The organism is Streptomyces sp. NBC_01549 (assembly GCF_026339955.1).
GTDB lineage: Bacteria > Actinomycetota > Actinomycetes > Streptomycetales > Streptomycetaceae > Streptomyces.
Genome location: NZ_JAPEPW010000004.1, coordinates 793,511 through 843,084, shown reverse-complemented (window position 1 = coordinate 843,084; position 49,574 = coordinate 793,511). Strand labels below are relative to the sequence as shown.

Genomic DNA, 49,574 nt, shown 5'->3' with positions numbered 1-49,574 from the left:
CACCATCGCTCATGATGTGCAAGCGGAACACCGGTGCTCGCACCGCGCTGCGGCCGCCCGCCCAGGGCGCTGGCGGCTCGCTGGGGGCTCACTGCACAACCTCCACGGGGTTGCGCTCGAGCTGTGCTCCCTCCGCCGTCCCCCCCCCCCCCCCCCCCCCCCCCCCCCCCCCCCCCCCCCCCCCCCCCCCCCCCCCCCCCCCCCCCCCCCCCCCCCCCCCCCCTCTCCAGGAGCACCGCCGGCCTTCGGCCGGAGCCGGGCTGCGCCCGGACGTGGCTTCCGCTGCGCTCCAGCCGCTCCGCACTCCGTGCAGGCGGCAGCGTGGGGTTCGTGCGGGTCTGACGGTCCGGCAGCAAGAAGGGGTAACGCGGCTGAGGTCCGGCCAGCTGATGCTCTGTTAGCGGTAGACCGGAGGTTGGGCCGGGGGTGCAGCTGTGGGTAATGGGGGCCAGAAGGGGTCACCAGGAGGGTCGTATGGCTGGGTTGAACTTGCGGGATCAGGGGCGGGGAAATCGATTTTTCCTACAGCCCATATGATGCCCAACGTGGTCGCTGCAACCATCGCGATGACACCCGCGTAGAGAAGGATCCTCATCACTCCGCGGCCCAGATCATTAGGACGCACTTGAATTCTCCGACGTTCGAACGGGGCCTTGAGCTATCTGAGAGGTCGTCAGCCTTTTCCCCGCTTCTGTCCGGCCGAAACGGCCGCCTTCACATACACTTCGCCGCAGTGCGTGTGATCATCACGGACCTACTGGATGAGCAGCAGCAAGACAAATACTTGCGGTTGTGAGTGCTTCATTTTGGTTCAGAGATAGACTCTGGGATCAGGTAGCAGCACCCGCAAAGGGGTAGCTGGATCGATCCTGATCACGCTCCCCTGCGATTGACCCGAGGCTTCGACCAGGTTTCGGTGGCTTCACCGTAGCCGCTCACACCCGTTCACGTGCACGTTTCCTGTTTCCTGCCGCGTGATGCCACAGGCGCGGCCCACAGGAGAAAACAGATCGGAATGGCAGTGAAGGAACTCCGTCCCCACCAGCGAGAAGCCGTTGACGCGGTACTGCGTGCACTCGATTTGCCTGCAAGATCGCTTGTGCCGGAGGGTGGCCTCCGGACTCAGGTGATCATGGCGACCGGATCGGGCAAGAGTCTCGTCGCCGCCCGGAGTGCTGACGAGCTCCAGGCGGGCCGTGTGCTCGTCCTCGTGCCCTCGCTGGACCTGCTCGCCCAGACCGAGACCGCCTGGCGTGAGGGAGGCCGTACAGGGCCGATGATCGGGGTCTCGTCCCTCCGTGGGGATCAGGTGGCCTTCCCCAACACCACGGACGTGGACGAGCTGGTCGACTGGGTGCGCCCGTTCGACAAGGTCACCGTGTTCGCCACGTACGCCAGCCTGGGGCTCGGCACGCTGGAGCGCGCGCATGCCGCCGGTCTTCCGGGCTGGGACCTGATCGTCGTGGACGAAGCCCACAGGTGTTCCGGCCGGATCGGAAAGCCGTGGGCCGTCGTGCACAACAACACCCGCATCCCGTCCCTGCGCCGCCTCTACATGACCGCCACGCCCCGCCTGTGGCAGCTGGACGAGGAATCCGAGCAGGGCGCGCCGGGCGAGCTGGTAGCAAGCATGGAGGACGACCCCAATGGGCCGTTCGGCAGCAGGTGTTACACCCTGACGCTGTCGGAGGCGATCGATAGGGGGATCTGCGCGCCGTACCAGGTGGTGTGCGTGGACGTCACCGACACCCAGTTCCAGGCCGCCGTGCTGCTCGGTGCCGAGGGCCGGTCGGACCAGGTGCGTGGAGCCCGGCTCGCCGCGCTCCAGACTGCCCTGGTGAAGGCGGCCGCTGAGGAGGGCTTCCGCCGCACGCTCACCTTCCACCACGTGGTCAAGGAAGCCGAGGCGTTCGCGGTCGGCCTTCCCGATGTCGCCGCGCAGCTGCACGCCGCGGACCCGGAGCTGTACCCGGCCACGATCTGGGCCAACTGGCTGTGCGGCGACCACAAGCCCAACCACCGTCGATGGGTTCTCGGGGAGTTCGCCGACGGGATCGCCATGGACGGCACGATGGTGGAGAAGGGCTTCCTGAGCTCGGTGAAGGTTCTGGGCGAGGGCGTCGACACCCGAAATTGTGACTCTGTGTACTTCGCCGACGTGCGCGGCTCCATGCCCGACCTGGTCCAGGCCGTGGGCCGGGCGCTGCGGATGCAGCCGGGCGAGGGGAAGATGGCCTCCCTCGTGGTGCCGGTGCTACTGGGTCCCGGGGAGACGGCGGACAACATGCTCACCTCCCGGGCGTATGGCGGCTTGGCGAAGCTCTTGGAAGCGCTCAGGGCGCACGACACCCGCATCGTTGAGCAGTTGGCCGAGCAGCAGGCCCAGAGCCGCTCCAGGGGCGTGCAGACGCGCGAGAAGGGCAGCGCCGGGGACGGCTCCGGTGGTGCGTCCGCTTCAGCGAAGGCGCTGCTGAAGTTCTCCACGCCACGTGACCCGGCCGCGCTGGCGGCGTTCATCAACCTGCGGGTGCTCAACCCCGAGCACGAGCACTGGCGGCGCGGCATCGAGGCCGCCGTCATCTACGCCCGCGAGGTGCGCGATCTCAAGGTGCCGTTCACGTACCGCGTTCCCGAGCGCGGCGACCAGGAGGCGGAAGCCGAGGGGTGGCCGGCCTCACTCGCCAATTTCCCGCTGGGGCAATGGATCGCCGACGCCCGAAGGTTCTACGCCCGCGGGGACATGGACGCCGACCGCGGCGCGCAGCTGGAGAAGCTCGGCATGGTGTGGTCGCACTTCGACGTCGCGTGGGAAGAGGGCCTGGCCGCCGCCCGTGGATGGGCTGCCGAACACGGGCACCTCCTGGCCCCGCTGGACGCCACTTATCACGGGGCCAAGGTGGGGATCTGGCTGAAGAACGCCCGGGCCGCCGCCCGGAAGGCCGCTGAGATCGAGCAGCAGCGTGCCGAGGGACTTCCGATTCACTCGTCGGCCGGCGCCTTGTCGGAGGAGCGGCGCGAGCAGCTTGAGGAGATCGACCCGTCGTGGCGCCCGGCCTGGCCCGTGGAATGGCAGAGGGCGTTCCACCTCACCCGCCGGCACCTGGACGAGGGCGGCGAGTTGCCGACCGAGCCGGGCGTGGTCGTGCGCCAGGGCGAGGATCTCGGGCGGTGGGTCAAGGCCGTTCGCTTCGGCTGGGGCAAGCTCACCGCCGTACAGCAGTGGATGTGCGAGCAGGTCCTCGGAATCGAACCCGCCACCGAGAACGAGAAACCGGTCCCACGCCGTACGCAGGCCGACAAGTGGGCGATGAACTTCGCCGCCGCCAGACAGTTCTACGAGCGCGAGGGGCACCTGCGCGCGCCGAGGAAGCACGTCGAACGGATCGTCGGCGAGGACCAGGAGGAACGCGAGCTGAAGCTGGGCGCCTGGGTCAGCAATCAGCGCAGCAGGGCCGCGACGCTGTCGCCCGAGCGGATGGAGCAGCTGTCCGCCATCGGCATGCGGTGGACATAGCGCATGGGCGGGCACCTGCGGGGCAGGGCAGTGGGTCCCGGCCGCGCACGAGGGAATTCACGATCGTCCCGGACAGCGACAACAGCGTCGCCGTCTGCCTGCCGGTGACGAGACAACGTTCCAGCTAGCGGAGTGCAACGGACGGCTGTAGCCACCACCGTCTAGGCTCCACCCGTATCCGGAACACACGGGGGTGGCGGATGGATCCAGTGGTACTCGGTGGCAGGCTGGCCTCCAATCTGGTCGGCTCACTGATCAGGAAACTCTTCGTGGCGGACGGGCCTGGTGCTGGACTGGTCGACAGGCCCGTGCGACTGAAGGACCTGGTCTCTTTCCGTGGTGAGAAGCGCACGCTGGGCGAGAAGGACGTGCACAAGCTCGCGGCCTATCTGGTCCAGGAAGCGATCGACTCGCCCGGCGAGCGTCCCTTCCGCACCCAGGAGCGGGTCGCCGTGGCCGATGCACTGGCCCGAAGGCTGCTTGCCCTAGGGGATCTGGACATGAGCGATATCCAAGCCGTGCGGCTAGGAGCGTGTCTCAGTAACGGACACCCCGCTTGCGGTTCGTGATCATTCATGCGGGATGATCTCGGTATGCGTGATCGGGATGGTCTGTTCGAGATCGAGCCGGGTGAGAAGGAGCAGCCGCAGGGTCGTCCGGCGGCGGTGGACAAGACGTTCCGGGCGTTCGACCCGCACCAGGTCCTGCTGCTGCCGCCGTCGCTGGACGACTGGCTGCCCGAGGATCACCTGGCCCGGTTCGTTGCCGACCTGGTCGACGAGGTGCTCGACCTGTCGCCGATCCTGGCGGACTACACCGAAAAGCGCGGCTACCCGCCCTACGATCCGCGGCTGATGGTGCGGCTGCTGATCTACGGCTACACCACCGGGGTGCGCTCCTCGCGGGCGATCACGCGTAAGTGTGTCGATGACGTCGCGTTCCGGTTCCTGGCCGCCGACCAGGCTCCGGACTTCCGCTCGATCGCCCGGTTCCGCCGCCGCCACCTGGACGCGCTCGCCGGCCTGTTCCTGCAGTCGCTGCACCTGGCGCGGAAGCTGGACATGGTCAAGATGGGCCGCGTCGCGCTGGACGGCACCAAGCTGGAGGCCAGCGCATCCAAGCACAAGGCGATGAGCTACGGCCGCCTGATCGGCAAGGAAGAGCAGATCGAAGCCGAGATCGCCGCCCTGGAGGCCACGGCCCGGTCCCTGCTGGACGACGCCGAAGCAGTCGATACCGCCGAAGATGCCCGGTTCGGCGTGGACGGCAAAGAGGCCGACCTGCCCGCCGAGCTGGACCGGCGCGAGAAGCGCCTGGCCAGGCTGCAGGCCGCCCGCGCGCAGATCGAGACCGAGGCCGCCGACAAGGCCCGCGCTCACGCCGAAGACAAGGAACGCCGCCGTCAGGAACGCGCCGGGACCAGCGACGAGCGGGCCGTCACCGACGCGGGCGAGCAGGCAGCAGCCAAGGCCCGGCCCAAGCCCAAGGCCCAGGCCAACTTCACCGACCCCGACTCGCGGATCATGAAGAACAGCGACGGCGCCTACATCCAGGCCTACAACGCCCAGGCCGTCGTCGATGAAGAGCACCAGGTCATCACGGCCGCCGACATCACCACCAACGCCTCGGACGCGCTGAACTACACCCCGATGCTCGACCAGTCCGCGCAGAACACCGGCGTCCACCCGGGGCAGGCCCTCGTCGATGCCGGCTACTGCTCCGAGACCAACCTGCAGGCCTCCAAAGAGCGCCAACTCGCCTGCGGCACCGATACGTTCATGGCCACCGGCCGACTCGGCCACGACGAACAGGTCCCGCCCGCACCCCGCGGACGCATCCCCGCCAGCGCCACCCTCAAGGAGCGCATGGCCCGCACACTGCGGACGAAGCCCGGCAAGGCCGCCTACAGCCGCCGCAAAGCGATCGTCGAACCCGTCTTCGGCCAGATCATGACCTGCCAGAACGGCCGCCAACTCCTCCTCCGCGGCGAGGACGGAGCCCGCGGCGAGTGGCGACTGCTGGCCGCCTGCCACAACCTCCGCAAGATCTTCCGACACGCCGGAACCGCAGGACTCGCCGTCCTGGCCGGCTGACCATCCGGCCACACCGGCCTCAGCGGGCCGAAATCCCCCTCCGACCGACCCGCTCATCGGCCCCACAGGCGCTGACCGAGCGACCACGACCGATCCCGCCCATCACGACCTCCCGGCCAGTTGCCCGTTACTCAGACACGCTCCTAGCTTGCGGTACGCCTTGACCCGGCTGTCGTCGGCATCGGGCATCGGCCGCAGCGGCAGGACCTCCCACGAATGAGCATGGAGGAACCAGTCGATGTAGCCGCTTGGATGGCCGTCGACGAGCATCGAGCTCCAGTATTCGGCGTGCGAGGCGTCGGCGTGGCGCCAGCGCCGGAGCGGGCTCTCGCACGAGAGCAGCCACCGGCCCTCGTGCAACGGGCTGCCCGGCGAGTCGATGAGGTGTTGCGCAAAGCGGTGGGCCCACCGTTCCGGGCTGCCCGCCAGGGCGCGGCCCGCATCGGCACGCAAGGGCGGGACGACGGAGCGGTACCCGTCGGTACGCCAGAAGTCCACGCCCTCGTGTTGCTCATCGACGACGGCGAGCAGCACAGGCTGCGACATCTGGGAGACCAGCAGTTGCGCACCGGCAGTGAACACGCACAGCCCCGGCTGGTGGCGGTCCTGTACGTCCAGGGACAGGCCCACCCACGTGCCGTCGTCCCGCGTGACATCGCTGCGCTGCATGCCGAGAGCGTAGACGGCTGCTGCGGGGACCCCGATGGCATTCTGTCCATCCGACATGACCCGCACACTCCACAAGGCGGTAATCCTGGCCGAAGACACGCCCGGTGCTCGTCGAAGCTCCTCACTCCGTTGAGCACCGGACCGGCTGAGGCGGCGAGCGGCCACAGCCGATTTCAGAGAGCCTCATCAGGGTCGGGAGCCCCGCACGTTGCGGCGTGCCGGATCAGCTCGGTGATGCGCCAGTCCGCGCGGAAGCTGTCGCCGTGCACCTGCTCGACCTCGGCGTACAGGTCGGCCAGCTGCGGCCGACGGTCAACCGAGAGCAGCACGTCGTGGTGGGAGGCGAAGACACACAGTGAGCAGGAGCACCGGGAGGTCCCGGACTATAGTCGCCGGCGCCGGGCACGGAGTCGTACGTCCAGCTGTACGGCACCGGCGCGCACGCACCTAACGCGCCGGTGTGATGCGCCCTTACGTCAATGGTGCGCGCGCCTTCATGCGCAAAGAAGTCGATCAACGCCGAAGAGAGGCCGCGGCATCCCCATCTTCGGGAAATGCTCACGGATCAAGGAGCCATCATGGCAACCGTTCTCGGCCGTCTTACGCTCACTGGCGTCGTGGCAGGTCCGGGCGGTGTGCTGGATACCGGCCCTGTGCGGACGTCGCCGTGAGCGCTGCGGACGTCATAACTGGGGCTTGTGCGCGAACACCCACCGGTTCCCCTCCAGCGCGTCGTTCGGCTCGGGGAGGGGGCCGCGTCCGTGCTGGTGGGTGAAGTCGAAGGGGGTGTGTACCGAGGTGGACCAGCCCTTGGCCGCCAGGTCGCCCGCGGAGTCGGGTCGTGGTCCCTTGTCGAAGAGGTGGAGCAGGTCGATGCCGATCTGTTCTCGCGTCGCCGTGTAGATCGCGCTGTCGCGGTACTCCAGCAGGTTCTTCTCCAGCTTGACCTCGAAGGCCAGCGCGCTGCCTTCGGTGGTCAGCCGGTCCACCGTGTCGATGAGGTACGTCTCGGCGGGGCTCGGCAGGTAGAAGAGCAGTCCCTCTGCCAGCCAGACGCTCGGTGTGGCCGGGTCGAAGCCGGCGGTGGTCAGCGCGGTGACCCAGTCGGCGCGCAGGTCGACTGGTACGGGGACGCGCTTCACCTTCGGGGTGGCCGACAGGTCCGTGAGCACCTGGTGCTTGAACGCCAGCACGCCCGCCCTGTCGATCTCGAAGACCACGCAGTCGGACGCCCAGTCCAGCCGGAAGGCGCGGGTATCCAGCCCCGCGCCCAGCAGGATCACTTGACGGGCACTCGTACGGACCGACCGGAGGAGGAAGTTGTCGAGGACCCTGGTCCGCAGGCCGAAGTAGCGGGCGAACCGCCCCCACAGCGGGTTGCCGTCCCCGTCCGGGACCTGCTGGATGCGCACCGGCCAGTCCGCGCACGCCGGGGCGGCGCGCACGAAGTGCTCCGCGTAGACGTCCTTTGCCAGGCTGTCGTGGCGGTGGGTCTCGATCGCCCGTGCCGCGGCGACCAGGAGGGCGGTCAGACCCACGCCTCCGTCCACGCCTTCCACGTCCGTGTGCTGCGGCGCCGTGCCGACCATGTTTCCTCCGTTGGCGGGAGTGGGGACTGCGAGGTGCCTGATTGTCGGATGCGGTGGGTCTGCGGTGCCGCATGCCTGGCTCATCGGCTTCTTCCCTCCGGGAGCAGGACGGGTTTGACCACGCGGCCCGCGTCGCAGTCGCGTTCGGCCTCATTGATGTCGGCCAGCGGGTAGGTGCGGATCAGCTGGTCGAAGGGGAAGCGTCCGGCCTGCCACAGCCCGGTCAGCCGGGGTATCAGCAGTCCAGGTACGGCGTCCCCTTCGCAGATGTGGCGGATGCTGCGGCCTCGGTCCAGCGTGCCCGGTTCGAGCGGCAGCGCGGTGTGGAGCCGTGCCACCAGGCCGAGGCTGCCGGTGGGGCGCAGTGCCCGGAGCGCGTCGTTGATGAGCGGGGACGAGGCCGTGGTGTCCAGCGCGTACTGCGCGCCGCCGTCGGTCAGCCGCCGGATCTGCTCGGGCAGTCCGGCCGTTCCGGCGGACAGCGGGATCGCGCCGAACCGCTCGGCCAGGGCCAGCCGTTGGGGATGCCGGTCGACGGCCACAGTCAGTGCGCCGGCGGCGGTGGCCGCCATCACCGCGGCCAGGCCTACCGCTCCCGCGCCGAAGACCGCGAGGGTGTCGCCGGGGCCGGCGCCGAAGGAGTTGAAGACCGCTCCGGCGCCTGTGAGGAAGCCGCAGCCGAGCGGTCCGAGCAGTTCGACGGGCAGTGCGGGGTCTACCCGGACGGCGTTGCGGGCCGGGACGAGCGCGTACTCGGCGAACGAGGACTGGCCGAACCACCGGGGGGTCAGCGCTCCCCCGGTCGCGTCGGTGAGCCGCGGCGCGTCCTCCTTGCGTCCTCCGAAGAGGTTGAGGGAGGCGAAGGATTCGCAGTAGGCAGGGGCCGCGCCGCGGCAGTTCCGGCAGTGTCCGCAGGAGTCGAAGCTCAGCACGACGTGGTCGCCGACGCCGATCGCGGTGTCTGGGCCGCCGCCCGTCCACACCACGACCCCGGCCCCCTCGTGGCCGAGCACCGCCGGCAGCTGGCTGCAGCTGGCCGATCGCCGGACCGCGAGATCGGTCCGGCACATCCCGCAGCCCGCGATCTCGACCAGGATCTCGCCGACGGCGGGTTCCGTGCGCAGAGTCACCTCCTCGAGCGCGAACGGGTCCTCGTACGAGCGAAGTACGGCCGCCTGAAACCTCATCGTCATTCCTCCTGCGGGCGGTGGACGACGAACGGCCGGAGGTTGCCGTACAGCCCCCACGGTCCGCCCGCGACGCCGACACCGCTGTTCTTGACGCCTGCGAAGGGCTGGGCGAGGGACAGTTCGGCATGGTGGTTGATCCAGGCCGTGCCGCATTCGAGGCGGTCGGCCACCACCTCGGCCTGGTCGAGATCAGTGCCCCATACGGAGCCGCCCAGTCCGAAGCCGGTGCCGTTGGCCGCGTCGACGGCTTCGTCGAGGCTCCGGTACGGCAGCACCGGAAGGACCGGTCCGAACTGTTCCTCGGTCACCACCGGGCTGCCAGGCGGGACATCGGTGAGGATCGTGGGAGCGAAGAAGTAGCCCGGCCCGTCCAGCCGGTGGCCGCCGGCCGCCGCCCGGGCGCCGTCCGCCAGGGCCTGCTTCGCGACCTGTTCGATCCGGGCCAGCTGGGGGGCGTTGTTGACCGGGCCCAGCCGGGTGTCCGGGTCGAGGCCGGCCCCGACAGCGACGGTCTTCGCGCGCTGGGCGAGGGCTTCGACGACCTCGGCGTGGAGCCGGACCGGGGCGTAGACGCGTTTGACCGCCATGCAGACCTGCCCGCAGTTGCGGAACGCGGCCCAGAACAGCCGGTCCGCGATCCGGTCCACCTCGACGTCGTGCAGCAGGACGGCGGCGTCGTTGCCGCCCAGTTCCAGGGTGACCTGGGCGAGCGAGGCCGCCGCAGCTTCGGCGACGGCCCGCCCGGTGGGCACCGAGCCGGTGAAGGTGACGTGGCGGATGCCCGGGTGGGAGGCGAGGCGGGCGCCGAGGGGTTCGCGGCCGGTGACGACGGTCAGTACGTCCTCGGGCAGGGCGGTGGCGAGAACGGAGCCAAGCAGTCGGGTGGCGAGGGGGGTGAACGGGGACGGTTTGAGGACCATGGTGTTGCCCGCCGCGAGCGCGGGCGCGAACTTCGCCGCCGCGAGCTGGAGGGGAAAGTTCCACGGCACGATCGCGGCGACGGGTCCGAGGGGCCGCCAGCGGATCTCGCTGTGCACGGGCCGGCCATCGGTGATCCGCCGGGTTCTGGGGGCCAGGTCTGCGAAGTAGCGCAGGCGGGCCGCCGTACGGGCGATCTCCGCGTACGACTCGGCCACGGGCTTGCCCTGTTCCCGGGTGAGCAACCGGGCGAGGTCGTCGCCGGCCCTCTCCACGGCGTCGGCCGCCACGCGCAACGCGGTGGTGCGGGCGGCGGGGTCGGCGCGCCAGCCGTGCCAGGCCCGGTGGGCCCGGTCGACCACGGCGTCCAACTCGTCCGGCTGCTGGTCGGGGGCCTCGTCGAAGATCTCCCCGGTGGCCGGGTCGACGACAGCGAAACGCGCGGCCCGGCGTCCGGGGACGCGGTCGGGCTCAGAGGTAGGCATGCCAGTGGTCAGTTCACGGCGGGGACGCCGGCCGCGTGCTCCCGGGCCTGCCAGTCCATCTCCGCCCGGAAGGCAGCCACCAGATGCGGCTGAATCCTTCCGGCATTGCGGTCGCCGCCCTCGCAGACCGCTCCGCGCACGCCCACGATGTCCGTGCCGATGCGGGTCAGCAGACCGACGTCGGTCTGTTTGACACTGCCCGCGAGGGCGGCGAGCAGACCGGACGCGTGGGCCAGCCGGACGAACTCGGCACAGACGTCCGGCGGAACGTGGTCGAACAGCCGCGTCCCGTCCTTGATGGCGGTGTCCAGCATGGCCGCGTCGGCGCCGGAGCGGGCGGCGATGTCGGGCACGGCGAGCGGGTTGACGCAGCCGATCCGGTGGGCGTCGGCGTAGCCCGAGGCGACGACGAGTGCTTCGGGGCGGTGGTCCTTCACCGCCCGGACGACCGCGCGCATGACCTCGATGCCCTGATCGGGCGTCGTGCATCCGTAGAGGCCGACCTTGATGTACGTGGCGCCGGAGACGACCGCGCCGAGCGCGGCCTGAGCCACCGTGCCGGGCTTGTACGGGACGTCTCCCACAGTGGCGGACACCGGCTTGTCCGCCGGGACCGCGTCGCGGATCTCCCTGATGACCCAGGGGAAGTTGGCGCCGAGCGAGCCCTCGTCGGGCTTCTTGACGTCGACGATGTCGAGGTGCTCCGCCGCCTTCGCACAGTCGAGGGCCTCCTCGACGCTGTCCGGGGAGATGAGAAGCAACACCATGGGCTCCTTCCGCCGCATGTCCGCCTGGCCAAGGGACAGGGGTGCGGATCACCTGGTTCATGTGCGGTGTGGCTCATCATTTCCGCCGCCCGTGGGCACCGGTAGAGCGTGCGGAGTTCCCATGGACGCTCGTGGCCACGCATAGTGCGCCGCGCGCACCGGCGTGAACCGGCCTTACTGATCATTCCGACATGAGTTCGGCTCAGGCCCTTGGCAGTTGAGGGCGGCACTACGGAGTTGCGCGCACACTCGGGTCCCACCCGACCGACCTGCCGCCACCGCTGGACTCCCTCGTGCTGGAGCTCGTCCAGCATAGGCACGGCTACTCCACCCTCGGACGCAGTGACGATCAGCCCCGGCTCTTCCCGGGCACGGCCGATCAGCCGCCGACAAGTCATGCGCATGCTCACCGTCATGGGTATCAAGGCACGGCCCGCCCGCAACACCACACTCATGGAACTCTCCTCAGAACTCCCCGCTGTCGTCCTCAGTAGCCTCCTGGGACTTCACATCAGCCGCGCTGAAAAGTGGACCAAGGAGACCGGCTCCACAAGGGTTGACTACGCCGCCGAACTCTCCCGCCGACAGGCATTCCGCCCGTCGACGTAGCCGGGCACCAATCACTGACAGAGATTCCTGGACCGGCGACTCGGCCCCAGACGTGGTGCAGGCGGAGATCCGTACATCCATCACGGCCAAAAGCCGCCAATTGCCCCTCGGGACACCGTTGGGACGCGTTGTGCTCCTCCTTTCAGGCCGGAAGTTCGCTCTGGCCGCGTTCTCGCCGGTGCGGGATGACCAGGCCAGTGTCCTGATAGCCGCCGTCCGCGATGACCGTGGCACTGCCGACGGCGGTCTTCGCACCGGACAACTCCCACGCCTTGCAGTCATTGCAGTTGCCGAGCACGGGGATTCGTCGTGGCCGCGGCCCCCGCTCGAGCGGGGGTAAGCCGTGGCGGCCCAGGACCCGCCGCCCGTGCGCGCAATTTGCCAGCAGGCGGCAGCCCACGTCACCACGAGGCCCCGGCCAGGCTGGACGTCCGTGTTCAGATCGGCAGGGCAACACCCAGCGCGATGATGCCGCACAACACGGTGAGAGCAACAGCAAAAGCCCCGCCGGCGCGCATCAGCGCGCCGGGAAGCGAGGATCCGTCCCAGTGTGCCAGGAATCCGGCGGTGATGTCGGTGATGAGCACCAGGAGCTTCGCCTCTTCCCTGACTCGACCCCCACGCCAACTCAAGCTGCTGCCAGCCAGGTTGGCAAGCACCATGGTGCGGTCCAGGTCGACTCCGTGAGCGGCCGGGTCCTCCAGCATCTTCACCAGGTACGCGGTCGAGTCGACCCCCAATCCTCTGTCACCTCTTCGGGGCTGTTGTATCCACGTCTCGGCTCCTCCGGCGCGGAGCGCCGGAGACTCAGGTCCGGGGCGATGCGGTGGTGTCGGTAGGGAGTCGCCGGACGTTGGGAGGGAGTGTCTGGGCTCTGCCGAGGTGGGCGAGTTCGGTCGTGAGAGCGTGGATGACTTGGGCATAGATCTCGTTTCGTTCGGTGAGTTCGGTGTTGTGTTGGCGTAGTCGTTTGTGTGCGGCTTCGAGGTCGTCGACTTTGGCCTGGAGGGTTTGGAAAGCGGCGGGAATTCCGTTCACGGATTCCCGGGCTTCTTCAAATTCCTTGCGGAGGTCGGGGTGTTTGTGGGTGAGGACCCATCGCTTGACTCCGGCCTCGGCGGCGAGCTGGATGACGGTGAGGGCTCCGGCGGAGCGGGTCGGAGTGTCGGCCACGAGGCGTTGCAGCTCGATGCCCTCGCCACCGAGGCGGGGTACGGCGTTCATGCGACCGCACTCCTTTGGTCGGCCTTCGGGTATGGGTAGGAGGTGGCGGTGAGCCGGCGGCCGGTACGCGGCCCGATGTAGGCGGCGTAGCGATGGTGGCCGCCGTGGCGTACGCCCTGCGCGCCGACGTCGTGCAGGGCCTCGGCCAGCCACGTCCGGCCCGGCTCGCCCGCGTCACGCGGGCGAGCGCCGAGGGCGACCAGGCGCCGCTCGACCCCGCCGCGGCCGCGCTCGCCGTTGCGGACCTTGGACATCGCGCGGTCGGAAGCGCGCGAGTTCGCGGATTCTTGGATGCGGTCACGCTCCAACCCGCGCATCGATTGGAGCTTTGAAAGGACCTGTGCGCGAGTTCACCGCTCTAGCACTCGGACGGATTCGATCGTACGAGTCAAGGGTGACGGCTCTTCGTTCGGCCGGTCAGGGCCCTTTCGCGCTGTCAGACTCCCGGGAGGGAACGCGCCGGTGGGGCGTGGGCGAGGCGGGAGCGGCGGGGCAGGGTGGGCGTGACCGAGCGCGGTTCGGCCGGTCGTGCCGCTCCGGACGGGGCGGCGCCGGGCGTGACGGACTACGGCGTGCCGCGCGCACGCGCGGTGACGGAGGACCGGTCGGGCGGGCGACAGCGCGGTGGCGGACCCGGCGGGCAGCGGCGGAACGAGGGGGCGGCGCGTGCGGGGCCGCGGCACGTGGCCTGCGTGATGGACGGCAACGGCCGTTGGGCGCAGCGGCGTTCGCTTCCCCGTACGGCGGGTCACCGGGCCGCGGAGACCGCCGTCATCGACGTCATCGAGGCGGCCCGGGCCGCCGGCGTGGAGTGGCTCAGCCTGTACGCCTTCTCCACCGAGAACTGGAACCGCCCTGGCACCGAGGTCGAATTCCTGATGCGTCTGGTGCGCCGGGTTGTGCGCAAGCATGCGCCGCTGCTGCTCGCGCGCGGCATCCGCTGCCGTTTCCTCGGGGTCACCGACCCGCGCATCCCCCGTGAACTGGCCCAGGACTTCGACGACTTGGCGGCACTGACCGCCGACAACCGGGGGATGACGCTGACCGTCGCCTTCGACCACGGCGGGCGCCGAGACATCGTCGAGGCCGCAAGGTCGCTGATCAGCAGCGGGACGCCCGCCGACGAGGTGACCGAGCAGCTCTTCGCGGACCACCTGCCGTTCCCTGACACCCCCGATGTGGATCTGGTCATCCGCACCTCCGGTGAGCAGCGCATCTCCAACTTCATGCTCTGGCAGGTCGCCTACGCCGAGTGGGTCTTCCCCGAGGCGCTCTGGCCGGACTTCCGGGCCCCCGACTTCCTCGCCTGCCTGCACACCTACCGGCACCGAGACCGCCGCTTCGGCGGCGTGCCCGCCCGGACGAACGGAGACCCATCATGACCACCGAAACCACGGGAACGGCCGACGAGGCCTCCCTGTTCGGCCCGAAATCGCAGTTCAGCGCCTTCTTCGACGACCCGCGCTGGGCCCTGGCCATGATCCGCGCCACCGTACTGGAGGCCGCTCACCCGCAGATCGGCGCCGCCCTCGTCGACAACTCCACCTTCGTCGCCCACCCCTGGCGCCGACTGCGCAACACCTTCCTCAGCATGCGGCGCATGTTCGGCACCGACCCAGCGGTACGCGAACGGGAGGCCGCCCGACTCAACCGGCTGCACGCCCGCATGAGCGGCTCCGACTCCCGCGGCCGCGCCTACGACGCGATGGACCGCGCGACCCGCGCCTGGGTGGTCGCCACCCTCTTCGAGAGCGCCGTCACCATGTGCCGGCTGAGCGGCCAGCCGCTCGACCAGGACACGATGGAGCGGATGTACGCCGAGTACCGCGTTTTCCTCGCCGCGCTCGACGGCGACGCCGCAGAACTCCCCGAGGACCTGAACGACTTCTGGCGATACTTCGACCGGGTCGTCGAAAACGAGCTGGAGAACACCGAGGCGGCCCGCGTCATCCTCTACCGGCTCTTCGACCACCTGCCCGCCCCTGCGCTGCTCGACAGCGCGCCGACACTGTGGGCGGCCGGCCGCGCTGTCGCCGGTCCGCTCCTCGGCGCGATCACCGTCGCCTCGCTCCCCGAGCCCTACCGGCGCCGGGCCGGCCTGCCCGAGATGCCCGGCGCCCCAACCCTCATGCAAGGCGCCTACCTCGCCGCCGGGCTCGCCCGATTCCTGCCTGAGGGCTGGATCAACGCCGAAAGCATCATCGAAGCCCTCTCACTCTCACCCGACAGCGACGACCCTCGCGCCCGCACCGTAACCGTCCTGCGCGCCCGCATGAAGCGGGCATCGGCCCTGCTCCGCCTCCTCACACCACTGAGCGGCGACACCAACCCCGACCCGGCCCCTTCGGCGGGCACAGAAGAGAACCGACGCTCGGCGGAGGAGTTCTTCCGCCGAGTGCTGGACCAGACCGGCGACGGCCACCTCGGCTGGCCTGACCTCGCCGCCATGGCACGCGAACTCTCCACCCGCCTCGACCTGGACGAACCCGAGGAGACCCGGCTCTACGACGCCTTCGCCGCCTGGTGGCGCGAGCTCCAGGCCGCCCTCGACACGGACGGCGACGGCCGCGTCAGCGCCGAGGAGTACGCCAGCGCCGTCCCCTCCCTCGCCGGACCCGCGCTCATCCGCGTTGCCGAGGTCCTCTTCGGCGCCACCGACAAGGACGGCAACGGGAGCATCGACGCGGACGAATACCGAACCCTCTTCCGCACCGCCTTCCACCGCGACCTCACCACCACCGACGGCGCCTACGGCCGGAGCGCCTTCGTGGGCGACTTCCTCTCCTTCATGGCGGGCCGCCGCACGGGCACCCCGTACGACCCCCTCCTCGCCGACGCCTAACGAGCTCGTGCATGGGTTGGCGGCCACGGCTGCACGCTCATGCAGTATCCGGACGCATCGCTGGCACGGCAGGCTGCTCGAGCAGGTCAGAGGTACACGACCTTCATCCTCGGCAGGAACTACGACGCCGAGCTCATCCTGGAAATCACGGACAAGCAAGACCCGACGACGAAGGCCGGCTACAGGGACTTCGTGAGCGACAACCTCAATAACACGCTGGTGAGGGCACCCGGTACAACCGGGTCGCGCTCATCCGTCCGGTCACCGGCAACGACGGCAAGCTCAAGTGGGTCCTCCTGTGCTGGGAGAACAGCGAAAGCAGGGACGACGACATTCCCACCGTTGAATGGGCACCGGAGGTGTCGCCGATCGCCAAGCAGCTCGGTGGCATCGACAAGGTGATCACCCACTACTCGTTCGAGTTCGGCGACGACGCAGAACGCGGCTACGACAAGCGCGTTGCACCCGAACTGGCTGACCTGTAACCGGTACAGCGCATGCTGTCCCTCTGTCCGCAGCAGACGGAGGGATGGCGGCGGGATGCCTTCGCCGTCGGCGACTCCGTCGGCCGGGCAAACGGCTACCGGGGCAGTTTCGCGGTGCGCTCGGGGTGGGATGTGCCGACGTAGCGCATGGCGGTCTGTTCCGTGATGCCGAGCAGCCGCATCAGCTTCAGTGGGTCGGCGCTCGCGAGTGCTTCGTTGAGGATCCGGTCCTGGCGCAGGCCGTCCAGGGTCAGCCCCTTGGGGATGGCTGCGCGGAGTGTGCCGATGCTGACGGTCGGATGGTCGGGGTCCAGCGCGGTCTTCTGACTGACCAGCAGATGGGGGTTGGTGGAGGCGGGCCAGCGGTGGTGGCGGTAGGCCAGCCACTCGGCAGCGAGTCGGTGCGTGAACTCCTCCAGGTAGAGGGTGTGCCGCAGCAGGCCGCGGCGGATTTCGAGTGTGCCGCGAGCGAGGTCGACGTCGGCCGTCAGGACCTTGATGATGTCGCTGCCGGGCACGGCGTGCACGGCGGCCAGGGCGACGGTCAGCCGCCCGAGCGGCGTCGTGGCGTGGTCGAGTAGGCCGGCCAGCAGGTCGCTGGGCACGGACTTCGGAATTCCCTTCAGGTCGCCGACGGGCAGGTGCCGGGCGGGATCGCGGAAGATGATCCGCTGCCTCTTCCGCCGGTTCCAGCAAGTCGGCCCGCAGCAGGACCATCTATGGAGGACCGAGCCGTCGGGCAGCATGGTCAGGCGCCGCGGGCGCGTCTTGCCCAGGTAGTCCATCCCTTTGGCCTGGTAGATCGTCCCGTAGTGGCCGGGGAAGATCGTCTCGGGCCCGTGGGCGGTGAGACGTGTCCTGGGCTCGGGATCGCTGTGCGCGACGACCCCGCGGACGCCTCGGGCGGCCGCCAGGCGGAAGGCGCGCGCCTGTGCCCACGTCTCCGCGTTGGCCGGTACGTCGTCGAGCAGCACCAGCCGGTTCAGTTCCAGCGACTCCTCGTAGGGACGCTTCTGCGTACCGGAATAGCTCGTCGCAGCAGTTCACGGCATGCTTCACCTGCGGGTGGAAGGGCTGACTCACTGGCACGTTGGCATGAGTCAGCGGTCCATGGTTGACCGCGTCGGCCACTCGCCGCTCGGGCAGGCCGTTCTACGCGGAAAGTTGACGAGCACTCGGGCCAGTTCGTGTGCTACGACCTCGGCCGGTGACGGCCTCGAACTCCTGAAGCCACGGCCAGGGGCAAAGCAGCTATCCGTAATCAGAAGCTTCCAGTGCCCTCTCATCGTGGTCGCGGAGCATCCGCATGACGGTGGCCGCTGACGGGTGCTGGCCTTTCTTCTTCCCCGTGGAGTTGAAGAGCCGCTCGGCGATCTCCCGCAGGCTCAGTTCCTGGTCGCAGAGGTGGAGCGCGGCGGCGAGCATGGCGTCATCCGTGACGGGGCCCCGCCGATCGACTGCTGCCACCCCGATCGTCTCGTCTGAGCTGTCCGGCAGAGCGCTGAGGCTGTTCAGCACTACGGCAGCGTGCGGGGCCAAACCACCAGTTGAGGAGGTCAACACGAATCTGCGCGGGCAGTTGGACTCCCGGGGAGCAGTCCGCGACCTGGCCCAGCGACGTCGAACCTGACTCCCCGCGACGAGACGCAGGGGCAAACCTTCGCTGGATTCGACGCCTTTGCGTGCGAAATAAGCCCCCGCCCGGTATCCCCCGGGCGGGGGCATGGCACGGCCGGACCCCATCACGGTCCGCGATAATCGACGGTTACCGCGTTGCGGTGGCCAGTGCCGCGTGGATGGCGTCCTCGCCGACCGGCTGGCCCTTCTCGTTCGAGTACGGCCCGTACGGTGTTCCCCACACCGGCGTGCCCGTCGCCTGCCGCCAACTGTCGGCCAGCGTTCCCGCGTCTACCACGCTGTAGCCGATGGAGTCGATGAATTCGGTCACCGCCGCCTTCGCCGATGCGGAGTCTCCGGCGATCGGCAGGTAGGAACGGTCGGCCGCCCCTGCCGGGCGGGCGAGTGACAGCAGATGCCTGAAGAAGATGTTGTTGAACGCCTTTACGAGCAGGGCGTCGGGGACGTACCGCAGGAGCAGCTCGCTTGAGGTGAGGGATTTGCTGTCGAGCTCGGGGATGTGCCCGTCACGCTCGGGGCCGTAGTTACAGGTGTCGATGACCGTCTTCCCGGCCAGTGGCGCGGCGGGCACGTGGGGGAAGGCGCTGACCGGCACCGTGACCACGACAATGTCACCGGCCGCCGCGGCCTCTTCGCTCGTCGCCGCGGACGCCCGCGGCCCCAGTTCCTCGGCCGTGTCCACGAGCGTTTCGGGACCGCGCGAGTTGCTGAGCACCACCTGGTGCCCGGCCCCGACGGCGAGTCGCGCGATGGTCCTGCCGATGCTTCCGCTTCCGATGAATCCCACAGTCGTCATAATCTCAACGTCCTTCAGAAGAGCCGAACTTGCCGGTTGCCGGGTTCGTTTCGATCCCGGTTCCCGCCGTCAGCCGGCGGGGAAATAGTGGCCGTTGTCCATATCGGCGAGCAGGCCTGGCTGGGCGGGTTCCCAGCCGAGGGTCCGGCGGGTGATGAGGTTGGACGCCGGGTAGCTCTGCGTGACGATATTCGTGAGGAACCCGAAGTACCCCGGCGTCATCAGGGCATCGTTGGGAACGCTCACGGCGGGCAGGCCCAGGCGGCTGGCGATGGCCTCGGCGATGTCGCGGAACGGGATGCCCCCGTCCTCGACCGCGTGCCAGTATTTGCCGGCCGGCCCCTTCTCCAGCGCCAGGCGGAACAAGGTGGCGGCATCGCGGATGTGCACGGCGTTCCACAGGTTCGCGCCGTCCCCGGGGTAGCCGACGAACCCCTTTTCCTTCGCGAGCGCGATCAGCGTGGGGAGGAAGCCGGCACGATCGGTCGTGCTGTGCGCGATGTTGGCGATCCGCACGACCGAAGACCGCACCCCCTGCTCGGCGAGGTCGACTACTGCCCTTTCCACGACGTTGCGGATTCGCAGGGTGCCTTTGTGCTCCTCGCCGGCGGGGAGGGCCGGGTCCTCCTCGGTGGCCGGCCGGCCCAGGTGCTGCCCGGGTGAGCCAATGCTCCCCGCCGTGACCAGCGGCTTTCCGGTTCCCGCCAGTGCCTCGCCGTACGCGAGCATGATCGGGAGCTCTGCAGCGGCCACGGCGTCCATCCCACCGGAGGGCAGCAGATCCTGCCTGTGGGCCACGTGGATGACGCCATCGGAACCCGAGGCTGCCTCCTTGAGCCCGTCGAGATCCTGGACGTCGCCGCGACGCACCTTCGCGCCGAGCGCGGACAGGGCCGCCGCGGCCGCGTCCGACCGGGCCAGGCCGGTGACCTCGTGCCCGGCGGCGATGAGCTCGGGGATGATGTACGAACCGGAATGGCCGGTCCCCCCAGCGACGAATACGCGCATCTGATTGTCCTTGTGAGGGTAGGTGCAGGATCTTTTCGTGCCGCAAGTGAACTGGCGTAACGCGGCACGAAAGGTAGGGGTAAGGGGTGTGATCAGCCGAGAAGGGTGATGCCGAGGGAGAAATTGGTGTGCTTGACGGAGTGGTTCATGAGGCCCAGCTCCAGCAGGCCGACGTTCTCCAGTGCCCGCGCCATGAACAGTTCCCCGGTGTCCCAGGGGCGCAGCCCCAGGCTCTCGACGAACGCCGACACGCGTGCCTTCGCCTGCGCGTCGTCGCCGGCGATGAACACGTCCAGAGGGCGATCCTCGGCCGGGCCGGCCGCCAGAACGTGGGAAAACACAGTGTTGAACGCCTTGACGACATGCGCGTCATCTGGAGCCGCCTTGGCGATCTCCTGTGCGCCGGAACTGTCGTCGGGGACGACGAAGCCCTGCAAGTCGGGGGCTACGGGGTTGGTGATGTCAACGATGATCTTGCCTCGCAGTGCGTCCCCGTACTCGCTCGCCACCGCCGCCGCGCCGGCGTACGGCACGGCGAGGACAACGATGTCCCCGGCCGGGGCGGTGCCGGCCGTCCCGACAGTGGCGCCACCGAGCGCAGCGGCCAATTCCTTGGCCTTGGCCGGGTCACGGCCGATGATCTCGACTGCGTTGCCGCCGGCGAGCGCCCGGGCGGCCAGGGCGCGGGCCGCGTTCCCCAGGCCGATAATGCTGATGCTGCTCATGGAGTTCCTGCTTTCTGGAGCTGGATAGGACGCCATGCCCGCCCCGTCGTTGTTAACGGTTGTGTCGTCGACGCCGTCGAATAACGCGATGGGGCGTTCAAATCCTGATGCGCTAATTCTGGGCCTGGTCCCTCCGATGTCGAATTCTTGTGCCGAATTCGCTCGGACCATTAGGTACCTATTCAGGTTGCCATTGAACTCTTCTCGGTAACGCCTCGTGACGTTTTGTGATCTTCGTTCAGGCGGTGCGGCCGTGCTCGAGCTGGAGCAAGACGAGGGCGGCTCGGGCGATGCGGGTGATGGCCGCAGGGTCGAGGCTGACCCTGCGCAGGGCCTTGAAAGTGACCTTCAGCAGGGCGTTGGCACGTTCGGCGACAGCGTGGACGCCTCGGATTACGGCGTTGAACGCCTGGTCGGGTTCGGCGAGTTCACCGCCCTTGGGCTTCTTGACCGGGTGGCGGAAGCCGGGCCCGGCGTTCTCGTAGCCGAGGTCGGTCAGGGTGGGGACGCCCAGAGTGGCGGCGAGCCGGTTCAGGGTGTCGACCAGTCCGTGGGCCCGTGCGCAGGTGGTGTCGTGCTCGCGGCCCGGGCGGACCGGGGAGACCCAGATGGGCCAGCCGTCCGGGGCGGCGATGACCTGCACGTTTCCTCCGTGGTGCTTGTGCTTGCCCGACCACCACAGGTCCGCGCCGTTGGGGCCGGCGGCGGCCACTCGGTCGGTGCGTATGACCGTGCCGTCCAGGTTGAGGTGGGTGTACCCGGCTGCCGCCGCCCTCTCCAGCGCGGTGGACAGATCGGGAGCGTGGTCGGCGAGCACCGTCAGCCCTTCGTGCAGGTAGCGGTAGGCGGTCGGTACCGAGATGCCGTTGTCCCGGGCGAGTTGGACCAGCCGGGTACCGTCGACGAACCAGCGCAGCACGAGCACCGCCTGCCGGAAGACGCCCAGCGCGCGAGTGCCCTTGCGGGTCCCGAGCTGTTCGCGGTGCCCGCGCAGCAGCTTCGCGAGATGCTCGGCGGTCGCCCTGCGGACATCGAGCACGGCGGTGTAGGTGATACTGGACGCCACGTGGAGCCTCTGGTTGTGCGGAACGTGATCTTCGCAGACCCGTTCCCACCAGGGGCTTCACTCATGTCTGACGCCGAGTCACCATCCCGCGCCGTCCGGCAGCGTCACACACCGCAACCGTCACGTTGCTGAGAAGACTTCATTGGCCTGAGTGGGCGTCCAAGACTTCTTTCAGCCGTGGTGATACCCTGGAGGCATCACCAGCTGGGGGCGCCATGGATCTGGACCTGCGCAAACTGCGTTACTTCGTCGCTGTGGCCGACCAGTTGCACTTCGGCCGCGCCGCCGATGAGCTGCACATCGCGCAGCCGGTGCTCAGTCGGCAGATCCGTGCGCTCGAGCAGGATCTCGGCGCCTCGCTGTTCACCAGGGATCGCCACGGCGTGGAGCTGACAGATGCAGGCCGGCAACTGCTGGCCGACGCCGGTCCGCTGCTCGCCTCAACCCACGCGGTCCGCCGCCGGGTGTCCGCGGCCGCCGGCGGCAAGCGGCGGCTGATGGTCGGTTTCCGGGCCGGCGTTGCCGTCACCCCGGCGGCCCGTGCGTTCGAGGACCGGCACCCGGACGTGGTCGTGGACGTGCAGCGGATCGAAGGGGACGACCAGGCTGCGATGCTGCTCGACGGCCGTATCGACGTCGGCTACGTGCGGCTGCCCATCGACGAGGCCGGCCTGCGCGTCACCCCGCTGTACACCGAGCCGCGGGTAGCGGTACTGCCCGCCGGACACCGGTTTGCCGGCAAGAAGGAGGTCACCGAGGCCGACCTGGCCGGCGAACCGCTGGTCTGGCACGGTGACCCGAGCACACAGCCCACCAAGCGCCCGCTCCCCAATGCCGGGTACCCGGTGCGCGGGGTGGACGAGACGCTCGAGCATGTCGCGGCCGGCCGGGGCATCTCCTTCCTGGCCCGTTCGGCGTCCGTGTTCTACTCGCATCCGGACGTCGTCTATGTGCCCATCCCGGATCTGGCGCCCGACCAGGTGTGCCTCGCGGTGGCGGCATCTCACACCTCGCCGGTAGTAGATGACTTCGTCACTGCGGCCCAGTCGACGGCCGAGATCACGGCAGAATGTGGGAACTACGAGATGTGGCAGCTTGGAGGCGATGCCGTCACAAGGCACGCTTGAGCAGTTCGACTGACCCCCGTTCATCATGCGCTGAAGAGTGAGATGGCCTGACGGAGTGGTGCTGTTGCGGCTGACCTCTGAGCCGGTTCCGTTCTTCGGCCAGCAGTTGTCTGAGGGGGCCCGGAAGCACCTGAGACGGCGCTGTCACGTTGGCTGACCGGGTGGGATGATCTTCTGGTTGGTCATGTTGGAGGGGGTTGTCTGTGGGGTGTGCGTCGCCGTCGTACAGGGGGCACCGGTACCCGGTCGAGGTGATCTCGCACTGTGTGTGGCTGTACTTCCGCTTTCCGCTCAGCTTCCGCGAGGTCGAGGAGCTGATGCTCCAGCGCGGCGTCATCGTCTCCTACGAAACGATCCGCCGCTGGTGCGCCACGTTCGGCCAGGCCTACGTGAACGGACTGCGCCGCCGCCGTCCCCGGCCCGGGGATAAATGGCATCTGGACGAGGTGTTCGTCAGGATCAACGGGGAGCTGAAGTACCTGTGGCGGGCCGTCGACCAGGACGGAATGGTGCTGGACATCCTCGTGCAGAATCGGCGGGACAAGGCCGCGGCCCGGCGCTTCTTCCGCCGTCTGATGAAGAGGACGCGTGCGGTGCCGCGGGTGGTCGTCACGGACAAGCTGCGTTCCTACGGCGCGGCCCACCGTGAGGTCATGCCCTCCGTCGAGCACCGCTCGCACAAGGGACTGAACAACCGGGCCGAGAACAGCCACCAGCCCACCAGGCAGCGTGAACGCGCGATGAAGGGCTTCCGCAGTACCGGTGGAGCCCAGCGGTTCCTGTCCGCGTTCAGCGGCATCTCACCCCACTTCCGACCCCACCGCCACCTGATGACAGCCTTCGACCACCGAGCCGAGATGACCATCCGCTCGCCATCTGGGACCAGATCACCGGCACTGCCAGCCTGCCCGCCACGGCCTGAACACAGGCCCGGACCGCAGACCCACCACACCCCGACGCACCATCAGACAGTCACGCACCCAACAACGTGACAACGCCGTGCATGACAATGCGCGCGATCACCCAGAAGTCCTTCGGCGGCCCCGAAGTGCTGGAGCTCGTCGACGACGCGCCCAAGCCGGCACCTGGACCGACGCAGGTGCTGGTCCGGGTCAGGGCGACGAGCGTCAACCCCGTGGAACTGTTCGTCCGCTCCGGCACCTTCCCGTTGCTGGGCGAGCCGCCTTTCGTCCTGGGATGGGACGTCTGCGGGGTGGTAGAGCAGGTCGATCCGGGTGTGCACCGGTTCCAGGTCGGCGACGAGGTCTACGGGATGCCGTACTTCCCGGCCGCGGCCGGTGCGAACGCCGAGTATCTGGTCGCCCCCGCACGGCAGTTGGCTCGCAAGCCGGCAGGGATCAGCCATGAGGAGGCTGCGGCGCTGCCGCTGGTCGGCCTGACCGCCTGGCATGCGCTGGTGGAGATCGCGCAGCTGCGGCCGGGGCAACGGGTACTGATCCACGGTGCGGGCGGCGGGCTCGGACACGTCGCGGTGCAGCTGGCCAAGCACCTCGGCGCAGAGGTGATCGGCACGGCGAGCGCGTCCAAGCACGACTTCCTGCGCGGGTTGGGTGCGGACCAGCTGGTCGACTACCGGACCCTGGACTACACCGAGGTGCTCCGGGAGGCGCCGGTGGACGTGGTGCTGGAGACTCTGGGCGGTGGGAACGCCGAGCGTTCCTTCGGCGTGCTGCGGCAGGGCGGCGTGCTGGTGACGGCGGTGGAGCGGCTCAGCACCACCCTGCCCAAGCTCGCGGAGCAGTCCGGCGTGCGCTTCGCGGCGGTCGGCGTGGAACCGGACCCGGCCGGCCTGGAGGCACTGACCGAGCTGGTTGAGGCGGGGAGGCTTCGGGTGCACTTGCAGCAGGTGTTCCCGCTGGAGAGGTTGCCCGAGGCGCACGAGGTGCTGGCTGCCGGCGGTGTGCAGGGCAAGCTTGCGATCACGGTCTGAATGAATCGCGTGAGGTCTGATCAGGCAGCAGCGTCCTCCCGCCGCTCGGCCAGGACGCCGTTGTCGAAGCGGGCGCCAGCGCGGACCAGGGCGACGAGGTGGGCGCCGGTGATCGCGCGCCAGCGGGCCTGGGCGGTCTCGACGAGCTTGAACACCATCGCGAGAGCTGCGGCCGGGCTGCCGGCACCGCGGGTGACCTTGGTGCGGAGCTTGACCGTGGAGAACGTCGACTCGATCGGGTTCGTGGTCCGCAGGTTGATCCAGTGCTCGGCCGGGAAGTCGAAGAAGGCCGGCAGCTCCTTCCGGTCGTCGGTGATCTTCGCGACGGCTTTGGGGAACTTCGCGCCGTAGGTCTTCTTGAACGCCTCGATCGCCTTGTCGGCGTGAGCGCGGTCCTCGGCGTTGTAGATCTCCTGCATCGCCTTCGTCGCGCCGGGCCCCGTGTCGTGGGCTCCGCAATCGCGGTGCGGCTTTCGACTCAGCCCAGTGCGGCGAGGTGATCGGCGGCGCCCCCGCGCCACTCCATCAGGAAGAGGGTCGCGTCGTCGGTGGTCGTGCCGCCCCGTTCCTCCATCAGGGCGTGGGAGAGGGCGCGCACCACCGCACGCACTCGATTCTCTGTGTGCTCGATGCGGTTGATCCAGTGGACGAGTTGTTCCTCGCCGAACTGCTCTTCGCCGGCTTCGTGCTCCTCGATGAGGCCGTCGGTGAAGCACAGCACCCGGTCGCCGCATTGGAGGGTCTGCTCGCTGATCCGGGGCTGTTCACCGCCGAAGCCGACCGGCAGGGTGGTCGGGCTCTCCAGTTGCTGGACGACCTCGTGGTTACGGATCAGCAGCGGTGCGGGATGGCCCGCGTTGACCCATTGCAGATGGCCCGTTGCGATATCCAGGCGCATCATCTGCGCGGTGACGAAGTGCTCGGGCCCGAACTGCCCGGCGATGGCCTGGTCCATGAACGCGTAGATCTCAGCCAGTCCGATGTCGGCGCGTCTAGCGTGCCGGTAGGCGCCGATAGCGACGGTCGCCATGGTGGCGGCGTCCAGGCCGTGGCCCATCGCGTCGATCACTGCCAGATGCAGGATGTCGTCATTGAGGGCGTAGTCGAAGCTGTCGCCGGCGACCTTGTAGGCGGGCTCGAGGATTCCGGCCACCTCGACCTGCGGGACGGACATGGCCAGCGGGGGCAGCAGGGACCACTGGATCTCCGCGGCCACGCTCATCGGCTCGCGGCGCCGGGCCTGGAAGAACCGGTCGGTGTAACTGTTCTTGGTGACCAGCGTGTCGGCGACCAGGCCGGCGAGCCTGCGCAGCAGTCGCCGGTCGTCATCATCGACGGTGTCCAGGGTGAGGGCCATCACTCCCACCTGGTCGCTGCCGTCCAGCAACGGCAGGTACATCCGGACACCGTCGGCCTGTGGCACCTCCATAGACGTCGCGGACAGGAAGGCCGTGCCGGCGTGGGAGTCACCGATCGGCTCGGGCTCGCCGACGGTCAGCCGCCTACCCGGCAGCGGCACCAGCACCCGCTGGCCGTAGTCCTGCAGGAGGATCGAGACGTCGCGGCCGCCGACCCTGGCCACCTCTTCCGCGACCAGCGGGGCGATCAGCTGCGGCGGCATCTCGTGCGCCCGGTCCAGCAGCACCCCCAGCAGCCGCTCACCGAACCCTTCAGACCGGTCCACCATGGCCTTGTCAGGCCACCGCTCGCTGTCCGCCATGGCCACCTCCTTCACTCCACCAGAGCCGATTTCGCCTGCTGGATGGACGTTCCGAGGGGCCGCTCACGGGGCGGCACGGTGTTCGGCCTCGGGGGCTTGGAGCTGGCCCGGCTCACCTTGCACCGCAGAGCCGACGCCCGCCCCGACACGCTCGGGTCCACCCGGCGGTCACGGCAGATCCACTCGAAGACCCACTCATCGGTGCACACGGGCTCCTGACACGACCGTGATCAACCCGCACAGAGTGACGTGGCCGACCAGCCTGAAGAGCCCATTACGCCAAAAGCGGCATGTCGCACCAGGTCGGGACGGGCGGCTCTCAACTGTGCAACAACCCATGGGTTCGTCCTGGCTTCCCTCTCCCGTTGCCGCAGGTCGGCCTTACAGGCGGGGACAAATGGTCCGTACGGATAATGATGGCCCTTCGGGATTTCTGAGGAAGCATCATGATCTGCACGTGAACGCGCGGGCCGAGGGCGGCGAACTGCCTGATCAGACCGCGCGCCGAGGAACTGAGGGCCGCGGCGAACTCGGGGGATATTGCACAAAATGGGGTCTTCAAAGTTGAGCGGTGCGGAGGTATCCGCGGGCTCGGCGGGTGGTCACGCAGCGTGTCCGTAGTCGTTGATCGTCGGCGTTGCGGAAGCCGAACGCGTTGCGGGCGACGAGCTTGATCACTCGGTTGATGCCCTCGCTCTTGGCGTTGCTGTACCCGGTGTCGATGAACGCTTCGATCTCCGGCCACCATCGGTCGACGGTGGCGGCGAGTTGTCGCACCTCGGGGAGGTCGGAATCCGCGCACCAGGCGAGGAGCTTCCAGCGTGCGTGGCCGATCTGGTGCCGGTCGGCACCGGTGCGGGCCAGGGCGAGGAGGTTACGCAGGTTCTCCTTGGCGATCCATGCCGTCAGGAGGGTTTGACTCCGGACTCGGCTACAAGACTCCCGCAGAAGTCCACGCCGAGTACGAGGAGTTGCAGGCAGCGGCATAGGCAGAACCCTCAACACCGCTGTCCGAGAAGCGCAGGGCCCCTCAACGACGGCTGCCGTGCAGGCGTGGGCGGTGCCCACCGAGAAACCGAAGCCGACGGCGAGCTGGGCGAGTGTGTCGTGCCGGCGCAGGTACACCAGGCCGACGAGCGCACGCTGGTGCGGCGGGAGTTTGCATCGTCGGTCACCCTCGCGGGTGACGATGAGCATGGCGACCCTTAAAGAGCGCCCGAGCCCCCGCGCATCCCACACACCGCCTCCCGCCAGCGCGGATGAGGTTTTCGGCAGGCGCAAGGGCAACTTCAATCCCTCCGTCGGGAAGGCGGCTACTGTCCGGGGTGGACGGCCTGGACTCCGGTGCCCGCGTACGCCTTCGGCGTCAGGGTGAGCAGGAAGCGCCCGGTGGGAAAGGCGGCGGATGGTCTGGCGGCGTGGATGGCGTGTACGGCGGCCCAGGAGTGCCCGAAGCGCAGCAGTTCGGTGGCGGTGACCGCGGCGTCGGTGTCGAACGCCTCGATCCGGATGAAGCGCAGCCCCTTGATATAGCTCAGCAGCCCGGGCCGCTCGGCGTCGCCGGCTGTCAGCGACAGCACCGGCGCATACAACGTTCCCAGCCCCCCGGACGCCTGCACGTAGAACGCCGCGACCGCCTCGTTGAACGGATCCTTCGGGTCGTACAACGCCGCAGCGGCCGTGTGGTCCAGGACAACCGCGATTGCCCCCACTACGCGGCCGCCTGCGAACCATGCTGCGCCGCGCCCAGGCGCTCCAGTAGGGCCCTGGCCTTCGCCTCGGCCTCCGGGCTGGGCACGCTGCCCAGAGCAGAGGCAAGCTCTGCTCGGGCCAGCTCGGCCCGCTCGGCGTACTCGGCCTGAGTCGGGGTGCCCTGTGCGAGCTCCTCGACCAGGCTGCGGATGGTCTTTCCATGCTCGGCCGCCAGCACGGCCAGCCGGTCACGCGCAGCCGCGCTCACCTTGATGCTCGTCTCATCTGTTGCCATATCTCGACTCTACCGCAGTCCTCTACTCTCAGTAGAGGACTGCGTCCGACGTGTCCGGATAACGTGCGCGCTGCTTGTTCATGCGCGGACGACTGATCTCGCGGACGAGTTGTACGCCGACGGGCTGATTGACCCGGGGCAAGTACGTTTGCATCTCTGAGTGCCCTCGGTGCGGGGCCGGGGGAGAGACGGTTTCTCGGGGGGAAACATGTCCAGAGCCACCAGCGCTGTGTGCGCGGCGGGCGGGGCCGTGCTGGTCACGCTGCTTTCCTTCGTGACGGTGCCGGGGGCGATGGCCGCTGAGCCGGCTGGGGGCGCTCAACGCGTCAGCGTTGCCGCCGATCGCGCACAGACCGACGGCGTACACGTCTCGGGAACTTCGTTCCAAGCTCAGTTCGTTGGGCCTGAGAGCGTCGGTCGGTCGCACCGGTGCCTGCTGGGACAATGCGATGGCTGAATCATTTTTCGGTGCCCTCAAAAACGAACTCGTGCACCGAACTACGTTCCCAACACGCGCACACGCCCACCGGGCTATCGTCCGCTACATCGAGATGTTCTACAATCGAAAGCGCCTCCACTCCGGACTCGGCTACAAGACTCCCGCAGAAGTCCACGCCGAGGACGAGGAGTTGCAGGAAGCGGCATAGGCAGAACCCTCAACACCGCTGTCCGAGAAGCGCAGGGCCCCTCAAGGTGCAGCGCCACAGATACCGTGGCCGCCTCGGCGAGCGCGGCGGTGGCGCGGGCGATCGGGGCGAGCCGGCTGCCGTGGAACCGCACGGCGTTCTCGCTGATCTGGCAGATGACCGGGCAGCCCGCGGCTTCCGTCCCGGCGACCACGGCCTCGGCGTGCCCCAGGCTGATCACGTTGAACGCGCCGACGCCCCGTCTGTCGCGCCACGCGGAGCTCACCACGTCGACGGTGGGAGTCAGCGGCACCGACGACCTCCGATCGCGGCGTGCGAGGATCGCGACAGCGGCAACAACGACGTGCGGAACGTGCAGGGTTTTGCTCGTTTGGCGACCATAAAACACCCAATCAAGCGCTGTGGTTTCATGGTGGTGCGCACATCGTGGCGCACACCACCGACAGGGAGTTGTGAGACATGGCGGCACCGCAGGTCCGGTGGAGCGCGCTGCTGGAGATGCTGACGCGCGACGGGCGGATCGAAGTCGAGTCGGCCGCCGCGGAGTTGGGGGTCTCCGCCGCGACGATCAGGCGCGACCTCGACGAGCTGGCCCGCCAGCAGATGGTCACCCGCACGCACGGCGGAGCCGTGATCAACGCGATCGCCTACGACCTGCCCCTGCGCTACAAGGCCGCGCGCAACGCTCCGGAGAAGGAGCGGATCGCGCACGCGGCCGCCGGGCTGGTGAAGGCCGGCGCCGTGGTGGGGCTGAACGGCGGCACCACCACCACCGAGGTGGCGCGGGCCCTGGCCACCCGTGCCGACCTGAGTTCCGGCGGCGCGGAGACGGCGGTCACCGTGGTGACCAACGCCCTGAACATCGCCAACGAACTGGTCGTACGGCGCCACGTCAAGCTCGTGGTGACCGGCGGGGTGGCCCGGCCGGCGTCCTACGAGCTGATCGGGCCGCTGGCCACCGAACTGCTCGCGGAGATCGCCCTGGACCAGGTCTTCATCGGGGTGGACGCCATCGATGTGGCCCACGGGGCGACCGCCCACCACGAGGGCGAGGCCAGCATCAACCGGGCGCTGGCCCGCCGCGCGCAGCAGGTAGTCGCGGTCGCCGACTCCTCCAAGCTGGACCGGCGGGCCTTCGCCCGCATCTGCCCGCTGGAGGACATCGACGTCCTGGTGACCGACAAGGCCGCCTCGGACGAGCTGACCGAGTCGTTCGCGGCGGCCGGTGTGGAGGTCATCCGCGCCTGACACCCCCCCACCCCACCCCTGCCCGCCCCGGGCGCGACGCGCGTCCCCGCCTCATCCCCGGACGCCGCCCGCCGTCAGGCCGGCGACGAGGTAGCGCTCCACGAAGACGAACAGCACCACCACGGGCACGATCGCGACGAGCGACGTGGCGAACAGGTACTGCCACTGCTCGTGGTACGAGGTGACGAAGCCGGGAATCGCCCTGGTCAGGGTCATCCGGTTGCTGGAGGAGGTGATGGTGAGCGCCACCACGTACTCGTTCCACGCGCCGATGAAGGTGTAGACGAGCGCGGTCACCACCCCGGGCATCGCAAGCGGCAGGACGACACGGGTGAGGGCGCCGAACCGCCCGGTGCCGTCGAGCCAGGCAGCCTCCTCCAGTTCCCGCGGAATGCTCGCGAAGTACGCGTTGAGGATCCACACGCAGAACGGCAGGTTGAACGCCGCGTTCACCAGGATGAGGCCCTCGGCGGTGTCGGTCAGGTCGAGGCTGACCATCTCCCGGTAGATGCCGACCAGGAGCGCGGTCGGCGCGAACATCTGGGTGACGAGGACTAGCAGCAGGAAGGCGCCGCGCCCGCGGAAGCGGTGCCGGGCGGTGTAGTACGCGGCGGGCAGCCCGACGGCCAGGGCGAGCAGCGTCGCGGCCCCGGCGACGTACAGCGAGAACACCAGCGCGTCCGCGACGCGCGGGTCGGTGAGCGACCAGATGTGCGTGAAGTTCGACCACTGCCATCGGGAGGGCAGGTAGGACGGCGGGGACTTCATCAGTTCGGGCGTCGGTTTGAGCGCCGTCAGCAGCATTTCCGCGTAGGGCGCGAGAAACGCCAGCGCCACCAGCCATCCGACGGCGGTGAGCAGGACGGTGCGCAGCTTCATCGGCCTTGGCCGCCTTCTGCGCGGCGCGGCTTTGTGAGGGCTGTTCACTCGGTGGCCTCCTGTCCACGGACGACGCGCAGATAGACCAGCACCACAGCCAGGACCAGCCCGAAATTGACGACGGCCATGGCGGCCGACTCCCCCACCGACTGGTTGTCGAAGGCCAGTTTGTACAGGTAGGTGGTGGTCGTGTCGGTGGCGAAGCCGGGGCCGCCGCGCGTCATGGCCCAGATGATGGGGAACGAGTTGAACACGTTGATGACGTTGATGATCGCGGCGACCACCAGCGAGGGCCGCAGCAGCGGCAGGGTGATGCCCAGGTAGCCGCGGACCGGACCGGCGCCGTCCACCCGCGCCGCCTCGTACACCTCGGCGGGGATGCTCTGCAGACCGGCCAGCAGGACGAACGAGGTGAACGGCAGCGAGACGAACACCGCCACGCCCATCATGGCGGCCAGGGCAGGTCCCGGTTCGGCCAGCCAGTTGACCGGCGCGTCCAGCACGCCGAGGTCCATGAGCAGCCGGTTGAAGACGCCGTAGAAGTTGTTGAGCATCCAGCGCCAGATCAGCGCCGTCATCAGCACGGACGAGGCCCACGGCACGATCAGCGCCCACCGCACCAGCCGGCGCCCGGGGAACCGGGAGTTCAGCAGCTGGGCCAGGCCGAGAGAGACCAGGATCGTGACGGTGACGACCCCGACGACCCACACGAGGGTGCGCAGCAGAACTCCGGGCAGGTCGCCCTCGGCGAACAGGTCGGTGTAGTTGCGGACTCCTGCGAACCCCTGGGACTGTCCGGTGGAGCTCACCCGCGTCAGGGACGTACGGATCATCTCGACGACCGGCCAGACGACCATGGTCAGGATGAGGAGGGTCGCGGGACCGAGCCACAGCAGCGGCTCCAGCGCGCGCCATGTTCTGCGACCGCGGCGCGGCGAGGGCGGCGCCGGGGCCGGGTGTTCGGTCCCGGCGGCGCTCACGGTGACATCGTGGACGGCCACCGAGGTCAGTCGCCCTTCTGCGCGGTCTTCTGGATCTCGCCCAGGACCTTCGCCGGGTCGCTGCCCGCCACCGCCGTGCCGATGCGCTGTTTCACGGCGCCGTCGACCGCGGCCCAGGCGGGGTTGTCGGTGGGGGCGAACTCCGCGTCGGAGAGGGCGTTGACGAACGGCTTGTAGTAGGCGGCGTTCCGGCTGTCCGAACTCAGTGTCTCGCCGGCCGACTTCGTGACCGACAGGAACCCTTCGGTGGAGACGAACTCGGCGGCGTTCTCCTTCTGGTAGAAGAAGTCGAGGAACTTCTTCACCGCCGTCTTGTTCGACCCGTCACCCTTCTTGAATGCGACGAGGTAGTCCTGCACACCGAGCGTCTTGTGTGTACTGCCGTCCTTGCTGGGCAGGGCCGCGACGCCGTAGTTCAGTTTCGCGTCGACCGGGTCGATGAAGCCCTTGCGCATGAAGACCGCCCCGTTCAGCATGCCGATCTTGCCTTGGGCGAACTCGTTGAAGACGTCCTTGCGGTTGGTGGCCTCCGGGTTGGGCTGGGTGACCTTGTCCTTCGTCAGTTTGCGCAGATAGGTGAGTGTGTCGACGTTGGCCTGCTGGTCGATCGCCCACTTGCCCGAGGTGTCGGTCCAGCCGCCGCCGTTGTTCATCGCCCAGATCTGGAACTCGGCCTGGGCCTCCTCGGCCCCCAGGGGTAACCCGAGGCCGATGTATCCGGCCTGCTTGATCTTCTTGGCGTCGGCCTCGACCTCGGCCCAGGTGGACGGTGGCCGGGCGATGCCCGCCTTGGCGAAGATGTCCTTGTTGTAGAAGAACAGGCGCGCGCTGGAGATGAACGGCAGGCCGTACTGGGCTCCCTCGTACTGCGCCTTCTGCCGGAACAGCGGGAGGAAGTCGCTCAGCACCTCGGGGGAGACGACGTCCTGCGCCTTGTACACCAGGCCGTCGCGGGCGAAGTCGGAGAACTTGTTGTAGTTGAGGATGTCGGGTTCCTGCTTGGTCTGGACGTACGTCTTGACCTTGGAGTCCATCTGCTCCCAGTCGACGACTTCGAGATTCACCCGGTAGCCGGGGTTCGCGGCTTCGAAGTCCTTGATCAGCGCCGTCCAGTAGGCCTGGGTGTCGTCGTCGTACTTCGCCGCGACGAACCTGATCGTCTTTCCGTCGGATCCGCCGCTGTCCGAGGAGCTGCCCTTGCCGCATCCGGTGAGGGCCAGTGCCAGGGCCAGTCCCCCGGCGAGGCCCGCGAGGTGCCGTTTCACGGAGTACCTCTCCGCACGCATGGCGTGCTTGGTCAAGCGCGTGCCCGCCTGATTGCGCGCCCGCTTGCTTGTTTATGCTCGATTATCGGTGTTATCAATCATCTAACGACATGATGCTCAATGAAACGCGCACGGCGTCAAGGCCCGTCGCATCACGTATCGGTCACGCCGTGCGGCCGAGAGCGGAGACTTCCCGATGAGTCAGACCGAGATCGAGATCGCCACCCAGCCCGACTGCTGGCGGCAGGCCGTGGCGCTGGCCCGGCAGCCCGACGGCCCCGCCTCCGCCTCGCTGCCCCGGCCCGGCGAGCGGGTGGCCGTCGTCGGCTGCGGGACGTCCTGGTTCATCGCCCAGGCGTACGCGGCGCTGCGGGAGTCGGGCGACCACGGCGAGACCGACGCCTTCCCCGCCTCCGAGTTGCCGGCGGGGCGCGCCTACGACCGGGTGGTCGCGCTGACCCGGTCCGGCACCACGACCGAGGTGCTGGAGCTGCTGCGCCGGCTGCGCGGGCGCACCCCCACGACCGCGGTGACCGCGGTACCGCAGGCACCGGTGACGGGGCTGGCGGACGCCGTCGTCCCGCTCGACTTCGCCGACGAGACCTCGGTCGTCCAAACCCGGTTCGCCAGCACCGAACTGGTGCTCCTGCGGGCGCATTTGGGCGAGGACCTCGGGCATCTCCCGCAGCAGGGGCACTCGGCACTGGACGAACCACTGCCGGCCGGGGTCCTCGAGGCCGAGCAGTTCACCTTCCTGGGCCAGGGCTGGGCATACGGGATCGCCCAGGAGGCGGCGCTGAAGATGCGCGAGGCGGCGTGCGCCTGGACGGAGGCCTATCCGGTGATGGAGTACCGGCACGGCCCGATCAGTGTCACCGGACCCGGCCGTGTGGCGTGGTGGTTCGGGGACCCGGCGGCCCTACCGTCCGGTCTCGCCGACGACATCGCCCACACCGGCGGGCAGTTGGTGGCACTCGGCCGGGACCCGCTGGCGGACCTCGTCGTGGTTCACCGGCTGGCCGCCACCCTCGCCTCGGCACACGGGCTGGACCCGGACAATCCGCGCTATCTGACCCGTTCCGTGATCCTGGCCTGAGCGGGCATCCCCGGAGGGATCTCGGGGAGGTCGCAGAATTTACCCGTCCGTTACGAGCGGTTTCCGGGTCCCGTTGAGGCCTCTCAGCGGGACCCGGAACCGACCGCCACCAGGGACAACTACTGCTCCACGAGAACCCTCGGGGCACTCGAGAGGCTACGTGCCCCGCATGTTGACAGGTGGTAGCTGCCGCAAGAATATGAGCGAAATCAATTGGAATCTTGCATCTGCACGCAGTATCAAACAGATGGCAAGCCCTGCCCGGCACCGCGCTTCCTCGTGACCATGCACTCCGCACGCCAACAGCACCACGCACCGCCGCTCCTGAGTCACCGTCCTGTCCGACAGGAGGACACGAGTGCACGCCCGACTGAGCAGTCCCGGCGGCCTGTTGCTCGCTGCCGCGCTGACCGCCGCCATGCTCATGGCGCCCGTCACCGGCTCCACCGCCGCGGCAACGGCCTCCGCCCGCCCCACCACCGGCGGGCCGAAGGTAGTCCGCACTGCGCACGCCGTCACGGTCTCCGTGCCGGCCTCCGCCAACGCCCCCGGCTACACCCTCGACGTGGCCACCGACGAACTGGCCCTGACCACGCGCCGCGCCGGGAAGACCGTGCTCGCCACCGCCTCCGGCGACACCGGCGCCCTGCGCTTCACCGCGGCCGACGGCACGTGGCAGCACGCGACCGGCGTCACGGACTGGACATGGAAGAACGGCGTCCTGACCGTCACCGCCGACAGCACGCTCGACGGCGCCACCGTGCAGGCCCGGATCACCCCCGGCCCCGACCGCTACCAGCTCGACTGGGACGTCCACGGCGGCGGACCGAAGCAGCTGGGCCTCGCCTACGACCTGTCCTCGGCCGGCCACTGGTACGGCCACGGCGAGGCGGAGACCCCGCAAGGCGGTCCCGGTGTCAACCAGCCCTGGCCGCTCGACGCCGGCGAGGTCGACCACAAGACCTTCGGCCCGGCGTCGTACAACATGATCGACCCGTTCTGGTACACCTCCCAGTCGACCGGTCTGCACGTCGGCACCGGGAACGTCATGGACGTGGCGCTCAACAAAGGCAAGGACGGCCTCGGCACCTTCACCGTCGAGTCACCCGACACCTACAAGGCCACCGTGTTCATCGAGTCGACCCCGCTCGAGGTCTACCGCGACTACATAGGCATCGTCGGCAAACCGGCCAAGAGCGACGCCCCGTACGAGCAGTACGCCAAGCCACTGTGGAATTCCTGGGCGCAGTTCTACACCAAGGTCGACCAGGAGAAACTGCTCGATTACGCCACCGACCTCCACGACAACGGTCTGGACGGGCACACCATCCAGCTCGACGACAAGTGGGAGTCGAACTACGGCAATCTGACCTGGGATCCCAAGACCTTCCCCGATCCCAAGGGCCTGTCCGACAAGATCCACAACATGGGGTTCGACTTCGGCATCTGGGTCACTCTGTGGATCAACCTGGACTCCGACAACTACCGGTACGCGGTCGACCACGGCTATCTGCTCATGGACGCCAAGGACACGACCAAGCCGTGTGAAGTGACCTGGTGGAACGGCCAGGCCGGGATCATCGACCTGGCGAACCCCGACGCCAAGGCCTGGTACGAGGGCAACCTCAAGAAGCTGATGGACACATACAACATCGACGGGCTGAAGTTCGACACCCGCTTCTTCGACGAGAAGTGCGCGCCGCGCGAAGGCCACCAGGCCACGGACTACCAGAAGCTCGGTACGCAGCTCGCCGACGAGTTCGACCTCCAGGGTGCCGGCATCCGGGTGCACTGGAACCAGACGGCCCACGAGGCGGGCTTCGTCACCCGCCAGGTCGACAAGGGCACCGGCTGGGACTCCCTGCGCGCCTCCGCCACCCAGAACCTGGCCATTTCGACCATCGGCTACCCGTTCGTCGAGTCCGACATGATCGGCGGCTCCGGCGGCCAGCCGGCACCGTCGAAGGACGTGTTGGTGCGGTGGGCGCAATCCGCCTCACTGATGCCGCTGATGTACGCCTCAACATCCCCAGTCGACACCAACGACACCACCACCGGGCAGAAGGTGGACTACGACCAGGAGACGGTCGACCTCTACCGGCGGGCGATCAGGACGCACGAGAAGCTCGCCCCCTACATCTGGGACCAGGTACAGAGCACCCTGAAGACCGGCGATCCGATCATGCGGCCGCTGTTCTTCGACTTCCCGAAGGACGAAGCGAGTTACACGGTCACCGACGAGTGGATGCTCGGCCCGGCCGTACTGGCCGCGCCCAAGCTGAGCACCGGCGCCACCCGCTCCGTTCATCTGCCGCCGGGCACCTGGTACGACGTGAACCAGGGCACCGTGATCCGCGGCCCCAAGACCCTCAAGGGGTATGCGGCGCCGCTCGGCGTCACCCCGGCCTTCGTCAACCTCAAGGCCAAGGGCGCAGCCAAGGCCATCAAGGCGCTCAAGCGCGACGACGCTCCGGCCGCCTCCGTCCTGATCACTCCGGACGCCCCGTCCACCGACTCCGGTACACCGTTCGAGGTGACCACCGAGGTGACCAACTGGGGCACCCGGACCCTCAAGAACGCCAAGACGGCACTGGAGCTGCCTGACGGCTGGAGCGCCAAGGCGACCGGCCCGACCACCGCGAAGTCCCTCAAGAGCGGCGCCACACTCACCACCACCTGGACGGTGACCCCGGCCGGCGACGCCCGCTGGGGCAACCACGACCTCACCGGCACCGTCACCTACAACGGGTCGCAGAAGGCCTCCGACACCGTGCCGGCGCAGGTAAAAGCCGCCCCGGGCAGCGTGCAGAAGCCGTACCTGACGACCGACACCACCTCCGGCGACACCCAATACGCCCAGGCCGGCGACCAGTTCGCCATCTGGGCGGGCGGCCAGGACCTGTCCGGCTGGAAGGACGAGAAGGGGGTCATCTACCGCGACGACGCCGCCGGCGAGAAGGCCACCGTGCAGGCCCGGTTGGTCTCCCAGGACAGCGCCTCACCGGTCGGCAAGGCAGGCATCGCCCTCGCCAACGACCTGACCGCGCCGGAAAAGGGCGGCTACGCGGTGCTGGTCATGACCCAGCAGTACGGACTTGAGTTCATGACCGACAGCGACGGCGACGGGAAGCTCGACACCTGGGCGGGCGGCGGCTCCACCTACCACCCGGCGTATCTCAAGCTGACCCGGGACGGCGCCACCTACACCGCGTACGCCAGCAAGGACGGCGACACCTGGTCGCAGGTCGGCACCGCCCAGGTGCCGTCGGCCGCCGCCACCGGTGACGCCGGGATGGTCGCCAGCGCGGCCAACGTCAACTACCCCGGCGAGAACATCGAGGCCGTCTTCAGCGGATTCTCCGTCATTTCCTGACACAACAGGCGCCACCGACACCATCGGCGCCACTGGCATCACCCCGCTTCCCGGCAGACCCCCACCCCTGGGGTCTGCCGGGGACCACTCCCTGCACGCCCGTGAGAGAGGGAACCCAGCCCCATGGCACGTACGTCCTCAGCTGTCGCCGGCTTCGTCGCGGGCGTGGTCGTGGCCGCGAGCACCACCGCGATCGCCGTCACCGGTACGACGACCAGCGGCACCGACCTCAATTCCAAGGCCACCACCACCTGGCTGACCGTCAAGGTCGCCGACGCCATGGGCACCAGGGACACCATCACCTGGGTTCCCACCGGCTCCTTCGCCGGCTCCGCGGAGGAACGGGTCCCGCGCTACCCGATGACCGCCATCCAGGGCAAGGACACCAAGGAGCTCAAGCTCTCCGCCGTCCGCAACGAGCAGGTCTCGGCGCAGCTGGCGATCGCCTCAGGCCAGAACCTCGACGACGTCAAGGCCGTGGTCGGCGACCTCACCGGGCCCGGCGGAGCGAGGCTGTCCGGTGACGACACCGAGGTCCGGTTCGTCAAGTATGTGCCCGTACAGCGCTCCAAGAGCGAGGTCGACTGGTCCGCCACCATCGACCAGGTCAGCTCGGGCAAGGAGGTGTCCGGCGACCGCAACCCCGATGTGGTCGGCGACGCGCTCGAGGAACGGGACTCCGTGGACGTGCCCGCGTACGCGGCACAACCGCTGTGGTTCACCTTCCACATCCCCAAGACGGCCAAGCCCGGCACCTACACCGGCACGGTCAAGGTCAAAGCGGACGGCCGCACCCAGACCACGTACCCGCTGACCATCGAGGTCGCCGACGCGAGCGTGCCCGACCCGAAGGACTACGACTTCTTCCTCGACGTATGGGCACAACCGGAGACGATCGCCAAGAACCACGGCGTCAAGCTCTGGTCCGACGAGCACTGGAAGCTGATCGACACGTACGACCGCGACCTGGCCTCGCGCGGCCAGAAGGTCATCAATACCACCATCGTCGACAACCCCTGGCACCACCAGTGGTCGCTCGGCACGCGGGAGTCACAGACCGCCACGCCGTACACCAGCATGGTGGGCTGGTCCTGGAACGGAAAGACGTTCTCCTTCGACTTCAGCCGCTGGGACAAGTACGTCCAGACCGCCAGGCGCGCCGGTCTCGGGCCCGACATCGGCGCCTTCTCCATGCTGGCGTTCCAGGACCAGGAGCACCTCACCTACACCGACACCAGTACCGGCAAGACCGTCTACGAGAACGTCGATCTGGGCGGGGACCGCTGGCGGGAGGCGTGGGGAGCGTTCCTACCCGCCTTCGAGAAGCATCTGAAGGCGAAGGGCTGGCTGGACAACACCTGGCTGTCCTTCGACGAGCGGCCCATCGACACCATGACGGTCGTCAAGGACTTCGTCCACGAGGTCGCGCCAGCCTTCGACAACCGTATCTCCGTGGCCGGTTCGATCAGCACCGAGGGCGTGGCGTCCAACCTGTCCGTCGACTGGGGCGGCATCGACGCGATGACGAAGGAGAAGGTGGCGGAGCGGCGCAAGGCCGGCAAGATCACAACCTTCTACGTGTACGGCTCGCCGGCCCACCCCAACACGCTGTCGTACTCGCCCGCCGTCGAGTCGCGGATGCTGCCGTGGATCTCCGCCCAGCGAAATCTGGACGGTTTCCTGCGCTGGTCGTACAACAGCTGGACCAGCGACCCCTTCAAGCAGCCGGTGCACATCTTCACGCAGGGCGACGAGTACCTGGTCTACCCGGGCAAGGACGGGCCGATGTCCAGCATCCGCTGGGAGCAGCTGAAGGAGGGCATCGAGGACTACGAGCTCATCGCCCAGCTGCGGAAGAAGGACGGCGGCACCGACAGCGACGCGCTGACCGAGGCCCTCACCACCGCGACCCGGAACCTCGACGGCCGGACGAAGGACGTCAGCGACATCGAGACCGCGCGGGCGGCAATCGTGAAGGAGCTGACGTCATGAGGGGCAAGTGGAGATCTCTGCTGCTCGCCGGAGCACTGACTGTCATGCCCCTGACCAGTACAGGTGTCGCGACACCGGCCCAGGCGGGACAACAGGCCCAGGCGCAGCACACCGTCACCTACGACCAGTACTCCGTGCGGGTCGACGGCAAGCCCCTGTACCTCTGGGCCGCCGAGTTCCACTACTTCCGGCTGCCCAGCCCCGACGCGTGGCGCGACGTACTGCAGAAGATCAAGGCGGCCGGATTCAACGCGGTCTCGCTCTACTTCGACTGGGGCTACCACTCGGCCAAGCCGGGCTCGTACGACTTCACCGGCATCCGCGATGTGGAGCGGCTGCTCGACGAGGCCGAGCGCGCGGGCCTGTATGTGATCGCCCGCCCGGGCCCGTACATCAACGCGGAGGTCTCCGGCGGCGGCATGCCGGCCTGGCGGAAGACACAGGCCGGCGTGAACCGCACCTCCGAGCCGGAGTACATGAAGGCGGCCCGGGAGTGGATGAGCCGGATCAACCCGATCATCGCGCGCCACCAACTCACCCGCGGCACGGGGTCGGTGATCCTCTACCAGGTCGAGAACGAGTACCAGGGCGGTCGGCACGACGCCGACTACATGCAGACCCTCATCGACTGGGCGAAGGAAGACGGCATCGATGTGCCCACCTTCGTCAACGACGGCGGCGCCAACAGAAACTGGGTCAGCGGCAAGGGCGCCCCGGACATCTACGGCTTCGACGCCTACCCGCAGGGCTTCGACTGCAAGAACCCCGACACCTGGAAGAACCTGCCCGACTACTCGTACGTCAACGAGTGGAAGCCCGAGTCTCCTCTGATCATCCCGGAGGCACAGGGCGGCGCCTTCGACCCCTGGGGCGGCACCGGATACCGAGACTGCGCGAAACTCACCGGCACCGACTTCACCCGGGTGTTCAGCAAGATGAACATCGCCGCGGGGGTGAGCGGCCAGTCCTTCTACATGACGTACGGCGGCACCAACTGGGGCTGGCTCGCCGACCCCAACGCGGTCTACACGTCGTACGACTATGGGGCCCCGATCAACGAGTCCCGTCAACTCACGGGCAAGTACCAGGAGTTCAAGCGTCTCGGGTACATGGTCAACTCGGTGACCTCGCTGGCGCGCACGGACAAGGCCGAGGCCCCCGTCCCGTCAGACGACGCCCTGCGCATCGACCGGCGCGTCAACCCCGACGACGGCACCCAGTTCTTCACCGTCCGGCACGCCGACACCCGCGTGAGGGACAAGGACGAGACCACCCTGTCCCTCTCGGGCAAGGACGGCGACTATCCGCGCGTCCCGCAGCAGGGCGAGATCACCGTCGACGGCCGGGACGCCAAACTCCTCGTCGCGGGCTACGACCTGGGCGGCCAGCGGCTCGTCTACTCCACTTCGGAGATCATGACGCACGCCCGGATCGGCGACCGGGACGTGGCGCTGCTGTACGGGCGTGAGGGCGAGGCCGGCGAGACCGTGCTGCGGTACGCCGAGCGGCCCAAGGTGACCGCCCTCGACGGCGATGTCACCACCACCTGGGACGCCGAACGCGGCGACCTGCGCCTGAACTACACGCACGAGGGCCTGGCCCGCGTGCTGGTGAACGGCCTGGAGTTGCTGATCGCCGACACCTCCGAGACCGCCCACTGGTGGCGACAGGACACCGCCGCGGGCCCGGTCCTCGTACGAGGTCCGTCCCTCGTCCGTACCGCCGAACAGGCGGGTGGCACCCTGAAGTTGACCGGAGACTCCACCAAGGCCGCAAAGATCGAGGTCATCGCGGACGCCAAGAAGGTGACCTGGAACGGCCGCAAGGTCGCCGTCACCCAGGCGCCGCGCCCGGTCGAGCTGCCCGCGCTCACGACATGGAAGTACAAGGAGGAGGCACCGGAGGCCGCCCCGGGCTTCGACGACTCCGCCTGGACCACCGCCGACCACCTCACCGCCAACAACCCGGCGCTGGCCGGGTCGCTGCCGGTCCTCGCGATGGACGAGTACGGCTACCACCACGGCAACGTCTGGTATCGCGGCCGGTTCAGGACCACCGGTGCCGCGACCGCGCTCGCACTCGACACCAAGACCGGTCCGACCGGCCAGTACGCGGTCTGGCTCAATGGCCGCTACCTCGGCAGCTCCGGCAACGGCGCGCACACCTTCGACATCCCGGCGGACACGCTGAAGGGCAGCGGGGACAACGTCCTCTCCGTCCTCGTGGAGAACGCGGGCCACAACGAGGAATGGGGCCACGACTACTCCAAGGAGCCGCGCGGTCTGCTCGGCGCCGAGGTGATCGGCGGGGCCTCAACCTTCACCTGGAAGATCCAGGGCAGCCGTGGAGGTGACGACCCGGTCGACACCGCGCGGGGCCCGTACAACAACGGCGGGCTGTACGGGGAGCGGGCCGGCTGGTCGCTGCCGGGATACCCCGACGGCGGCTGGAAGAGCACCACCCTCTCCGGGAAGACCGGGCCAGGCGTGCGCTGGTACCGCACCTCCGCCCGGCTCGACCTGCCGCAGGGCCAGGACAACGCGATCGCACTCGATCTCGCCGAAGCCGACGGCGGCAGCACCGGCTACCGCGCCCAGATCTTCGTCAACGGCTGGCTGATCGGCCGCTATTTGCCGGACACCGGACCCCAGACACGGTTCGTCATCCCCAAGGGCATCCTGCGCGAGCAGGGCAGCAACACCATCGCCCTGGCCGTGTGGTCCACCGAGGCCGGTGCGGGCCCGGGTTCGGCGAGGCTCGTCGACCTCGGCGCCTCGGCGGGCGGGATCAAGGTCGGTACGGTGGCCGCGCCCTCGTACGACGCCAAGACGTACGCCATGCCGGACTCCGGCGCCCGTGTCACCGTCGACGCCGATCCGTTCCTGAGCACCGGCACCGCCGCCAAGGTCCCCGTCACCGTCGGCGTGCCGAAGGACGCGCCCACCGCCCGGAACGTCGAGCTGGCGCTGAAGGTCCCGGACGGCTGGACCGCGACCACCGACGACACCACCCGTTTCGACCGGGTCCGGCCCGGCGACACGGTGACCGCCGACTACACGGTCACCCCGCCCGGCGACCCGGTCCACTACGCCGTCCTGTCCGCGACCGCCAAGCTCACCCAGCCCGGCCGTCCGGGCACCGTCACGGGTGTACGGGCCGTACAGGTGCCGCCGCCGGGGCTGTCCTCCGACGGCTACGTCAGCGACCTGACCCTCGTCAAGGCGGTCAGCGGCTGGGGTCCGGTGGAGAAGGACGCCTCCAACGGGGAGTCCGCAGCCGGTGACGGACGCCCCCTGAGCATCGGCGGCACTTTCTACGCCAAGGGCCTCGGCGTGCACGCGAACAGCCAGATCCGGGTCTATCTCGGCGGCGGTTGCACCCGCTTCACCGCTACCGCCGGGGTGGACGACGAGGTCGGTGACAGCGGCAGCGTCTCCTTCCAAGTGATCGCCGACGGCCGCTCCCTCGTCACAACCCCGGTGGTGCGCGGCTCCGACGGCGGCACCGACATCGGCGTGGACGTGACCGACGCCCGCTGGCTCGACCTGCTGGTCGACGGGGACGGCGATGTCTCCACGGACCACGCCGACTGGGCCGACGCCAAGCTGACCTGCGCGGGAGGCACCTCGTGAACCTCGCCCGAGTCCCACAACTGCGTACCCCACTGGCCGCGGCGTTGGCCGCCGTACTGCTCGCGATCCTGACCGTGGCAGTACCCGCCCACGCCACGGTCCGGACCGCCGCAGCCGCCAAGCCCACGCCGCACACGGTCAGTTACGACAGGTACTCCGTCAAGGTCGACGGCGAGCGGCTCTTCGTCTGGTCCGGGGAGTTCCACTACTGGCGGCTCCCCAGCCCCGACCTGTGGCGCGACGTACTCCAGAAGATCAAGGCGAGCGGCATGAACGCCGTCTCGATCTACTTCGACTGGGGCTACCACTCTCCGGCGAAAGGCCGTTACGACTTCACCGGGATCCGTGACGTCGACAAGCTGCTCGACATGGCCGAGGAGGCCGGGCTCTATGTCATCGCCCGGCCGGGCCCGTACATCAACGCCGAGACAGACGGCGGTGGCTTCCCCGGCTGGCTGATGACGCAGAAGGGACAGGCCCGCTCCACCGACCCCGAATACCTCGACGCCGCCCGCGAGTGGCTCAAGGAGATCGACAAGATCCTCGCCCGCCGCCAGGTCACCGACGGCACCGGACCGGTGCTGCTCTACCAGGTCGAGAACGAGTTGTACGACCCCGAAGGCCGCGACTACATCGTCGATCTCTCCAAGCAGGTACGAGCCGACGGCATCACCGTGCCCCTGGTCGGCAACGAGCCGATGCCGCGGTACGCGGGCGGCGAGGGCCTGGACTTCGTCGGCGAGCTGGACCAGTACAACTCCTTCTGCAAGGGCGAGTGGTGGCTGCCCGCACTCGCGCGCCAGGACGAGACGAAGCCGCTGGCGGTCTTCGAGGCGGGCACCGGCTGGTTCCAGACCTGGGGCGACACCGGCTACGACGAGTGCCGGCAGAAGATGGGCCCCGCCTACCAGAAGATCGTCAACAAGCACGAGGTCATGCAGGGCACGACCATCGAAAACCTCTACATGACCTACGGCGGCACCAACTGGGGGTGGCTCGCCGACCCGCGCCAGGTCTACACCTCGTACGACTACGGCGCCCCGATCAGCGAGCCGCGCCAGACCGGCGCCGACTACGACGAGCTGAAGCGGCAGGGCCTCTTCTACACCACCACAGGACCGCTCACCGCCACCGATCCGGCCGACGCCCCCTCCTCGTCCAACGACGCCGTGCACATCGAGGCCCGCGCCAACCCGGACACCGACACCCAGTTCCTCTACCTCCGGCACGACGACCCGATGGCCGACGCCGACGCCACCACCACCTTCGACTGGAAGACGCCGGACGGCACGTATCCGGTCACCGTCCGGCTCAACGGCAAGACCGGCAAGATCCTCGTCGCCGGCCATGACCTCGGCGGCGGCCAGCGGCTCGTCTACTCCACCAGCGAGCTGCTGACCAGCGCGCGGACCGGTGAACGCACCCAGGCCGTGCTGTACGGCGGCGAGGGCGACCAGGGACAGACGATGCTCCGCTACTCCTCCGAGCCCAAGGTCACGGTGCTGGACGGCAAAGCGGACGCCACCTGGGACGCCGAGCGCGGCGACCTGAAGCTGGACTACACCCACTCCGGCCTCACCCGGGTCCTCGTCCAGGGCGGCGGCCGCCCCGATCTGCTGCTGCTCATCGGCACCGACGCCGAGGCCGCCGGCTTCTGGCGGCAGGACACGGCGGCTGGTCCCGTGCTGGAACGCGGCACCGAACTGGTCCGTACGGCGTCCGTCACCGGCCGGGGGACGACGCTCGCCCTCACCGGCGATGCGAAGAAGGCGGGCCCTCTGGAGGTCTTCGCACCGCCCGGCGTACGGAAGGTCACCTGGAACGGCGAACCCCTCAAGGTGAAGCCGACCTCCTTCGGCAGCCTGCTGGGCATCGTGCCCGGCCCGAAGGACGTCAAGCTCCCCGCGCTGACCGGCTGGAAGACGTCTGCCGAAACCCCGGAGGCCGACCCGGACTTCGACGACTCGTCCTGGACGTACGCCGACAAGCTGACCACCGACAACCCGACCAAGCCCGGGACTCTACCGGTGCTCTACCAGGACGAGTACGGCTATCACTACGGCTATGTCTGGTACCGCGGCCGCTTCAAGGCCACCGGCACCGAGAAGTCCCTCTCCCTGACCGCCTCCGCCACCAACCCGGACACCGGCTCGGCCGCGGTGGGCGCGTACTCGGTGTGGATCAACGGGAAGTTCGCCGGCACGAGCAAGACCGGCCGCCAGACCTTCCCCCTCGCCGCCGGGTTGCTGCGCAAGGGCAAGGAGAACGTGATCTCCGTCCTGGTCGGCAACATGGGCCACAACGAGGACTTCACCTGGAACAGCGACGACCACAAGCAGCCGCGCGGCCTGACCACGGCGTATCTCGCAGGCTCCGACGCGCAGATCACCTGGCGCATCCAGGGTGCCCGGGGCGGTGAGCAGCCCGTCGACACCGTACGCGGACACATGAACAACGGCGGTCTGTACGGGGAGCGTTCGGGCTGGACCCTGCCCGGCTACCCGGACCGCACCTGGGACGACGCCACGCTGCCGGCCAGTGACACCACCCCCGGCATCGCCTGGTACCGCACCACCTTCAACCCCCGGCTGCCCAAGGGCCAGGACGTCTCCGTCGGCGTCACCATCACCGACGACCCCGACCGGAACTACCGCGCCCTCATCTATGTCAACGGCTGGCTGATGGGCAACTACGTCAACGACACCGGTCCGCAGCACACGTTCCCCATCCCGAACGGCATTCTGCGCACCGACGGCAAGAACACCATCGCCATCGCCTCGTGGAGCGAGGACGCGAAGAGCGGTGGCCTCGGGAAGGTGGGTCTCACCACGCTCGGCAATGTCACCTCCTCGCTGCGGGTCGCCGATGTGGCCGCCCCGGCCTACGACGCCGCCACCTACGCCGACCCGGCCACCGCGGCGCGGGTGAGCGTCGTCGCCCCCGACACCGTCGAGCCGGGCAACAGCTACCAGGTCACGACGACCGCTGCCGTACCGGACGACGGCACGGCGCTCCGCGACCTCACCCTGAGCCCGAAGCTGCCCGACGGCTGGACCGCGACCCCGGCCGACCCGGTGCGGCTCGGCACCCTCAAACCCGGTGCCTCGGCGAAAGCCCGGTGGACCGTCACCGTGCCCGCCGACCAGAAGACCGGCACTGTCGCGATTCTCCGCGTCACCGCCGACTTCACCCGCGCCGGCAAGCCCGGTTCGGTGACCGGGGAACAGGTGGTGGCCGCGCAGCCACCGCCGCTCGCGACCGGCGAACACTACGTCAGCGATCTGCCGTTCCAGTCCAGCAGCAACGGCTGGGGGCCGGTCGAACGCGATCAGTCCGTCGGCGAGAACGCCGAGGGCGACGGCCTGCCGCTCACTCTCCACGACACCGTCTACGACAAGGGCCTCGGCACCCACGCCGCCAGCAGCGTGCAAGTGTGGCTCGGCGGCACCTGCACCACCTTCCACGCCGCGCTCGGCCTCGATCAGGAGACCTACGGCCGGTCCGACGGCCCGGCCACCGTCGCCTACACCGTCCTCGCCGACGGAACCCCCGTCTACGAGAGCGGCACCGTCGACCGGGACACCGCGACGAAGAAGATCGACGTCGACGTGGCGGGCGCGCGCCGGCTCGAACTCGTCGTATCGGACGCCGGGGACGGCAACGCCCTCGACCACGCCGACTGGGCCGACGCCAAGCTGACCTGTGAGGGCGGTGTCTGATGCCCCTGCTGAGACGAACCATCCGACACGGCTCGGCGGCGCTGCTCCTGGCCGCCCCGCTGCTCGGCACGGCAGCCCCGGCGACCGCCGCCGAACCCGGGCCGACCACCTTCGTGACGCCACGCTACGAACTGCGCCTTGCGACCGACCGGCTGGCCCTCACCACGGTACGGGCGGGCCGGACCGTCCTGGCCACCGCGCCCGGGGCGTTCCGGTTCCGGATCGGCGCCGACTGGCACGTCGTCCGGGAGGTCACCGGCAGCACTCGAGACGGCGACACCGTGCGCGTCACCGCCGCCACCGACCCGCCGGGCGTCACCGTCGATCTGCGGATCACTTTGCGCTCCGACCGGTACGACATGACCTGGTCCCTGTCCGGCACCCGGGCCGACGCGCTCAGCACGGCGTACGCCCTCAGCAGCGCCGGGCACTGGTACGGCCACGGCGAGAACAGCGACCAGACCGTCCAGCCGTGGCCGCTGGACTCCCGACAACTGGTGGACACCGGGTTCAGCCCAGCGTCCTACCAGGTGGTCTCCCCCCCTTCTGGTACACCTCCAGGGCCACCGGGCTGTGGGCGAACACCGACGACCCGATGGACGTGCGGATCAACTCCGGCGGCAACGAACTCGGCGAGTTCACCGTCACCGGAGACCGGCCCGCCGCCTCCACGGTGTTCGTCGAGGACACGCCCGAAGCGGTGTACCGCGACCACATCGCGCTGGTCGGAAAGCCCGAACGCTCCGACACCCCCCGGCGGATCCGCGCCGGCTGGGCGCGGCGTACGACTCCGGTGACCATCTGCATCCCAATGACGCCGGGATGAAGGCTTTCGCCGACTCCATCGGCCTGACCACGCTCGGCCTCGGCCGCAGCTGCTCCTGAGGAGGACCCGTGCTCGGACCACTTGGACCCCTGCGGGGACACCCGCGTAGACACCGAAGATTCGCCGCCCTGGCGGCCGCCGTGGCGGCCGTCCTGGCGGCCCTGCTTCCGGTGACTCCGGCCGAAGCCGGGGCCCAGCAGCAGGACTGGACAGGGACTTGGGCGACCGCGCAGCACGCCTCGTACGACCCGGGCACCTCCGAGGTGACCGTGCGGATACCGGTGCACGTCAGCGCGGGCGGGACGAGCGTACGGATCCGCCTTACCAACGAGTTCACCGACCAGCCGGTGACGATCGGGCACGCGACCGTGGGGCGGCGCGCGAGCGGCTCGTCCGTGTCCGGCCCGCGCGATCTGAGATTCGGCGGGAAGGGGGACGTGACGATCCCGGCCGGGGGACGGGCGGCGAGCGACGCGGTGCGGATTCCCGTCGCGGCCCGCAGCGACCTGGTGGTCAGCCTGTACTTCCCCGGCCGGCTCACCCACGTCAGCCAGCACTGGATGGGGCTGCAGACCGTCTACTGGACGCCCGACGGCGGCGGCGACCACGCCGGGGACCCCGGAGGGGCCGCGTTCACCAAGACCGACTCCACCTTCCCGTTCCTCACCGGCGTCGATGTGCGGGGCGGTCCGGCGCGGGGCTCCGTGGTCGCGCTCGGCGACTCCATCACCGACGGCGCCGCCTCCACCTCGGAGGCCAACCGGCGTTGGCCCGACTATCTGGCGGCCCGGCTGTCGGCCTGTGCCTCCACCGCCGGAGTGCTGAACGAGGGCATCAGCGGGAACCGCATCACGGCCGGGACCGACGGCAATCCCTCGGCGCTGGAGCGGCTGGAGCGCGATGTGCTGTCCCAGCCGGGCGCCCGGACGGTGATCCTCTTCGAGGGCGTCAACGACCTCAGCTGGGGCGGCGCCACCGGCGCCCAGGTGATCGACGGCATGCGGGAGATCGCACACCGGGCGCACGCCCGCGGGCTGCGGGTGATCGGCGCGACCGTGGTCCCGTACCGGGGCTGGGGCGACTGGTGGACCGAGGCCAAGGAGGCCGACCGGCAGCAGGTCAACACGTTCGTACGCGACTCCGATGGCACCTTCGACGGCTACGCCGACTTCGACAGGGCCGTACGCGATCCGGACGACCCCACCCGCTACGCCGCCGCGTTCGACTCCGGTGACCATCTGCATCCCAACGACACCGGGATGAAGGCGTTCGCCGACGCGGTCGACCTCGCCGGTCTCGGGGTGGCCCGCGCCTGCCCGTCGGCACGCGTCCGGCTCACCCCGTACCGCCCGAGCCTCCGGACCGGCCGCGCCACGGAGATCACCGCGACGGTCACCAACACCGGTCCCACGGCGGTCACCCGGGTCAGCAGCGCCCTGCGCCTGCCGGACGGCTGGAGGGCCGAAGCGGAGGGCGGGACGGGCACCGACTCC

Annotated in this window: 39 protein-coding genes and 7 pseudogenes (1 of these 46 cut by a window edge); 19 read left to right on the top strand and 27 right to left on the bottom strand. The window is 69.0% G+C overall.

The window, feature by feature from the left end; genetic code table 11:
- Positions 1 to 1,015: 1,015 nt before the first annotated feature.
- From OG819_RS54815 to OG819_RS54805, 3 genes and pseudogenes are all read left to right on the top strand, one after another.
- Positions 1,016 to 3,514 carry a DEAD/DEAH box helicase gene (locus OG819_RS54815; protein WP_266657412.1) on the top strand — a complete coding sequence of 833 codons (2,499 nt, stop codon included), beginning with the start codon at positions 1,016 to 1,018 and terminating at the stop codon, positions 3,512 to 3,514.
- Between the two features lie 200 nt (positions 3,515 to 3,714).
- A pseudogene (locus tag OG819_RS54810) lies at positions 3,715 to 4,044 on the top strand (ATP-binding protein); the annotation flags it as partial.
- An 81-nt stretch (positions 4,045 to 4,125) separates the two neighbouring features.
- Complete coding sequence (locus tag OG819_RS54805; protein WP_266652810.1) at positions 4,126 to 5,607, top strand: IS1182 family transposase; 1,482 nt, start codon at positions 4,126 to 4,128, stop codon at positions 5,605 to 5,607.
- A 102-nt stretch (positions 5,608 to 5,709) separates the two neighbouring features.
- On the opposite strand, the gene OG819_RS54800 is transcribed toward OG819_RS54805, so the two are convergent.
- From OG819_RS54800 to OG819_RS54775, 6 genes are all read right to left on the bottom strand, one after another.
- Entirely contained in the window at positions 5,710 to 6,276 is a 567-nt protein-coding gene (locus OG819_RS54800; RefSeq protein WP_266657410.1) for a hypothetical protein, read from the bottom strand.
- Between the two features lie 173 nt (positions 6,277 to 6,449).
- Entirely contained in the window at positions 6,450 to 6,605 is a 156-nt protein-coding gene (locus OG819_RS54795; protein ID WP_266657408.1) for a hypothetical protein, read from the bottom strand.
- A gap of 354 nt (positions 6,606 to 6,959) precedes the next feature.
- Complete coding sequence (locus tag OG819_RS54790) at positions 6,960 to 7,865, bottom strand: class I SAM-dependent methyltransferase (RefSeq protein WP_266657406.1); 906 nt, start codon at positions 7,863 to 7,865, stop codon at positions 6,960 to 6,962.
- A gap of 80 nt (positions 7,866 to 7,945) precedes the next feature.
- Entirely contained in the window at positions 7,946 to 9,052 is a 1,107-nt protein-coding gene (locus tag OG819_RS54785) for an NAD(P)-dependent alcohol dehydrogenase (RefSeq protein ID WP_266657404.1), read from the bottom strand.
- 2 nt (positions 9,053 to 9,054) lie between these two features.
- A complete protein-coding gene (locus tag OG819_RS54780) occupies positions 9,055 to 10,458 on the bottom strand; it encodes an aldehyde dehydrogenase family protein (protein WP_266657402.1) in 1,404 nt (467 codons plus the stop codon).
- Between the two features lie 8 nt (positions 10,459 to 10,466).
- Complete coding sequence (locus OG819_RS54775; protein ID WP_266436127.1) at positions 10,467 to 11,222, bottom strand: (5-formylfuran-3-yl)methyl phosphate synthase; 756 nt, start codon at positions 11,220 to 11,222, stop codon at positions 10,467 to 10,469.
- Positions 11,223 to 11,639: 417 nt separating this feature from the next.
- Here OG819_RS54775 and OG819_RS54770 point away from each other — a divergent pair, with 417 nt between their 5' ends.
- Positions 11,640 to 11,834, top strand: a complete 195-nt coding sequence (locus tag OG819_RS54770; protein ID WP_266657400.1) for a hypothetical protein — start codon at positions 11,640 to 11,642, stop codon at positions 11,832 to 11,834.
- 145 nt (positions 11,835 to 11,979) lie between these two features.
- Here OG819_RS54770 and OG819_RS54765 read toward each other — a convergent pair.
- From OG819_RS54765 to OG819_RS54750, 4 genes and pseudogenes are all read right to left on the bottom strand, one after another.
- Positions 11,980 to 12,135, bottom strand: a pseudogene (locus OG819_RS54765) (IS5/IS1182 family transposase); the annotation flags it as partial.
- A 136-nt stretch (positions 12,136 to 12,271) separates the two neighbouring features.
- Positions 12,272 to 12,547 (bottom strand): hypothetical protein, encoded by a 276-nt coding sequence (locus tag OG819_RS54760; RefSeq protein ID WP_266657398.1) that lies wholly within the window; start codon positions 12,545 to 12,547, stop codon positions 12,272 to 12,274.
- A 94-nt stretch (positions 12,548 to 12,641) separates the two neighbouring features.
- Positions 12,642 to 13,058: a hypothetical protein gene (locus tag OG819_RS54755; protein WP_266635500.1), complete on the bottom strand. Its 417-nt coding sequence runs from the start codon at positions 13,056 to 13,058 to the stop codon at positions 12,642 to 12,644.
- Entirely contained in the window at positions 13,055 to 13,375 is a 321-nt protein-coding gene (locus OG819_RS54750) for a hypothetical protein (protein ID WP_266635502.1), read from the bottom strand. The genes OG819_RS54755 and OG819_RS54750 overlap by 4 nt, the downstream gene beginning before the upstream one ends.
- Before the next feature lie 366 nt (positions 13,376 to 13,741).
- On the opposite strand from OG819_RS54750, the gene uppS reads away from it, so the two are divergent.
- The 3 genes from uppS to OG819_RS54735 all read left to right on the top strand — a co-directional run bounded on the left by uppS (position 13,742) and on the right by OG819_RS54735 (position 16,385).
- Positions 13,742 to 14,440, top strand: coding sequence for a polyprenyl diphosphate synthase (gene uppS / locus OG819_RS54745; RefSeq protein WP_266637274.1), 699 nt, complete (start codon positions 13,742 to 13,744; stop codon positions 14,438 to 14,440).
- On the top strand, positions 14,437 to 15,900 hold the full coding sequence (locus tag OG819_RS54740) for an oxygenase MpaB family protein (RefSeq protein ID WP_266635504.1): 1,464 nt from the start codon (positions 14,437 to 14,439) through the stop codon (positions 15,898 to 15,900). Before uppS ends, OG819_RS54740 begins: the two co-directional genes overlap by 4 nt.
- A 359-nt stretch (positions 15,901 to 16,259) precedes the next feature.
- Positions 16,260 to 16,385, top strand: a complete 126-nt coding sequence (locus OG819_RS54735; protein ID WP_266635506.1) for a hypothetical protein — start codon at positions 16,260 to 16,262, stop codon at positions 16,383 to 16,385.
- 95 nt (positions 16,386 to 16,480) lie between these two features.
- On the opposite strand, the pseudogene OG819_RS54730 reads toward OG819_RS54735, so the two are convergent.
- From OG819_RS54730 to OG819_RS54705, 6 genes and pseudogenes are all read right to left on the bottom strand, one after another.
- Positions 16,481 to 17,065 (bottom strand): annotated as a pseudogene (locus OG819_RS54730) (hypothetical protein); the annotation flags it as partial.
- A 571-nt stretch (positions 17,066 to 17,636) separates the two neighbouring features.
- Positions 17,637 to 17,903, bottom strand: a complete 267-nt coding sequence (locus OG819_RS54725; RefSeq protein ID WP_266657394.1) for a hypothetical protein — start codon at positions 17,901 to 17,903, stop codon at positions 17,637 to 17,639.
- Between the two features lie 247 nt (positions 17,904 to 18,150).
- On the bottom strand, positions 18,151 to 18,810 hold the full coding sequence (locus OG819_RS54720; protein ID WP_266657474.1) for an NAD(P)-binding domain-containing protein: 660 nt from the start codon (positions 18,808 to 18,810) through the stop codon (positions 18,151 to 18,153).
- A gap of 78 nt (positions 18,811 to 18,888) precedes the next feature.
- Positions 18,889 to 19,827 carry an SDR family oxidoreductase gene (locus tag OG819_RS54715; protein ID WP_266657392.1) on the bottom strand — a complete coding sequence of 313 codons (939 nt, stop codon included), beginning with the start codon at positions 19,825 to 19,827 and terminating at the stop codon, positions 18,889 to 18,891.
- Positions 19,828 to 19,919: 92 nt separating this feature from the next.
- On the bottom strand, positions 19,920 to 20,552 hold the full coding sequence (locus OG819_RS54710) for an NAD(P)-binding domain-containing protein (protein ID WP_266657390.1): 633 nt from the start codon (positions 20,550 to 20,552) through the stop codon (positions 19,920 to 19,922).
- A 238-nt stretch (positions 20,553 to 20,790) separates the two neighbouring features.
- Positions 20,791 to 21,618, bottom strand: coding sequence for a transposase family protein (locus tag OG819_RS54705; protein WP_266656598.1), 828 nt, complete (start codon positions 21,616 to 21,618; stop codon positions 20,791 to 20,793).
- 215 nt (positions 21,619 to 21,833) lie between these two features.
- Here OG819_RS54705 and OG819_RS54700 point away from each other — a divergent pair, with 215 nt between their 5' ends.
- The 3 genes and pseudogenes from OG819_RS54700 to OG819_RS54690 all read left to right on the top strand — a co-directional run bounded on the left by OG819_RS54700 (position 21,834) and on the right by OG819_RS54690 (position 24,696).
- Entirely contained in the window at positions 21,834 to 22,745 is a 912-nt protein-coding gene (locus OG819_RS54700) for a LysR family transcriptional regulator (RefSeq protein WP_266657388.1), read from the top strand.
- 197 nt (positions 22,746 to 22,942) lie between these two features.
- Positions 22,943 to 23,596 (top strand): annotated as a pseudogene (locus OG819_RS54695) (IS6 family transposase); the annotation flags it as partial.
- 158 nt (positions 23,597 to 23,754) lie between these two features.
- Entirely contained in the window at positions 23,755 to 24,696 is a 942-nt protein-coding gene (locus OG819_RS54690; protein WP_266635545.1) for an NADP-dependent oxidoreductase, read from the top strand.
- A gap of 20 nt (positions 24,697 to 24,716) precedes the next feature.
- Here OG819_RS54690 and OG819_RS54685 read toward each other — a convergent pair.
- From OG819_RS54685 to OG819_RS54655, 7 genes and pseudogenes are all read right to left on the bottom strand, one after another.
- Positions 24,717 to 25,133 (bottom strand): annotated as a pseudogene (locus OG819_RS54685) (transposase); the annotation flags it as partial.
- Between the two features lie 41 nt (positions 25,134 to 25,174).
- Positions 25,175 to 26,416 (bottom strand): PP2C family protein-serine/threonine phosphatase, encoded by a 1,242-nt coding sequence (locus tag OG819_RS54680; RefSeq protein ID WP_266657386.1) that lies wholly within the window; start codon positions 26,414 to 26,416, stop codon positions 25,175 to 25,177.
- 11 nt (positions 26,417 to 26,427) lie between these two features.
- Complete coding sequence (locus tag OG819_RS54675) at positions 26,428 to 26,625, bottom strand: hypothetical protein (RefSeq protein ID WP_266657384.1); 198 nt, start codon at positions 26,623 to 26,625, stop codon at positions 26,428 to 26,430.
- Positions 26,626 to 26,974: 349 nt separating this feature from the next.
- Positions 26,975 to 27,403, bottom strand: coding sequence for a transposase (locus tag OG819_RS54670; protein ID WP_266657472.1), 429 nt, complete (start codon positions 27,401 to 27,403; stop codon positions 26,975 to 26,977).
- Positions 27,404 to 27,460: 57 nt separating this feature from the next.
- Positions 27,461 to 27,613: pseudogene (locus tag OG819_RS54665) on the bottom strand (transposase family protein); the annotation flags it as partial.
- Positions 27,614 to 27,729: 116 nt separating this feature from the next.
- Positions 27,730 to 28,128, bottom strand: coding sequence for a hypothetical protein (locus OG819_RS54660; protein ID WP_266657382.1), 399 nt, complete (start codon positions 28,126 to 28,128; stop codon positions 27,730 to 27,732).
- Entirely contained in the window at positions 28,128 to 28,403 is a 276-nt protein-coding gene (locus OG819_RS54655; protein WP_266635550.1) for a hypothetical protein, read from the bottom strand. The genes OG819_RS54660 and OG819_RS54655 overlap by 1 nt, the downstream gene beginning before the upstream one ends.
- 401 nt (positions 28,404 to 28,804) lie before the next feature.
- Here OG819_RS54655 and OG819_RS54650 point away from each other — a divergent pair.
- Positions 28,805 to 29,050, top strand: a pseudogene (locus OG819_RS54650) (integrase core domain-containing protein); the annotation flags it as partial.
- Here OG819_RS54650 and OG819_RS58990 read toward each other — a convergent pair.
- Entirely contained in the window at positions 28,935 to 29,315 is a 381-nt protein-coding gene (locus OG819_RS58990) for a class II fructose-bisphosphate aldolase (protein ID WP_323139488.1), read from the bottom strand. The pseudogene OG819_RS54650 and the gene OG819_RS58990 sit on opposite strands and share 116 nt — an antisense overlap.
- Before the next feature lie 194 nt (positions 29,316 to 29,509).
- Between OG819_RS58990 and OG819_RS54640 the strand changes: the two genes are divergently transcribed.
- Positions 29,510 to 30,298, top strand: coding sequence for a DeoR/GlpR family DNA-binding transcription regulator (locus OG819_RS54640; RefSeq protein WP_266635552.1), 789 nt, complete (start codon positions 29,510 to 29,512; stop codon positions 30,296 to 30,298).
- Between the two features lie 51 nt (positions 30,299 to 30,349).
- Here the strand turns inward: OG819_RS54640 and OG819_RS54635 are convergent, their stop codons facing one another.
- The 3 genes from OG819_RS54635 to OG819_RS54625 are packed head-to-tail and all read right to left on the bottom strand — an operon-like array spanning position 30,350 to position 33,479.
- Positions 30,350 to 31,177: a carbohydrate ABC transporter permease gene (locus tag OG819_RS54635; protein WP_079174515.1), complete on the bottom strand. Its 828-nt coding sequence runs from the start codon at positions 31,175 to 31,177 to the stop codon at positions 30,350 to 30,352.
- A gap of 44 nt (positions 31,178 to 31,221) precedes the next feature.
- Positions 31,222 to 32,157: a carbohydrate ABC transporter permease gene (locus OG819_RS54630; RefSeq protein WP_266635557.1), complete on the bottom strand. Its 936-nt coding sequence runs from the start codon at positions 32,155 to 32,157 to the stop codon at positions 31,222 to 31,224.
- Positions 32,158 to 32,183: 26 nt separating this feature from the next.
- Positions 32,184 to 33,479 (bottom strand): extracellular solute-binding protein, encoded by a 1,296-nt coding sequence (locus tag OG819_RS54625; RefSeq protein ID WP_266657381.1) that lies wholly within the window; start codon positions 33,477 to 33,479, stop codon positions 32,184 to 32,186.
- Positions 33,480 to 33,639: 160 nt separating this feature from the next.
- Between OG819_RS54625 and OG819_RS54620 the strand changes: the two genes are divergently transcribed.
- The 7 genes from OG819_RS54620 to OG819_RS54590 all read left to right on the top strand — a co-directional run.
- Entirely contained in the window at positions 33,640 to 34,539 is a 900-nt protein-coding gene (locus OG819_RS54620; RefSeq protein ID WP_266657379.1) for a sugar isomerase, read from the top strand.
- Between the two features lie 418 nt (positions 34,540 to 34,957).
- Positions 34,958 to 37,912 carry a TIM-barrel domain-containing protein gene (locus tag OG819_RS54615; protein WP_266657470.1) on the top strand — a complete coding sequence of 985 codons (2,955 nt, stop codon included), beginning with the start codon at positions 34,958 to 34,960 and terminating at the stop codon, positions 37,910 to 37,912.
- 123 nt (positions 37,913 to 38,035) lie between these two features.
- The gene (locus OG819_RS54610; protein ID WP_266635580.1) at positions 38,036 to 39,904 is read left to right on the top strand and encodes a glycoside hydrolase domain-containing protein; all 1,869 of its coding nucleotides are present in this window, start codon (positions 38,036 to 38,038) and stop codon (positions 39,902 to 39,904) included.
- On the top strand, positions 39,901 to 43,536 hold the full coding sequence (locus OG819_RS54605; RefSeq protein ID WP_266657377.1) for a beta-galactosidase: 3,636 nt from the start codon (positions 39,901 to 39,903) through the stop codon (positions 43,534 to 43,536). Before OG819_RS54610 ends, OG819_RS54605 begins: the two co-directional genes overlap by 4 nt.
- Positions 43,533 to 47,255: a beta-galactosidase gene (locus tag OG819_RS54600; RefSeq protein WP_266657375.1), complete on the top strand. Its 3,723-nt coding sequence runs from the start codon at positions 43,533 to 43,535 to the stop codon at positions 47,253 to 47,255. The genes OG819_RS54605 and OG819_RS54600 overlap by 4 nt, the downstream gene beginning before the upstream one ends.
- Complete coding sequence (locus tag OG819_RS54595; protein WP_266657488.1) at positions 47,255 to 48,052, top strand: hypothetical protein; 798 nt, start codon at positions 47,255 to 47,257, stop codon at positions 48,050 to 48,052. The genes OG819_RS54600 and OG819_RS54595 overlap by 1 nt, the downstream gene beginning before the upstream one ends.
- 97 nt (positions 48,053 to 48,149) lie before the next feature.
- Positions 48,150 to 49,574, top strand: the 5' portion of a protein-coding gene (locus OG819_RS54590) for a GDSL-type esterase/lipase family protein (RefSeq protein ID WP_266657373.1). Its footprint extends 732 nt past the window's final position; 1,425 of the gene's 2,157 nt are visible here — the first part of the coding sequence; the start codon lies at positions 48,150 to 48,152; the stop codon falls past the right edge of the window.

What these genes read in the sequence shown, in the direction of transcription:
- OG819_RS54750 (WP_266635502.1), bottom strand. Translation starts at nt 13,375, where the DNA reads ATGCGCGGGTTGGAGCGTGACCGCATCCAAGAATCCGCGAACTCGCGC.
- OG819_RS54710 (WP_266657390.1), bottom strand. Translation starts at nt 20,552, where the DNA reads ATGAGCAGCATCAGCATTATCGGCCTGGGGAACGCGGCCCGCGCCCTG.
- OG819_RS54800 (WP_266657410.1), bottom strand. Translation starts at nt 6,276, where the DNA reads ATGCAGCGCAGCGATGTCACGCGGGACGACGGCACGTGGGTGGGCCTG.
- OG819_RS54755 (WP_266635500.1), bottom strand. Translation starts at nt 13,058, where the DNA reads ATGAACGCCGTACCCCGCCTCGGTGGCGAGGGCATCGAGCTGCAACGC.
- OG819_RS54740 (WP_266635504.1), top strand. Translation starts at nt 14,437, where the DNA reads ATGACCACCGAAACCACGGGAACGGCCGACGAGGCCTCCCTGTTCGGC.
- OG819_RS54715 (WP_266657392.1), bottom strand. Translation starts at nt 19,827, where the DNA reads ATGCGCGTATTCGTCGCTGGGGGGACCGGCCATTCCGGTTCGTACATC.
- OG819_RS54785 (WP_266657404.1), bottom strand. Translation starts at nt 9,052, where the DNA reads ATGAGGTTTCAGGCGGCCGTACTTCGCTCGTACGAGGACCCGTTCGCG.
- OG819_RS54655 (WP_266635550.1), bottom strand. Translation starts at nt 28,403, where the DNA reads ATGGCAACAGATGAGACGAGCATCAAGGTGAGCGCGGCTGCGCGTGAC.
- OG819_RS54680 (WP_266657386.1), bottom strand. Translation starts at nt 26,416, where the DNA reads ATGGCGGACAGCGAGCGGTGGCCTGACAAGGCCATGGTGGACCGGTCT.
- OG819_RS54605 (WP_266657377.1), top strand. Translation starts at nt 39,901, where the DNA reads ATGAGGGGCAAGTGGAGATCTCTGCTGCTCGCCGGAGCACTGACTGTC.
- OG819_RS54790 (WP_266657406.1), bottom strand. Translation starts at nt 7,865, where the DNA reads ATGGTCGGCACGGCGCCGCAGCACACGGACGTGGAAGGCGTGGACGGA.
- OG819_RS54640 (WP_266635552.1), top strand. Translation starts at nt 29,510, where the DNA reads ATGGCGGCACCGCAGGTCCGGTGGAGCGCGCTGCTGGAGATGCTGACG.
- OG819_RS54780 (WP_266657402.1), bottom strand. Translation starts at nt 10,458, where the DNA reads ATGCCTACCTCTGAGCCCGACCGCGTCCCCGGACGCCGGGCCGCGCGT.
- OG819_RS54670 (WP_266657472.1), bottom strand. Translation starts at nt 27,403, where the DNA reads ATGCCGCTGCCTGCAACTCCTCGTACTCGGCGTGGACTTCTGCGGGAG.
- OG819_RS54610 (WP_266635580.1), top strand. Translation starts at nt 38,036, where the DNA reads ATGGCACGTACGTCCTCAGCTGTCGCCGGCTTCGTCGCGGGCGTGGTC.
- OG819_RS54635 (WP_079174515.1), bottom strand. Translation starts at nt 31,177, where the DNA reads ATGAAGCTGCGCACCGTCCTGCTCACCGCCGTCGGATGGCTGGTGGCG.
- OG819_RS54815 (WP_266657412.1), top strand. Translation starts at nt 1,016, where the DNA reads ATGGCAGTGAAGGAACTCCGTCCCCACCAGCGAGAAGCCGTTGACGCG.
- OG819_RS54690 (WP_266635545.1), top strand. Translation starts at nt 23,755, where the DNA reads ATGCGCGCGATCACCCAGAAGTCCTTCGGCGGCCCCGAAGTGCTGGAG.
- OG819_RS54700 (WP_266657388.1), top strand. Translation starts at nt 21,834, where the DNA reads ATGGATCTGGACCTGCGCAAACTGCGTTACTTCGTCGCTGTGGCCGAC.
- OG819_RS54595 (WP_266657488.1), top strand. Translation starts at nt 47,255, where the DNA reads ATGCCCCTGCTGAGACGAACCATCCGACACGGCTCGGCGGCGCTGCTC.
- OG819_RS54615 (WP_266657470.1), top strand. Translation starts at nt 34,958, where the DNA reads ATGCTCATGGCGCCCGTCACCGGCTCCACCGCCGCGGCAACGGCCTCC.
- OG819_RS54770 (WP_266657400.1), top strand. Translation starts at nt 11,640, where the DNA reads ATGGGTATCAAGGCACGGCCCGCCCGCAACACCACACTCATGGAACTC.
- OG819_RS54620 (WP_266657379.1), top strand. Translation starts at nt 33,640, where the DNA reads ATGAGTCAGACCGAGATCGAGATCGCCACCCAGCCCGACTGCTGGCGG.